44 protein-coding genes and 1 pseudogene (1 of these 45 cut by a window edge) are annotated in these 57671 nt (G+C 40.4%); 35 read left to right on the plus strand and 10 right to left on the minus strand.

Annotation, left to right across the window (positions count from 1 at the left end; all coding sequences use genetic code 11):
* From BLO53_RS03210 to BLO53_RS03245, 7 genes are all read left to right on the plus strand, one after another.
* On the plus strand, positions 1 to 231 hold the 3' portion of the coding sequence (locus BLO53_RS03210) for a replication initiation protein (RefSeq protein ID WP_026489673.1). Its footprint begins 936 nt before the window's first position; the window shows 231 of its 1167 coding nt (coding positions 937–1167); its start codon lies beyond the left edge, outside the window; it ends in the stop codon at positions 229 to 231.
* An 82-nt stretch (positions 232 to 313) separates the two neighbouring features.
* Positions 314 to 1618, plus strand: a complete 1305-nt coding sequence (locus BLO53_RS03215) for an ATP-binding protein (protein WP_092059081.1) — start codon at positions 314 to 316, stop codon at positions 1616 to 1618.
* A 392-nt stretch (positions 1619 to 2010) separates the two neighbouring features.
* The gene (locus BLO53_RS03225; protein WP_092059126.1) at positions 2011 to 2343 is read left to right on the plus strand and encodes a hydrogenase maturation nickel metallochaperone HypA/HybF; all 333 of its coding nucleotides are present in this window, start codon (positions 2011 to 2013) and stop codon (positions 2341 to 2343) included.
* A 127-nt stretch (positions 2344 to 2470) separates the two neighbouring features.
* Positions 2471 to 3772 carry a nickel pincer cofactor biosynthesis protein LarC gene (gene larC / locus BLO53_RS03230; RefSeq protein ID WP_092059082.1) on the plus strand — a complete coding sequence of 434 codons (1302 nt, stop codon included), beginning with the start codon at positions 2471 to 2473 and terminating at the stop codon, positions 3770 to 3772.
* 43 nt (positions 3773 to 3815) lie between these two features.
* Entirely contained in the window at positions 3816 to 4763 is a 948-nt protein-coding gene (locus BLO53_RS03235) for a GTP-binding protein (RefSeq protein WP_176757141.1), read from the plus strand.
* 85 nt (positions 4764 to 4848) lie between these two features.
* A complete protein-coding gene (locus tag BLO53_RS03240; RefSeq protein ID WP_242875280.1) occupies positions 4849 to 6246 on the plus strand; it encodes a GGDEF domain-containing protein in 1398 nt (465 codons plus the stop codon).
* Positions 6247 to 6282: 36 nt separating this feature from the next.
* Positions 6283 to 8082 carry a sensor domain-containing diguanylate cyclase gene (locus BLO53_RS03245; RefSeq protein WP_092059084.1) on the plus strand — a complete coding sequence of 600 codons (1800 nt, stop codon included), beginning with the start codon at positions 6283 to 6285 and terminating at the stop codon, positions 8080 to 8082.
* 1 nt (position 8083) lies between these two features.
* On the opposite strand, the gene BLO53_RS19570 is transcribed toward BLO53_RS03245, so the two are convergent.
* The 3 genes and pseudogenes from BLO53_RS19570 to pta all read right to left on the minus strand — a co-directional run bounded on the left by BLO53_RS19570 (position 8084) and on the right by pta (position 10569).
* A complete protein-coding gene (locus BLO53_RS19570; protein WP_242875281.1) occupies positions 8084 to 8272 on the minus strand; it encodes a hypothetical protein in 189 nt (62 codons plus the stop codon).
* 24 nt (positions 8273 to 8296) lie between these two features.
* A pseudogene (locus BLO53_RS03250) lies at positions 8297 to 9437 on the minus strand (MATE family efflux transporter); the annotation flags it as partial.
* Between the two features lie 148 nt (positions 9438 to 9585).
* A complete protein-coding gene (gene pta, locus BLO53_RS03255; RefSeq protein ID WP_092059085.1) occupies positions 9586 to 10569 on the minus strand; it encodes a phosphate acetyltransferase in 984 nt (327 codons plus the stop codon).
* A 199-nt stretch (positions 10570 to 10768) separates the two neighbouring features.
* On the opposite strand from pta, the gene BLO53_RS03260 reads away from it, so the two are divergent.
* Positions 10769 to 11008: a hypothetical protein gene (locus tag BLO53_RS03260; RefSeq protein ID WP_026489664.1), complete on the plus strand. Its 240-nt coding sequence runs from the start codon at positions 10769 to 10771 to the stop codon at positions 11006 to 11008.
* Between the two features lie 107 nt (positions 11009 to 11115).
* Here BLO53_RS03260 and BLO53_RS03265 read toward each other — a convergent pair whose 3' ends face one another.
* Positions 11116 to 11724, minus strand: coding sequence for a YgjV family protein (locus BLO53_RS03265; protein ID WP_092059086.1), 609 nt, complete (start codon positions 11722 to 11724; stop codon positions 11116 to 11118).
* 215 nt (positions 11725 to 11939) lie between these two features.
* Here BLO53_RS03265 and BLO53_RS03270 point away from each other — a divergent pair, with 215 nt between their 5' ends.
* The 8 genes from BLO53_RS03270 (at position 11940) to BLO53_RS03305 (ending at position 26058) form a co-directional block, all read left to right on the plus strand.
* The gene (locus tag BLO53_RS03270; RefSeq protein ID WP_092059087.1) at positions 11940 to 13469 is read left to right on the plus strand and encodes a flotillin family protein; all 1530 of its coding nucleotides are present in this window, start codon (positions 11940 to 11942) and stop codon (positions 13467 to 13469) included.
* A gap of 229 nt (positions 13470 to 13698) precedes the next feature.
* Positions 13699 to 15177 (plus strand): alpha-L-fucosidase, encoded by a 1479-nt coding sequence (locus BLO53_RS03275; RefSeq protein ID WP_092059088.1) that lies wholly within the window; start codon positions 13699 to 13701, stop codon positions 15175 to 15177.
* Between the two features lie 47 nt (positions 15178 to 15224).
* The gene (locus BLO53_RS03280) at positions 15225 to 18452 is read left to right on the plus strand and encodes an alpha-mannosidase (protein ID WP_092059089.1); all 3228 of its coding nucleotides are present in this window, start codon (positions 15225 to 15227) and stop codon (positions 18450 to 18452) included.
* A 287-nt stretch (positions 18453 to 18739) separates the two neighbouring features.
* Positions 18740 to 20827 (plus strand): hypothetical protein, encoded by a 2088-nt coding sequence (locus BLO53_RS03285; protein WP_092059090.1) that lies wholly within the window; start codon positions 18740 to 18742, stop codon positions 20825 to 20827.
* Between the two features lie 20 nt (positions 20828 to 20847).
* Entirely contained in the window at positions 20848 to 21900 is a 1053-nt protein-coding gene (locus tag BLO53_RS03290) for a hypothetical protein (RefSeq protein WP_092059091.1), read from the plus strand.
* A gap of 129 nt (positions 21901 to 22029) precedes the next feature.
* Positions 22030 to 22740, plus strand: coding sequence for a response regulator (locus BLO53_RS03295; RefSeq protein WP_092059092.1), 711 nt, complete (start codon positions 22030 to 22032; stop codon positions 22738 to 22740).
* 75 nt (positions 22741 to 22815) lie between these two features.
* Positions 22816 to 24129 carry a sensor histidine kinase gene (locus BLO53_RS03300; RefSeq protein WP_092059093.1) on the plus strand — a complete coding sequence of 438 codons (1314 nt, stop codon included), beginning with the start codon at positions 22816 to 22818 and terminating at the stop codon, positions 24127 to 24129.
* A 180-nt stretch (positions 24130 to 24309) separates the two neighbouring features.
* Entirely contained in the window at positions 24310 to 26058 is a 1749-nt protein-coding gene (locus BLO53_RS03305) for a CehA/McbA family metallohydrolase (protein ID WP_092059094.1), read from the plus strand.
* 16 nt (positions 26059 to 26074) lie between these two features.
* On the opposite strand, the gene BLO53_RS03310 is transcribed toward BLO53_RS03305, so the two are convergent.
* Positions 26075 to 26977: a helix-turn-helix transcriptional regulator gene (locus tag BLO53_RS03310; protein ID WP_242875283.1), complete on the minus strand. Its 903-nt coding sequence runs from the start codon at positions 26975 to 26977 to the stop codon at positions 26075 to 26077.
* A gap of 35 nt (positions 26978 to 27012) precedes the next feature.
* On the opposite strand from BLO53_RS03310, the gene bglB reads away from it, so the two are divergent.
* The 9 genes from bglB (at position 27013) to nagB (ending at position 38162) form a co-directional block, all read left to right on the plus strand.
* Positions 27013 to 28104: a beta-galactosidase BglB gene (gene bglB, locus BLO53_RS03315; RefSeq protein WP_092059096.1), complete on the plus strand. Its 1092-nt coding sequence runs from the start codon at positions 27013 to 27015 to the stop codon at positions 28102 to 28104.
* 9 nt (positions 28105 to 28113) lie between these two features.
* On the plus strand, positions 28114 to 29085 hold the full coding sequence (locus BLO53_RS03320; protein ID WP_092059097.1) for an ROK family protein: 972 nt from the start codon (positions 28114 to 28116) through the stop codon (positions 29083 to 29085).
* A gap of 26 nt (positions 29086 to 29111) precedes the next feature.
* The gene (locus BLO53_RS03325; protein WP_092059098.1) at positions 29112 to 30776 is read left to right on the plus strand and encodes a hypothetical protein; all 1665 of its coding nucleotides are present in this window, start codon (positions 29112 to 29114) and stop codon (positions 30774 to 30776) included.
* A 127-nt stretch (positions 30777 to 30903) separates the two neighbouring features.
* A complete protein-coding gene (locus tag BLO53_RS03330) occupies positions 30904 to 32985 on the plus strand; it encodes an ABC transporter substrate-binding protein (RefSeq protein WP_176757142.1) in 2082 nt (693 codons plus the stop codon).
* 102 nt (positions 32986 to 33087) lie between these two features.
* A complete protein-coding gene (locus BLO53_RS03335; protein WP_176757143.1) occupies positions 33088 to 34188 on the plus strand; it encodes an ABC transporter permease in 1101 nt (366 codons plus the stop codon).
* Positions 34188 to 35306: an ABC transporter permease gene (locus tag BLO53_RS03340; protein WP_092059100.1), complete on the plus strand. Its 1119-nt coding sequence runs from the start codon at positions 34188 to 34190 to the stop codon at positions 35304 to 35306. Before BLO53_RS03335 ends, BLO53_RS03340 begins: the two co-directional genes overlap by 1 nt.
* 17 nt (positions 35307 to 35323) lie before the next feature.
* Complete coding sequence (locus BLO53_RS03345; protein ID WP_092059101.1) at positions 35324 to 36418, plus strand: ABC transporter ATP-binding protein; 1095 nt, start codon at positions 35324 to 35326, stop codon at positions 36416 to 36418.
* The gene (locus BLO53_RS03350) at positions 36405 to 37400 is read left to right on the plus strand and encodes an ABC transporter ATP-binding protein (RefSeq protein ID WP_242875284.1); all 996 of its coding nucleotides are present in this window, start codon (positions 36405 to 36407) and stop codon (positions 37398 to 37400) included. The genes BLO53_RS03345 and BLO53_RS03350 overlap by 14 nt, the downstream gene beginning before the upstream one ends.
* A gap of 30 nt (positions 37401 to 37430) precedes the next feature.
* On the plus strand, positions 37431 to 38162 hold the full coding sequence (gene nagB / locus BLO53_RS03355; protein WP_092059129.1) for a glucosamine-6-phosphate deaminase: 732 nt from the start codon (positions 37431 to 37433) through the stop codon (positions 38160 to 38162).
* Between the two features lie 19 nt (positions 38163 to 38181).
* On the opposite strand, the gene pbp4b is transcribed toward nagB, so the two are convergent.
* The gene (gene pbp4b / locus BLO53_RS03360) at positions 38182 to 39774 is read right to left on the minus strand and encodes a penicillin binding protein PBP4B (protein WP_176757144.1); all 1593 of its coding nucleotides are present in this window, start codon (positions 39772 to 39774) and stop codon (positions 38182 to 38184) included.
* Positions 39775 to 39926: 152 nt separating this feature from the next.
* Here pbp4b and pulA point away from each other — a divergent pair, with 152 nt between their 5' ends.
* From pulA to BLO53_RS03375, 3 genes are all read left to right on the plus strand, one after another.
* A complete protein-coding gene (gene pulA / locus BLO53_RS03365) occupies positions 39927 to 42653 on the plus strand; it encodes a type I pullulanase (RefSeq protein WP_092059104.1) in 2727 nt (908 codons plus the stop codon).
* A gap of 100 nt (positions 42654 to 42753) precedes the next feature.
* Positions 42754 to 43470, plus strand: a complete 717-nt coding sequence (locus BLO53_RS03370; RefSeq protein WP_092059105.1) for an anaerobic ribonucleoside-triphosphate reductase activating protein — start codon at positions 42754 to 42756, stop codon at positions 43468 to 43470.
* Positions 43471 to 43639: 169 nt separating this feature from the next.
* Positions 43640 to 46063: a ribonucleoside triphosphate reductase gene (locus tag BLO53_RS03375; protein WP_092059106.1), complete on the plus strand. Its 2424-nt coding sequence runs from the start codon at positions 43640 to 43642 to the stop codon at positions 46061 to 46063.
* A gap of 55 nt (positions 46064 to 46118) precedes the next feature.
* On the opposite strand, the gene trxA is transcribed toward BLO53_RS03375, so the two are convergent.
* The gene (trxA, locus tag BLO53_RS03380) at positions 46119 to 46436 is read right to left on the minus strand and encodes a thioredoxin (protein ID WP_092059107.1); all 318 of its coding nucleotides are present in this window, start codon (positions 46434 to 46436) and stop codon (positions 46119 to 46121) included.
* 255 nt (positions 46437 to 46691) lie between these two features.
* Here trxA and BLO53_RS03385 point away from each other — a divergent pair, with 255 nt between their 5' ends.
* From BLO53_RS03385 to BLO53_RS03405, 5 genes are read left to right on the plus strand one after another with little or no spacing between them, the layout of a single operon-like run.
* A complete protein-coding gene (locus BLO53_RS03385; protein ID WP_092059108.1) occupies positions 46692 to 47495 on the plus strand; it encodes a methyltransferase domain-containing protein in 804 nt (267 codons plus the stop codon).
* Positions 47496 to 47542: 47 nt separating this feature from the next.
* Complete coding sequence (locus BLO53_RS03390) at positions 47543 to 48724, plus strand: ABC transporter substrate-binding protein (RefSeq protein WP_176757145.1); 1182 nt, start codon at positions 47543 to 47545, stop codon at positions 48722 to 48724.
* Between the two features lie 2 nt (positions 48725 to 48726).
* Positions 48727 to 49800: a FecCD family ABC transporter permease gene (locus tag BLO53_RS03395; RefSeq protein WP_242875285.1), complete on the plus strand. Its 1074-nt coding sequence runs from the start codon at positions 48727 to 48729 to the stop codon at positions 49798 to 49800.
* Positions 49797 to 50549 carry an ABC transporter ATP-binding protein gene (locus BLO53_RS03400; RefSeq protein WP_092059110.1) on the plus strand — a complete coding sequence of 251 codons (753 nt, stop codon included), beginning with the start codon at positions 49797 to 49799 and terminating at the stop codon, positions 50547 to 50549. Before BLO53_RS03395 ends, BLO53_RS03400 begins: the two co-directional genes overlap by 4 nt.
* Before the next feature lie 37 nt (positions 50550 to 50586).
* Positions 50587 to 51117: an FmdE family protein gene (locus tag BLO53_RS03405; RefSeq protein ID WP_092059111.1), complete on the plus strand. Its 531-nt coding sequence runs from the start codon at positions 50587 to 50589 to the stop codon at positions 51115 to 51117.
* A 60-nt stretch (positions 51118 to 51177) separates the two neighbouring features.
* Here the strand turns inward: BLO53_RS03405 and BLO53_RS03410 are convergent, their stop codons facing one another.
* From BLO53_RS03410 to BLO53_RS03420, 3 genes are all read right to left on the minus strand, one after another.
* Positions 51178 to 52941 (minus strand): flavocytochrome c, encoded by a 1764-nt coding sequence (locus BLO53_RS03410; RefSeq protein ID WP_176757146.1) that lies wholly within the window; start codon positions 52939 to 52941, stop codon positions 51178 to 51180.
* 131 nt (positions 52942 to 53072) lie between these two features.
* Complete coding sequence (locus BLO53_RS03415; protein ID WP_092059113.1) at positions 53073 to 54533, minus strand: serpin family protein; 1461 nt, start codon at positions 54531 to 54533, stop codon at positions 53073 to 53075.
* Positions 54530 to 55090, minus strand: a complete 561-nt coding sequence (locus BLO53_RS03420) for an RNA polymerase sigma factor (protein ID WP_092059131.1) — start codon at positions 55088 to 55090, stop codon at positions 54530 to 54532. The genes BLO53_RS03415 and BLO53_RS03420 overlap by 4 nt, the downstream gene beginning before the upstream one ends.
* 196 nt (positions 55091 to 55286) lie before the next feature.
* Here BLO53_RS03420 and BLO53_RS03425 point away from each other — a divergent pair, with 196 nt between their 5' ends.
* The gene (locus BLO53_RS03425) at positions 55287 to 56258 is read left to right on the plus strand and encodes a pectinesterase family protein (protein ID WP_176757147.1); all 972 of its coding nucleotides are present in this window, start codon (positions 55287 to 55289) and stop codon (positions 56256 to 56258) included.
* Positions 56259 to 56680: 422 nt separating this feature from the next.
* Complete coding sequence (locus tag BLO53_RS03430; protein ID WP_092059115.1) at positions 56681 to 57577, plus strand: DUF4299 family protein; 897 nt, start codon at positions 56681 to 56683, stop codon at positions 57575 to 57577.
* Positions 57578 to 57671 lie beyond the last annotated feature (94 nt).

The raw sequence follows: 57671 nt of genomic DNA on the forward strand, positions 1-57671 counted from the left end.
GCTGAGACAGCAGAATATGATCTTGAAAAGATTACTAAGGCTTATAACTACATGCTGTCTTATGAGAAACAGATTGATATTCCTATAGCTTTTTTGAAGGAATGTATCAAGAATGAATATTATGCTCAAAAGAGCAAACCAATGTATTTTAAGAAGAATACATTTAATAGCTATGAGCAAAATCAGATTGATAATTTTGAGGAGTTAGAGAAAAAGCTACTGGATAACTAATAAATTAGCGATATATGTTATATAACATATATCGCTAATTTATGATATAGGGTATTTTTAAACTGGAAAAAGGGGATATGTTATGGAAAAAATAGTTTCTAAACTGCTTATGTATGGGGATATGCCAGAAGACACAATATTAATGCAACTTAGTAAAGTGTGTAAGGAACTGCATTCAGGCAGCTATAGCAAAGAAGATCTTACTTCAAGGGTTTACAAGCAAATAAAAAGGCTTCTGATACTTGGAACTTCTTGTGCATTTGATAAGAATCTTTGGCACAATTATCTTACATATTTACTAATCATGGATGAGAATCCATTTAGCCTTACATGTGAAAAAGTGGGAAGCAAGGATGGAAGTGTAAATCACTTTGCTAAAAGTGATTTTAAAGCCTTTAAAGAGCTGTTTGACTATGATTTTAGCGAGATTGAGGCAGCTCTTGATGTGGACTGCTTTTCGTGCATAACAAATTACAAGGCTATTGATAAGCCAGAACTTATGTACAATGGGAACGTGAGCGAAAAAGTAAGAAGTTTAAGCGAAGAGTTGGAAAAGACTCAAAACGAGGAAGCTTTTTTTGACTGTATTACCAGATTTTACAAAGAAATAGGAGTTGGCGCTTTTGGACTAAATAAGGCATTCAGGATTCATGAAATCCAAGGTGGACGAGTAGAATTTAATCCAATAAATAACATGGATACAGTAGTTTTAGATGATCTTATAGGCTATGAGCTTCAGAAAAAGAAGCTAATTGCTAACACAAAGGCTTTTGTAGAAGGTAAAAAAGCCAACAATGTTCTTTTGTTTGGAGACAGTGGAACTGGTAAATCCACCAGCATCAAGGCCATAGTAAATGAGTTTTATAAAGACGGCCTTAGAATGATAGAGATTTACAAATATCAGTTCAGGCTTTTGTCACAGCTAATTTCACAGATAAAGAACAGAAATTATAAATTTATAATTTATATGGATGATCTGTCTTTTGAAGAAGATGAATCAGATTATAAGTTCCTAAAGGCAGTAATAGAGGGTGGCGTAGAGACAAAGCCTGATAACATACTAATTTATGCTACTTCGAATAGAAGACATTTGATAAAAGAGACGTGGAAAGATAGACGAGATGTAGAGCAGGACGGAGATATCCACAGATCTGATACAATGGAAGAAAAACTCTCTTTGGCGAATCGTTTCGGCGTAACTATAGGCTATTACAAGCCATCAAGACAGGAATATTACAATATCGTAACGGAGCTTGCAAACAAAGAAAACCTCAATATTAGTAGCGAAGAGCTTCTCAAAGAGGCTGACATGTGGGAATTAAATCATGGAGGAATTTCAGGTAGATGTGCAAGACAGTTTATCAATCACATGATTGGGGAACAGTAAAAGAAATTAAGGATTCCATTTTAGGTTTGGGCAATCGTTGGCACAACCCTGAAGAGAATTGTTTCTAACTTCGCAGGAGGCATTTCTGCACTCTCTGCAGCGGAAAGTATAGTGATACGAATAGCGAAGCTTGCATGCCTTGCAACAAAAAGGCATGCTGCTATTTCTTGCTATAAATGTACGCCCGCATCCGATACAGGTTTTTTCAATATTATGTGCCATAAGCACTCCTTCTGGTAAAGAAAACACTTCGACAATAATATTATTGGGCGAAATATATTCATAATCAATTAAAATAGCATAAAATCAAAATAAAATAATAGGATGTTAGTTAGAAATGAGATAAAATACAATTAAATTTTACAAAGCAGGTTGGTTTATAAATGCATGAAATGAGTTATATCGCCAAAATGGTCAACATGGCAGAAGATGTGGCGAGAGAGAATAAGGCACGTTCAGTCAAAAAAATAGTTGTAGAAATAGGAAAAACAAGCGGGGTAATGCCCTATTACATGCACAAGTATTATCCAGACGCAGTAAAAGGAACACTTTTGGAAAATGCAGAACTCGAATGCCTGGAAGTACCGGTAAAGGCGTTATGCGAGGAATGTGGCAATGAGTATCTGCCAAATAGAGAGAACCAATATTTGTGCCCTGTTTGTGGAGGAAGAAAAGCACATATAATCGAGGGCAAAGGCGTTGTTTTAAGGAATGTCATTGTGTAAGACTAATTAGTAGAGAGCTGGAAGATAAAAAGAAAATTAAATATGTTATATAACAAATATAAGAACAATATGTTATATATGCGATATGTGTTTTAGCAAGCTAAAGGCAGTTTATTTGGAGGTAATTATGAAGACCTTATACATCGAATGCAAAATGGGAGTTGCTGGAGATATGCTAGGTGCCGCCCTGTTGGATCTGTTAGACGAACAGGAAGAAGTGCTGGCAGAGCTAAATGGAATTGGTATAAAAGGTGTTGAATTTAAGCTTACTGACACAGAAAAATGTGGGATTAAGAGCAAGCATTTAAGAGTCTTGATCAATGGTCAGGAAGAGATTCCGGAATACATTGCCTCCGATGAGGGGCTAGATGACCACGAGCATCATGATCATGAACACAGTCACGAACATGACAATGGCCATCATTATCACGGCCATGAGGATAATGGTACATTACATGAATATGATGATATTCATGAACATGATCATATCCACAGAACTCTTTATGACATAGAAGACATAATTGAGGCTATGACAGTATCCAAAGACATTAAAAGCGATGTCAGAGAAATCTATGAGCTACTTGCAGAAGCAGAGAGTCAGGCCCATGGCGTGCCAGTAGATAAGATTCATTTCCATGAAGTTGGAAACTTGGATGCAATAGCAGATATTACGGCGTCTTGTTATCTTATACACAAATTGGAACCAGAGAAGATAATAGTTTCTCCTATAAATGTAGGAGGTGGCATGGTGAAGACTGCACATGGTGTGCTTCCTGTTCCGGCGCCAGCCACAGCCACATTGTTAAAGGGAATTCCAAGCTATGAAAGTGAATATGTAAGGTCAGAGCTTTGTACTCCTACAGGAGCTGCTTTGATCAAGTACTTTGCAGATGAATTTAAGCCTCAGCCTTTAATGGCAGTTGAAAAAATAGGTTATGGGGCAGGAAACAAGGATTTCGCGCAGGCAAATGTAATGAGAGCAGTGTTGGGAGAGACTACAGACGAAATAGAAAACGTTATTGAGCTGGCATGTAACATAGATGACATGACAGCAGAAGAGATTGGTTTTGCTACGGAGATGCTTTTTGAAGCAGGAGCATTGGAGGTTTATACAATAGCAGCTGATATGAAAAAGAACCGCCCTGGAACACTTCTTTATTGTGTGTGCAAGCTGGATAAGAGAGACCTGATAGTACAGACTATTTTTAAACATACAACAACGTTAGGAATACGTGAGAATATCTGTAATAGATATGTTCTTTCAAGAGAAATACAGAAGATAGACACTCCTTATGGAGAAGTAAGGAAAAAAGTATCCTCAGGCTATAATGTATCCAGATTTAAGCTTGAGTATGATGATATAGCAGGCATTGCCAAGAGGACAGGGAAATCTATCCTGGACCTAAAAAAAGAACTTGAAGAATGCTAAAATTTTGCCTCTAATTTCGATTTTTTAGCAGGGAGTGGATAAATTGATCAAGTTAGACTTAATAACAGGATTTTTGGGCTCTGGAAAGACGACATTTATAAAAAGATATGCGGAGTATCTTTTAGCAGAGGGAGAAAAAATCTGTATTATAGAAAATGACTTTGGAGCCATAAACGTAGATATGGTTTTGCTCAAGGAATTAGAAAGTGAAAAATGCAGCCTTGAAATGGTAGTTGGTGGCGACGGAAAAGAGGCTCACAAAAGGCGACTAAAGACAAAACTTATATCTATGGGTATGCTTGGGTATGACAGAGTGATAATTGAGCCTTCAGGGATATATGATGTGGATGAGTTTTTTGACCTTGTATATGAGGAGCCATTGGATAGGTGGTATGAAATTGGCAACTGTATAGCTATCATAAATCCCAAAATGGATCAGGAATTATCTAGAGAATCAAGATATATCTTAATGTCTGAGATAGCAGTAGCTGGCGTAACTATCATGAGCAGAGCAGATGAAGCGACAAAGCAGGACAAAGAAAAGATAGTAAAAGAAATAAATTCTGCTATGGCAGAGTTTGGCTGTAAGGAAGTAATCGATGATAAAAAGATAATAAAAAAGGCAATATTTGATCTGGATAAGCAGGACTTATGCCGGATAAGGAATGCAGGATATCATAGAACAAGCCACATGAAAATACCCGTTGATCAGGAAACACAGTACCAGACTGTTTTTTATTTTAATTATGCCAAGGACAAAAAAGAATTATCAGAGCTTATTTCAACGATATTTCAGGATTCTGAATGCGGAAATGTGCACAGAATAAAGGGAATGGTCCAAGATACGGACGGAACGACCTATGAAATAAATAGCACATGTGATGAAATAAAAACTAAAATGGTTATTACTGAGAAACCTGTACTTATCGTTATTGGAGAGAACCTAAATAAGAATAAGCTCGCCAGTTACCTTGGTGAGCCAACATTATAAATTGAATTCTGTTTATATTGCGACGCTTTTGTGATAAAATATTTTGTGTAAGTTTCTGTTGTCAGCCTAATTGGGGTAAACGATTATGGAATCAATGAGCAATGATGGTAAGATCGGATATTCACCTATGGTAGAGTTTGGTCCTAGCGATATTCTTTTTATGCTCAAGGACCTTCCAGATGCATGCTGTATTTTTAAGGTTCTGACGGATCCATTTGGAACGGTCAAGGACATGTTATTTCTTTTTGCAAATGACAAGTATGGCCAGCTCGTAGGGAAACCTGCAGCTGAGCTGATAGGTTGCACATATCATAGTACTGTAACTAATAGAGATGAAGATTGGGTTGGATACAGCTATCAGGCTGCTATATTGCGTCAATCAAGCATTTCAAGGACATATAATTCTAATTTTGATAAATGGTTCGAATTCTGGGCGGTCCCTGTCTATCAGAAGGGATTCTGCGCTTTTATTATCCACGATGTAACAGCAGTTAAAAAATCAGAGGAAACAACTACGCTTGCCTCAAATACTAATCAGCTGGTAATAGACTGTGCTACAGCAGTTTCGTCAGCTGAGTTTGGTAAAGGCGTAAAAAAGGTTCTAAAACTTCTAGGACAAGCGATAGAAGCAGACAGAGTGTATATTGTTCCTACCAAGGACAGTATTATCAAGGATGTATATGTATGGCTTAATAGTGCAAGAAATTCTAATCTGCCTGATAAAAAAGCCTTTGAAAGATACGATGTAAAAGCTCTTTGGGAAAAGCAGCTAAACGGCAAAAATATTGTAGTTATCAATGATACAGCTACTTTGATCGAAGAAAATGAAGAGATGTACAACAATATTATGGCTGGCGCATTGTACAGATATATAGTTGTTACTCTGATGGATAAAAAAGAGAAACTTGGTTATCTTGTGGCAGATAATTATTCTAATGAACTTGATGTCAACATTGTTGATGTAATGGAATCTGTGGCTATTTTTATTGCTGCAGAGATGCGAAATAAGGCACTTACCGATGACCTTTTATATTTGGGAAGTCATGACAGCTTAACTGGTCTTGGAAACAGACATGCTCTGAACCAGACTCTAATGCTTCTTGTTGACATGTCAACTACTGTTGGTGTGTGTTATTCAGATATAAATGGACTAAAAAATGTTAATGATGAGCAAGGGCATGAGGCGGGTGATGAGCTTCTAAAAAATACGGCTGATATTTTTGCATCGGTATTTAAAAAGAAATACTGTTACAGAATAGGTGGCGACGAGTTTATCGTAATCATGCCAGAAGTTGATGAAGACATTTTTGAGACTATGGTACACAAGCTAAAGACCAAACTAAAAGCTATTTCTGTATCCATAGGATATATCTGGTCTTCTGATTCTAAAAACATAAAGAATATAGTAAGAGAAGCAGACGAGGCTATGTACGGAAGTAAAGCGGAATACTATAAGACCCACGAGCGTAGACATAATACGTAATGATCCGTTTTATGAGGAAGGCGGAGGCAGCTATTGTTGAATGCGCATGAATATGAATTTAATACGATCAAGATAAAAAAAGAGCATGAGAATGCCCTTAAGACATTGCGCTCTTTATATGATCATATTAATTTTCTGGATGTAAGTAGTTTAACGATAAAGAGGCTGTACACAAGTGATGGAATGATCCTCGATTCTGAGGAAAAGAGCTTTATAGATTATGTAGAAGATTATTCAAGAGAATATATACATCCGGATGACATAGCTGAGTACAAGAAGTATGCGGATCCTAAACAGATAGTTAAACGCCTGGAGAAAGAAGGAAAATCTTTTTCTATGGCCTATTTTAGGACAAGGATAAGCGAAGAACTATATATTTGGAAAGCATATATCGTTATGAAGCCCACTGGAACAGCTGATAATATATATTTGTCATGTGTAAGGGATGTGGACACAGAAACAGAGCATATCCTGATAAAAAACGATTATGTAAGGCTGTTTAATGATCTGCCACTTGCATATGCTGTAATTCAGATAGATGCTAAAAGTCCCGAAGATATTAAAGAAATGAGTGTACTTTACGCCAGTAATAGACTCGCCAAGATGATGGGAGTGGATTCAGGAGAAATAGTCGGAACGGATATATCTGGTACTTTTTCTAAGGATCTTTTAGAAGTAAGAAAGGTCATGTATGATGCTGCGTATAAGGGCGTAAATGGTAGATTGATCTTTTATTCAAAATCGGCAGAAAAATGGCTCAATATAGTAGCGGACAGGGGTGCCTGTACAGGAAGATGCGCTATTATTCTAGAGGATGTAACAAAAGAGCATCTTACCACAGAATTTATAGATAGAGAGTGGCATACAGACGATTTGATCATTAGCTGCACCAAGATACTTCATAGTGGTCTTCCTCATGAAGAGGCTATCAATCAGCTGATCAAGCAGGTTGGAGAGGCTATTAGGGCAGATAAGATTTATATTATTGAGAATGTTTATGACGGCGTTTACAGGGAATCTTTCGAATGGTGCAACGATGGGATACCATCGTTTAAAGATAAACTTCAACACATAGAGGGCCAAGATTTCTGGAACTGGGAAGCAGAGTTTCCTGGCGCATTCAGCCTGGTCATTGACAATGTTGAAAGTATAAAGGATTCCCATCCAAGATTATATTCCAACCTTGTTAAGTACAGTACACGATCAATTGTGGAAATACCTATTCGTGATGACGGAAAGCTTATAGGCTATTTTGGGTGCAGTAATTTCGTTAAGATTAAGAATATCGATATAAAAGAGCTGATGGAAACAGTTTCGTATTTTCTTTCTTCTGAATTTAGCAGGCGTAGACTGATTGAGGAGCTTGAAAATAAAAGCGTATACGATGCGTTGTGTGGTATAAAGAACCGAAGCGCAATGGAAATGTCCATCAAGATGTACAAGAAGAGAAGTTTTACAGTAGGCGTTTTATATGCTGATGCAAACGGACTTAAGGTTTTAAATGATACAAAAGGCCATGAAGCAGGAGACGAGCTGCTAAAAGAAATATGCATTATCATGAAACGCAGATTTAACAGAGACTATGTATACCGTGCAGGCGGCGATGAATTTGTAGTCATAGTACCAAAAATGGAAAAAAAGGATTTTTGTGATGCCTGCGATGCCCTGATACAGGATTTTGAACAGGCTCCTGGAATATCTATAGCAGTGGGCTATGAATGGGGAGCCAATTCTTCTGATGTAGATACTATCATGAAAGCTGCCGACACAAAAATGTATGAAGATAAGGCAAATTACTACAGAAAGAACAATAGAAGAAGGTCGGCAGATATCTGATTTACTGGTAGGAAGCGTTTACCTTGCGCTCCCAACCACTATTCTTAAAGTAGATCAGCATAATGATACTGCAGACAAGCCAGCCCATAGGGTATGCAATGGAAATTGGATATATTGACGTGGTCAGGTGAGATACGATAAAGAGATATATCTGCCTGAATACTACAAAAGAGCTCAACATGATATACATAGGCGCCTTTGCGTCCCCAACACCTCTAAGAGCGCCAGCATGCGTTTGATTACTACAGCACAAGATATCAAAGAAACAATTCATTCGGATAAAGATAGTTCCAAATCTTACGACTTCAGGATCTGAATTGAAAAGGGATACAATCTTGGGAGCAGCAAGAAACTCAGGAATAACAAGAGCCAGAGTGCATAAAGCTGCAAGGAAAAGAGATTCGCGTATTCCTTTTTTTTCTGTCTACATTGCCTGCTCCGGCATTTTGTCCAACAAAAGTTGTCGCTGTAAGAGCAATACTCTGCATAGGAAGCATAACGAAGGCATCAATTCGGCCATAAGCTCCCCAACCAGCAGTACTGCTTTCTCCAAATCTGTTGATATAGCTTTGAACAAATAGATTAGAGAATGAAATAACAGCTGATTGTATTCCGGCAGGCATTCCTATTGTGATAATCTGAGACAAAATAGACTTATCTATAGTCATTTCTTTTAATCTGAGGTTATAACATTCCTTGTTAAAAAAGAGTACGGCGATAGTTAGAATCGCAGATATAAACTGTGAAATGATAGTTGCGTAGGCAGCGCCAGCAACGCCTAAATGAAGGTTGATAACAAAGAAAAGATCAAGGAATATATTTAGTATAGATGTAATGATCAGGAAAATAAGAGGCCTTACAGAGTCGCCTACTGCACGTAATATAGCTGAGCCTATGTTATACATCATAAGACCGGTAATACCCAGAAAATATATTTGAAGATATTGTGTAGCAAGAGGCATTACAGACTCAGGAGTAGACATAAATACCAAAAGAGGAGGAGTAAGGAAAAAGCCTACTATCATAAGAAAAAGACTCAGGATAAAGGTACATATCACTGAGGTATGAACTGCTCTTCTAAGACCAGGAATATTCTTGGCACCAAAAAAATGGCTGATAACAACGCTGGAACCTGCGGAAAAGCCCATAAAGAAGCCTACAAGTGTGTTAATTGCAGGCGCAACACTAGTGACAGCTCCAAGCCCATCCGGACCTACGACCTGTCCTACAATAATGCTGTCTATGGTGTTATATAGCTGCTGAAAGACATTTCCGGCAAGAAGGGGAATAGCAAAAAGAATCATCTCTTTCCTGATATTTCCCACTGTCATGTCCATTGTTGATGTTTTAGCCATGAAGTAACCTTACTTTCTAACATAAAATTTGAATCTCAAATTAAGCAAAATAAACCAAAAAGGTCTTGAATATATTCTATCATATATTGTATGCAAAAAAATTGACCACCGCTTATTATACACGGTGGCCAAAAAGATTCAATATTTATTAAGCAAGTGAAGCAGTAATGATTGACATAGAATAAACTTCTATAGCATTGCATCCACGTGAAAGATCATTGATTGGAGCGTTAAGACCAAGAAGAATAGGTCCATAAGCTTCAAAGTTGCCCATACGCTGAGCAATCTTATAACCAAGGTTACCAGCATTGATATCAGGGAAGATAAATGTGTTAGAATGACCTGCTACTGGTGAACCAGGAGCTTTCTGCTTGGCAACACGAGGAGAAACAGCAGCGTCGAACTGAAGCTCACCATCGATAGGAACTTCTGGATATCTCTCCTGAGCCTTCTTGGTTGCGTTCTGCATCTTAGTTACTGTGTCATCCTTGGCAGATCCTTTAGTTGAGAATGAAAGGAATGCAACCTTAGGCTCTACGCCAAATCTCTTAGCGCAGTTTACTGTCTCGCCACAGATCTCAACAAGTTCATCCTCGTTAGGATTGATGTTGATACCGCAGTCAGCCATAGCTATAACCTCGTTGTCCCCTGTTGCTGAAGGACGAACAAGAATAAAGCATGAAGAAACGATTGTGTTCTCAGGCTTGGTCTTGATGATCTGAAGTGCTGGACGAACAGTATCAGCTGTTGAATATGTAGCACCTCCAAGAAGACAGTCACCAATGCCCATCTTAACAAGCATTGTACCAAAGTAGTTTGTCTGCTTGAGCATAGGAATAGCCTTCTCAGGAGTCATTCCCTTGCTCTTTCTAAGCTCACAAAACTCAGCAACCATCTCGTCGAACTTGTCATAGTTCTCAGGGTCGATGATCTGTGCACCTCTGATATTGTAGCCAGCATCTTCTGCTGACTTATTGATAACGTCTGGGTTACCTAAAAGAATTGGCTTAAGGAAATTACCAGCAAGAAGTCTTGATGCTGCCTCGAGAATTCTAGGGTCTTCTCCCTCAGGGAAAACGATAGTCTTAGGGTTCTCCTTAAGTTTCTGGATCATATCTCCAAATCCGTACATATATTTTTCCTCCTTGTATGTTTAAACAAGATATTATATTTATGTAAGCGCATACATTTAGTATGCAATTGGCATTATAGTCCCTTAAAAATCAAAAGAATTTGATTTCAGTCAAAAAATCCTGTCTATTTTTTAACTAACTATTTTCCTATGTTTATGGTAGAATGACTTTATTATTTAGGGAAAGGAACAAAGTACAATGAACATGAATCCAATGCTGCTAATGCAGCTTCAGCAGAGATTTGGTCTTTTTCAGCAGGATCATCCCAAGGTACTTCCCTTTATGCAGGCAGTTGGCAACAACGCTGTAACAGAAGGCACAGTATTTGCAGTTAAGGTCACAACACCAGATGGAAAGGTCCTTGAATCTAATATCAAGCTGACAGCCAACGATATTGAAACCATCAATATGATGAAGAATGTTAATCCACAGCAGTAAAATCAAGAGAAAAAGAGGCGACTTTGAATATCATATGATATCTAAAGCCGCCTCTTACTATATTCTCGTTAAAACAATGCTGATCAGATACGGAATTAGAATCTTGATCAAAAAGTTTTTTCGTAGTAACCACCCATGTTTACAAAGCCTGTCTTAGTAAGATAAGCCTTGTGGTTTTCATCTGAACCCCTGTAAGTAAGAGATTTGATACCGTCTTCAGGGAGCTTCGAGAACAGGAACTGACCAATTGAGAAGTCTCTGTACTCTGGAATGGAGTAGTCAAGTAAAACCTCCATAACACCATCTTTGAGTTCACCCAGCATTATTCCTGCTGGTTTACCGTTGTGACACACAACATATCCAGAATTAGCAGTAGCAAAATCCATATTGATACCAGGGAAACACTTGATGATATCTTCTTTATACTTGTCAATTGTGTATTTAAGAAGAGAATCATTCGTATCAGATTTCACAAGGTCATAGTTCTTCTTGGTATTGCTCATCTTGATCAGATAATAAATATTTATCATAACCAGACAGGCATTCATGATCGCTGTAGGGTATGAATGAATGATAAAGGCATATATAGTGAAAATAATACTTCCGATGGAATTAACCACACGGAGCTTAAACACTGATACCATTAAAAATGAAACCAAAACCAGTGCAGATCCTAAGTATCCAAAAGCTTCGATCAATATTTTACTTGTTTCCATCTTGTTACCTCTTTTGATTGTTATTTCCGACAATAATATGGTAACAAAATAATGGTATTAAAGCAATGTCGTATGATTTTTGCAAAAATTGAAAAATAAGTTCGGATAATCTGCAAACTCTACTAATGTACCGCCTTCAAGGGATTGGTATCATTTTCTCATAACAAATGTGTATTTCACATGTTAGGGGCACAGCCCAGGAAAGAGAGGAAAGTATGAGTTTAGATTTTTTACAGTTAATTCCAGTTTTTGCAATCATTTTGGTTGTGATCATGGTGATAGTAGCGGGGTATGTAAAAGCACCTCCAGATAGAGCATTTATTATTTCAGGTATCAGAAGGAAGCCAAGGATACTGATTGGACGTGCAGGCATAAAGGTTCCATTCTTTGAGAGAGTCGACAAATTATATCTTGGACAGATGACTGTTGATATTAAGACAGAGCAGTCAGTTCCTACAAATGATTTCATCAATGTTAATGTTGACGCTGTTGCGAAGGTAAGAATTGGTACAAGCCCTGAATCAATACAGCTTGCTGCCAAGAACTTCCTTAACAAGAATCCAGAGCAGATCACAGAAGACCTTCAGGATTCATTACAGGGTAACATGCGTGAGATCATTGGTACACTTGCTCTTAAGACAATCAATACTGACAGAGACAGCTTCTCTGATCAGGTTATGGAAAAAGCTTCAAGAGATATGAGTAAGCTCGGTATCGAGATTTTATCCTGTAACATCCAGAATGTAACAGATGAAAATGGTCTTATCAGTGATCTTGGTATGGATAACACAGCAAAGATCAAGAAAGATGCTGCAATTGCTAAGGCACAGGCAGACAGAGACGTTGCAATTGCCAAGGCAGAGGCAGATAAGGCTGCTAATGATGCGAGAGTTCTTGCACAGACAGAAATCGCTGAAAAGAACAACGCTCTTGCAATTAAACAGGCAGAGCTTAAGCAGCAGGCTGACACTGCAAACGCTATTGCAGACGCTGCATATGCTATTCAGCAGCAGGAACAGCAGAAATCAATTGCTACAGCAACAGTAAATGCGCAAATTGCGAAAGCTGAGCGTGAGACAGAACTTAAGCAGAAAGAAGTACTTGTAAAGCAGCAGGAACTTGCTGCTGAGATTGAGAAGAAGGCAGATGCTGAGAAGTATCAGGCTGAGAAAAAAGCCGAGGCAGAGCTTATCCAGCGCCAGAGAAAGGCTGAGGCTGCCAAGTACGAGCAGGAAAGAGAAGCTGATGCCAAGAAGGCAAAGGCTGAAGCTGAGAAATATGCTCTTGAACAGCAGGCCGCAGGTATTAAGGCTAAATATGATGCTGAGGCAGCTGGTATTGCTGCAACAGGTCGTGCGGAAGCTGAAGCCATCAAGGCAAAAGGTCTTGCAGAAGCTGAAGCAATGGAGAAAAAGGCAGAGGCTTATAGAAAGTACAATGGCGCAGCTATGGCAGAGATGATGATCAAGGTAATGCCTCAGATCGCAGCTGAGATTGCAAAACCTCTTTCTCAGATTGATAAGATCAATATTTATGAGACTGGTGAAGGCGGCGAGAGTGGTGCAGCTAGAATTTCTGGTAACATGCCTATTGTAATGAAGCAGGTATTTGATACAATGAGCGAGGCAACAGGCGTTGATTTTGCAGAGATCATGAGAGCTAATACCTATGATGCTAAGGTAAATAAGAATGTAAACATCAGTGGTGCAGAAGTAACTGTTGCTACTGAAGCAAAAGAAAAGTAAATATATATAATATATAACATATATGTTACTACAGCCCACTACCTGGGATCATTTTTCCGGGTGGTGGGCTCTTATATTGCAAAGCGCTTTACTCGTTTGGATAGAAAGTGACATTTTCCTGTTAAAAATGAGCAAAATATGCGTACAATTCGTAGGAAGAGCCATTGTATAATGATTTATGGTGAGATGTATAACCATTTATTTATTATAATTTCAGAGGGTATAACAGATGACAAAAGAGGAATATTTAAAGGAAATTGAAAAGGTAGTAGAAAACGGAAAGTTTAGCGCAGATTGGGGGTCACTTTCAGCCCATGAAACACCAAAGTGGTTTAAGAATGCCAAGTTTGGTATTTTCATTCATTATGGAATCTATAGTGTGCCAGGATATGGTAATGAGTGGTATTCCAGAAATATGTATAACAGAGAGAGCAGAGAGTTTAAGCATCACGTAGAAACCTATGGACCCCAGGATAAGTTTGGCTATAAGGATTTTATCCCTATGTTCAAGGCAGAGAAATTTGATGCGCACAAATGGATTGAAACTTTCAAAAAAGCAGGCGCCAAGTATGTAGTTCCTGTAATGGAGCACCATGATGGCTTTGCTATGTATGATACTGAATTCAACAAGTGGAATGCAGCAAACATGGGGCCTAAAAAGAATATAGCTGGAGAATTAAAAAAAGAGTGTGAGAAACAGGGCCTTACTTTCTGTGGCTCTTCTCACAGAGCAGAGCACTACTTCTTTATGAATCTGGGACGCGAGTTTGACAGCGATGTAAATGACGAGAAATACAGCGACTTTTATGGGCCAGCAGTTCTTTGCCCAGAGTGGCAGAATGAGCAGTTTACAGCAAGTACTGAGAATCCTGATTCAAAGGGCGCAAGCAAGGAGTGGCTTGATGACTGGATTGTGAGAACTGCAGAGATCATCGACAGATATCAGCCTTCTATGCTTTATTTTGACTGGTGGATCCAGAATATATCTTTTAAGCCTTACCTTAAGAAGCTGGCTGCATATTATTACAACCGTGCTGCGCAGTGGGGAAAAGAGGTAACAATATGCTATAAGCATCATGCTTTCCCACCAGATGTTGCTACTTTTGACATGGAAAGAGGTGCTCTTAACGATATTTCTCCCAGATACTGGCAGACAGATACAGCTATCGGAAACAGATCCTGGGGCTATATCAAGGACAATGAGTATAAGAGCGGATATAAACTTGTTTGCGATCTTATTGATGCAGTTAGCAAAAATGGTAACTTCCTCCTCAACCTTGGGCCAAAGCCTGATGGAACCTTCACTCAGGAGGATGAGAGAGCTCTTTCAGATATGGGACAGTGGCTTTCTGTTAACGGTGAAGGAATCTATGAAACCAGCTACTGGAGCCAGTACAAGGAGGGTGATAGCGTGATCGCCAGTGGCTCTTTTGCAGACGCTGGAGAGGTGCAGTATACAGCTTCTGACTTCAGATTTACATATAAGGGTGGCTATGTATATGCTTACTGGATGCGTCCGGCAGTTCAGGATGCCAAGATCAAGGCTTTCAGAACAGAGAAAATGAGAGGGCTCCTGGTTGATAAGGTTACTCTTTTATCTACAGGTGAAGAGCTTTCCTTTGAGAGAAACGGTGAGGAAATGACAATTAAGGCTTCTGAGAGTTTCAAATCAGATATGCCTTTGTGCTTCAAGATAAAGCTCATGTAAGAAGGAAGAGTATCTAAAAAGGCAACTTAACCAGTTGGGGATTGTATATGGATAACAGATTAGAGCAGATTGAAAGCTTTGCAAATAGACTTAAAACCCAGATGTTTGGGCTAAGAACAGATATAACAACTGTTATGGATGGCGCCGGAATAAGGCACAAAAAAGTTGGCTATGGACAGCGAAAAGAGCTGCTTGGAGATTGCCTGAACTGGGAAGAATTTAGTAACGGCGGCCTTTGGGGAGAACCTGATGGGCATGATCTTTTCAGGGTGAAGGTAGTTATTCCAGAGGAATTTTCGGGTAGAGAGGTTTTCTTTTTCCTGAGCACTGGCGCTGATGACATCTGGAATACTGATAATCCTCAGATGCTTGTTTATATTAATGGTATCAGGCGAAGTGGAATGGATATGAACCATAACAGTGTCTGTATTTATGACGTAGATGACTGGAAAAAAGGTACTGATCGGGTTGTTGATATTGCTATCTATGGGTATTCAAATTTATCTCAAAATAGTAATTATCTGAAAATGGAACTGGCGGCACTAGATGAAGTTTCCAAGAATGCGTTTTATGACATATCTGTCGCTTTTGGCGCTGCAAAAGCAATGCTGGGACTAGATTCCAGAAAAAATGCCATTGATCTTTTGAGCGACAAAAAAGCTATCGAAAGTGTTCAGCCAGTAGATGTTTTGCACGCAGAAACAATTCTGAACATTTTGATGGAAGCAGTTAAAGCGCTAAAGCCTGCCAAGAGCGGTGCAGGCTATGCAGAAGAGAGTATGACAGATATGTCAGCTTTTCTCCATAAAAATCTCTATGGAACAGAGAAATCTGATCAAATTGTGGCTAGTACGGGTCATACTCATATTGATGTTGCCTGGAAATGGCCCATCAGACAGACTAGAGAAAAGGTTATCAGAAGCTATTCAACAGTAATGGAGCTTATGAAGAGGTATCCAGAGTATCTTTTCATGGCCAGTACACCTCAGATGTACGAATTTGTAAGGGAAGATGAGCCTGAGCTTTTTGAGGAAATCAAGGAAAGAGTAAAAGAGGGCCGTTTTGAGCCAGAAGGGGCTATGTGGCTTGAGGCTGATTGCAACCTAACAAGCGGAGAATCGCTTGTTAGGCAGATTTTGTATGGAAAAAGGTATTTCCAGGAAGTTTTCGGCGTAAATAGCCATATTTTATGGCTTCCTGATGTATTTGGATATAGCGCAGCCATGCCACAGATTATGAAAAAAAGTGGAATTAAGGCCTTTGTAACCACCAAACTTGCCTGGAATGACACTAATAGAATGCCTCATGATCTCTTTATGTGGAAGGGAATTGATGGGAGCATGGTTCCAACATACCTGATCACTACCTGCGACCTTCCAAGGGCCGATCTGGTCATGAAAGAGGGCGGAATCCTGAATTATACCTATAATGGCAGACAGGATGCAAGCCAGATTATGGGAACCTGGAGAGCCTTCAGGGAAAAAGATATTACGGATGAGACGCTGACAGTTTATGGCTTTGGCGATGGAGGCGGCGGTCCAATCTGGGAGATGCTGGAACAGGACAGAAGGCTTAGGGAAGGTATCCCTGGATGCCCAGTAACTGTGCAGAAATCTGTGACTGAGTTCATGGATGGACTACTGGAAAAGGTTTCAAAAAGCGATAATGTTCCTGTGTGGGAGGACGAATTATACCTAGAATTCCACAGGGGAACCTATACTTCTATGGGCAAAAATAAGCGCTACAATAGAAGACTTGAGCATCTTCTTAAGGAAGCTGAAATTCTTTTGACATATGCTCATCTGGAGGCAGGCCTTGAATATCCTGCGAAAGAGCTTATGGAAGCCTGGAAGATACTTATGCTCAACCAGTTCCATGATATTCTGCCAGGATCCTCAATTGAGGAAGTATATCAGGTTTCTGAAGAGGACTATAAGCGTGGAATTCACATTGTTGAAGAGCTAATTAAGAGAGCAATTTTGGTTTTTAATATTACAGATAAAGAAAGTGACAAAAAGGCCGTTAAAAAATCTACTAACGGGATAATTATCAGAGGTGCTTCTGAAGGAGTCAGGGGACTTAAAATAGAAACTAACTACTATGTCATTTCTTTTGATGAAAAAGGGGAAATTATAAGCCTCTACGATAAGGAAATCGGTGGCGAGATCAGAGATATGACACAAACGTCGCTAAATAGACTCATCGCTTTTAAGGATGAACCACTTGAGTATGATGCCTGGAATATTGATGCGAATTTTGAAGACATATCTTTTGATATAACAGATTTAAGTGAGATATCTGTCTTAACATATAAGAAAGATGGCTCATTTGTGGACATTTCTGAAACAGTTTTTGGTGAGGAAAGTAGCGGCTTAGACGGGGATTTTTGTGAGCTTCACCTGAAGCTTCTGAGGAAGTTTTGCAGTTCTACGATTAGCCAGACCATAGTTATAAGAAATGATGAAAGGCGCATAGATTTTAGAACTAAAGCGGACTGGCATGAGCATCAGATCCTGCTAAAGGCGGCATTCCCTGTGAATATTGATTCTAGGGAGATTACCTGCGAGATTCAGTATGGTGACATAAAAAGAAATCTATCAAGGGATAATAGCTGGGATAGGGCTAAATTTGAATGCTGCGCCCATAGGTGGATGGATATTTCTGATAGAAATGGAGGAAATTACGGCGTTGCTGTGCTCAACGACTGCAAATATGGATATGATGCAAAGGAAAAGCTGATGCGACTTACTCTGATTAAGTCAGGAATATTCCCTAATCCTAACGCTGATCAGGGAGAGCACGAGTTTACGTATTCTCTTTTGCCACATCCAGGTGATCATAGAGAGGGCAATATAATAGAAGAAGCAGAGGCTTTAAATGGTGAGAGCCACTATTATGTTCCTAAGAATGATTCTCTTTCTTCTATATTAGGCGAAGAAAAGAGATCTGCTTATAACCTGGTAAAAGATATAGAGAAAGCGGTAATTGATCTTGGTGATAGCCAGGGTGTGTATATTGATGCTATCAAGCTGGCAGAGGATTCTGGGGATATTATAATCAGGCTTCACGAAGGCCATGGAAGAAGCAGGCAGGTAAATGCTATTTTGTTTTCTAACATAAGAAGAGATATTTCTATTGCAGAAGTATATGAGTGTGATCTTTTGGAAAAAAGGCTTAGTGAAGCTGCTATGCGGTATTTTGATGCAGATAAAAAACTCAGCTTATATATGGAAGCTTATGAGATAAAGACAATAAGAATTGTTATAAATGGATAAAAATTGATAATTTCATGTCAAACAGGGGACAAAATAGAAACTTGAAATAAAAAGAATAAAACAAGTGAATCAAAAAATTAACTGACAATATCAAAATCTAATGCAAATCTGATTGAATAATTAAACAATTATTAAAAAGGTCAAAAACGTGTGTTTTTGGCCTTTTTTGTGACCTTTTTGTGACTATTTAGGGAGTAATGTGTTCTCAACATAAAACAAAAAATAACTTGAATTTGTACATGGTGGCTCACGGAAGAGCTTTTTGATATGAAAAGGAGATCAATATTATGAAGGAGAGAAATAATTACAGCAAGTTAAGAAGATTGTATTACATGTTAGCAGCATCGGCTCTTTCTGTAGGACTGATGTATACAAGTTCAGTTACATCATTTGCAACAGATAATGATGATACAGAATTAAATGATGGAAACGACGGAGATACAGGTGAAAATAAAGGAAGCGGAGAGCAAGGCGGAAACAACGGTGGCACAACAGCAGGAAGTGGAGAGCAAGGCGGAAGCAACGGTGGCACAACAGTAGGCAGCGGAGAGCAAGGAAGTAACGGCGCCACAACAGTAGGCAATCCTCCGGCAGGGGGCGAAAACAGCACACCAGCACCTAAGGTAACAATTTCTTTTGATGATTTTACAGCAGCTTCTACTGCAATTAGTGATCAGACAACAGACGGAACAGGAAGACTTGCAGGATATGAGACATCTGTTTATCACTACACAGCAGCAGGAACCAAGGATGAAATAACAACAATCATGTTCTACCGTAGCGATGATAGCGATGTAACTCTTTCAATAGAAGATTTTGATCTTACAGGAATTGATACAAATGTATACGATGTAACTTATGATCTGGATTGTGGAATAATCAATATTATTAAGAAGGGTACTCCTTCTGGGTCCTCTTCTGGTTCAGGATCAAGCTCAGGAAGTGGATCAGGCTCTGGATCAGGATCAGATACTGTGGAAACAACAGTTTATTACAATTTTGTAGAAGTTACAGAAATCACTCCTAATAAAGATTACTATTTTGTTCCTTATACATACGAAAAACTTGATGCTAATAGTGCAGTGATCGGTGTACCACAGGGAACAGCCAAGCTTAATTCTTATGAATCAAAAGTAGTAAGCGGATATAGCTTTGGTAATAAGAACACTTATGCAATCGATCAGCTTAAAGCACAGGGGGCAACATACACTGAAAGTAATGTAATTAATAACGTAAATGTAGAAGAAAAAGGAACTGGGTTTGATACTTGCAAATCAGGAACTCTTTATCAGGTACGAGGGTTAGAAGACAATGCTCAATTTAAAGATTTTAATAATCTGATGGCATATTGGTGTTCAAGGAGTGGAGCACAAGCATTTAATACCAGTGGATCATATTCATATATCTTTGGCCGAGTTTATACATATAGTTTAGATACAATTACAGCAGCAAGTCTTAAGGCAACAGTAAACGAAGAGCAGTTTGCAGATATGGGTACAGGTGCCTTTAAGATACAAGAATCTGAAGTAGGTAAGTATCTGAACATGACAATTGATATAGGTAATGATACTTACAAAGTAGGCGGATGTAAATTAGTTGATGATACATTAAATTACAGAGTAGGCGACAACACAATTTCAGTCGCTTTTGGAGATACAACAAAAACTATCACAGTTGATACAACAGGTCTTGCCAAGAAGGTTTGGGAAGAAGACAATGCAGCAATGATAAATGCTGGAACAGTAAGCAATAATGATATTGTAAATCTTCAGAGAGCAATTAGCGAAGGATCCGCAAACCCAGAAGTAACAGCAGATGAGCTCGCAGATCTTAAGGATAAGCTTAATGCAGCAATTTGGCTTAAGAATAACAACGCAGCAGTTACAGCAGATCCTGACGATGTAAACAATTATGATGCAATCGTTAATGTTAATTCCAAGTATACAAAGGTTCCATCAAATGTTCAGGCTTACATGGGAAATAACTTTGGAACAAATCTTGGAACAAAAAAGACACAGGTAACAAACAACGTTAATAACGCAGCAGATGCATTCATGAATGCACATGTAAAATTTGCTGGCGATACAAATCCTTTTGCAGACGCAACAGCAGCAAATACAGATCAGATTCTTGCAAGTGAAGAAATCTACAACAATCTTGCAGAAGTAGTTAAGAGATTTATCGATGACAAGTATACAGCACAGAATACCGGAATTATGGGCGACACAGTTAATCCATGTCTCACATATTCAGAAATTCTCGGAAGAGCAAAGAGCGTTAAGCAGCACGCTGACGATTTTGTAAACGAGTTCGTTTCTATCCTTGTTAGCAACGATGATGAGAACGAAGATGACGACAGGCAAGAGCTATTTTAGCAGCAAACACAAGACATGACGTGATTGACGAAGCTCCAGTATACCAGGGTGAAGCAAAAGAAGAAGTAGTATTTGTTAAGGCTAAAAAGACAGAGAAGAAGGCAGTAGAAGAGCCTATAGAGGAAGAAAAAGAAGTAAAGACAAAGAAGACAACTACAGCATCAACAAATAAGCAGACTGGTAACAACGAAGAAGATCTTTTTGGACTTGATATCCTTCATGAGAGACAGAATAATGGCCAGTTAACAAATAAGTTGACAAATATGTACAAGGCATTTGCAACAATGGCAGCTGATGTTACAAGTACAACAGCTAAGCGTGCAACACAATCTTTCGGTGATGGTTCTATCGTAATTAAGGTTGAGTCTTGGCTTACAAACCTTATAAATGGTACTGGTGAATGGTCATCATCAAGCACAAAGTATAAAGTAATATCTGACTCAGAGTCACAGATTAGCTACGAGCTTGAGAACATCAACGTTTTAGCAGCAGCTTGTCTTACAAACGCAGAGCTTTACGATGTTAATAATGGTGGCTCAATGGAGATCAGACTTCGTATTACTCCTAACGAGGAGAAAGTAAGCACACAGCACAAGAAACAGTTTGAAGATACAATCCAGACTTTACAGAAGGCACACTCAACACTTACAAAGGGCGAGTACATTGACATTTCTCTTGAGAAGTGCCACAACTTAGGAGAATGGCAGTACGTAGCAGAAGCTAACAACCAGATTAAGATTACAATCGATGTTCCTGCAAACCTCAAGAAGGCTGACAGAAAGTTCTTCGTAATCAGAAACTATGATGGTGAGTGCACAGTACTCGATGACCTTGACGATGACAACACAACACTTACATTTGAGACAGATCGTTTCTCTGATTATCTCATCGTTTACGATGATAACTACAGCGAAGCAGTAGCAAATGTAGCAGTTGGAACAGTTGTAGTTCCTGAGACAGTTGAGACTGTAGAGAACGCTTATAACGTACAGAATGCACTGTACCTTATAACAATTATTATATTACTCATTATCTTTGCAATCATCGTTGATAGCAGAAGAAAGAGCAACTGATATATACTATTTTACTTTATAAAAATGTAATAATTTACAGGAGGCCAAAAACGGCCTCCTGTATTTATATGTTGCGAATTTACGGGTATAATTAAGTGGGAGTGTGTTTATAAGAGATAGGAGTAGAGGATGAATATAATTGCTGTTGACGATGAGCAATTAGCACTCGAAGGAATTGTAAATACGCTTAAAAGAATACTGCCGGATGCGACAGTAACAGGGTTTTCCTATACTGATCCGGCTATTGATTATGCACTGACTAATAAAGTTCACATAGCTTTTCTAGATATAGAAATGTATGAAGTGAATGGCATAGATATAGCCAAGAAGCTTATAGAAATACATCCAGATATAAACATTATTTTTTCTACAGGATATAGAGAATACATGGAAGAAGCATTTGACATGTATGTCAGTGGATATATATTAAAACCCTGCACAGAGGATAAAGTCAGGAAAACTCTTGAAAACTTAAGACATCCGATAAAAGATGAAAAAAAGATTGTAGATATCAAAACTTTTGGATCTTTCGAGATATTTGTGGATGATATACCAATAAAATTTGGCTATAAAAAGACTAAAGAACTACTAGCTATCCTTGTAGATAAAGAGGGTAGAATGTGCACTGTTGGGGAAGCAATGAGCATTCTGTGGGAAGATGACGATGATCTGTCATCTAAAGCATCGTATATGAAGAATCTTCAATCAGACTTAAGCAATACTTTTAAGAAAAACGGAATTGAAAATGTGCTTATAAAGCAACGTGGAGCCTTGGGAATTGACGTGAGCAAGGTAAAATGTGATCTTTTCGATTTCAAAATAGGGGGGGATAGCTGCTAGAAGCGCATTTCAAGGGGAGTACATGACTCAATACAGTTGGGCGGAAAGTAGAATAGCTGCATTGGAGGAAATAAAGTGCTCGAAATAAAGTATGTTTTTAATTGCATGGAATTATGGGGAAGCTTTTTTGCTATAGTGGCTTCCATATATCTTTTTATAGGCAAGTCTGCTATCCAAGATCAGTATAAATCCCTTGGAAGATTGGAACTTCTCGCGGGTATTATGCTTTTCTTTGATTCTTGGGCGTGGTATTTTGATGCAGTGCCTGGAGCTTTAAATCACAGTATTCTTCTAGTTTCTAACTATGTATCTTTTATCTGTAATGCTCTTATTCCTGTTCTGCTTGCAGAATATGTTATTTTATCTGTTGATGAAGAAAAAAGGAGCAAGAGGGTTATTATCATTGTTTCTGTAATAGCAGTCTGCGCTGTTTTATTCCTGGCATTTTCTCAGATCAGCGGTTTTGTTTATACCATAAATCCTGAAACAAATGAATATAAGAGGGGACTAGGCTTCGTAATCTGGACAGTGCTTGTTCTTTTGGAGGCTAATGTGGTTTTTGTCTACACGTTCCTTAAGAAGGAAAGCATGGATAAAAAGAGATTTGGTGCTATTGTCAGCTTTATAGTGATTCCTATAATTGCGACAGCAATACAGTTGTTTGTTTACGGAATATCGCTATCAAATATAGCCATTATACTGGTTGCGCTAGTTATGTTTGCACAGGCCCTTGAAGACAATGCCAAAATGATCGTAGAGCAGAGGGAACGTATAAGCAATCAGGAAAAGCAACTGCAGGATTTAAGGACCAGAATTGCAATTTCTCAGATAAAGCCGCACTTTTTATATAATGCGCTTAATTCAATCTATGTGTTGTGTGACAAGGATACTGATAAGGCAAAAGAAATGGTAAATAGCCTGTCTGAGTACCTTAGAGCCAATATTGCTTCTATTGATGCAGATAAACCAATACCATTTGAAAAAGAGCTGGAGCATACAAAAGTTTATCTGGAGATAGAAAAGGCAAGATTCAAAGATAGATTTAAGGTGGCTTATGACATACAGGTAAGCGACTTTGAAATTCCGGCACTCACAGTTCAGCCTATTGTAGAAAATGCTGTTAAACACGGACTGTGTAAAAGAAATTACGGGGCTCCCGGGACAGTAACCATTGCAACCAAAGAGGATGATGGATTTGTAAAGGTTATTATTTCCGATAATGGCACAGGATTCGATCTTGATGAGTATAATTCCAGAGTGAGGAGCGAAGGCGAACATATTGGACTTATGAATGTCAAGAAGAGGCTGGAGATTATGGAAAACGCCAGGATGGAGATTGCTTCAAGCATTGGCCAGGGAACAACAGTTGAAATCTTTATTCCAAGGTAAAAGAGGGTTGCAAAAAATGCAATGTTTTTGGAGATTTGACATAAAAACCGCGTAGATAATGCAGATGTAAGAAAATAGAATGTATGTTATAGGACATTTGCCTATGTCATGCATTCTTTTTGTTTGATTGGAATAGTAATGTGATTCAGGATGCGTTTTTTAGCATAAAAGGGATGAAATATGAGTAAAGAAACCAAGTTTTTGAGTATAGCGATAGGTCTTTTACAGGGATTCAATAAGGAAAATGGAGTAGCTGATAAAGCTGCATACAGCATGGATGCTGAGAAACTGTATAAATTCGTGGAATACGCCTGGGAAAACTGCGTAGATCAAAAGAAAAAAAGATCCAATGAGGTAGATTATCCAGCTGGAAATGACAGGAACAGATTCCATCAAAATGGGATAGTAAAAGGGGAAAAACACCTTGGAAGTATTTTTATTGAAACTAGATCTGGAGGAATAGGAACTCCTGCTCAAGTTAAGTTTTTTAAGCTTCTTCCGGGCGAAGATGCAGGAGATTTTGACAGAGTAAATGGAAAGATCACCATGATCCGCGATATTACGGGATTTGATGGCTGTCTATCAAGAAAACTTCCAGTGGGCAGGTATGTGATCGAGGTGTCCAAGGGAAGTGAATACGAAATAATAACAGATGACATCGAAATCAAAGAGGATACTAATTCCAGAAAATCCTATGACTTAAGCCGATTTGTGAATATGGAGGAAATGGGGTGGATTGCTGGAGAATTACACCACCATAGCGTTTACTCTAGTCCTGTTTTTGGTGGAGATGACGATGTAGTGGATACCCCTCAGGAAATTGCTAATTCACAGATGGCAATGGGGCTTTCCTATGGGGCTTTGTCTGACCATCACATTATATTAAGTCACCCAGCCTGGAAAGCTCTAAAAAGGCATAATTTTGTGCCTATCATTTCTAAAGAGATATCTACTTCTAACGGTCATGTTATGGCTATGGGAGTCCCTATAGATGTGATATATAAGATTCCTGAGGACAAAGACAGAACTGATGAGTATCTCAGGAATGAATTTGTAAGGATCACTGATGTTATCAAGGAAAATGGAGGCCTTGCCCAGATAAATCACCCAAGAGACCTTCAGAGATCCATTTCCTGGAATCCAAATTTTAATGATATGCTGGATATTTTTGAGACCATGGAGATATGGAATGGCTCAAATCCAATGATGCCGGGAAGTACCAATGATGCCGCCATGAAGCTATGGATGGATTGCATGAAGAGAGGACTTTTTTTACCTGCAACTACAGGAAGTGATACTCACAACATATGCGCTGATGACTATCATATTCTCTTTGACGAGGTGATGGATGTTCTAGATGCGATAAAAGCCAATGCTACTACGCTTTTAAAAGAGTATCCTGAGGAAACTCATGTAATGCTTGAAATCGGGGATAAACTTCTACCGCTATTGGAAAAATGGGCTGAGACCTGCCTTAGCAGCGGCTGTGTAAGAACCTATATAAATTTTGATGCATCTATGCCAAGGGAAGATACGCATAATCCGGAGTATATTATGGACAGGCTTCGCAGAGGGAGAAGCTTTTTGACTAATGGTCCGATTCTGGTATCAAGAGTTAATGGTAAGCTCCCAGGGCACAAGGTACCTGTAAGTACAGGTGGCAGAAAGAAAGGAAAAACGGGTGATTGCGGAGCTGAGCTTGAAATTGAGCTAATGATCCTTGCAAATAGAGGGCTTAAGACGCTAAAGCTGTGTACAGAGAATGGGGTATATAAAGATATTCCTCTAAAGGGCGGAAAAAAGAACGGCTTCTATGACTATAGTCAGACTATAAAAGAACCCGTTCCTGATGGCAATTACCTGTATTTCATGGTGCAGGATGACTGCACGAATCTTGCTATAACAAATCCTGTCATATTGGTACGCTAAAAAGCTAAAAAAGTGCTTACTTGCCAATAGTGGAGGATTGACGGTATTCCCTGGGGGATGCACCGGAAATCTTATTAAAAATCCTGTTAAATTGCGAGAAGGATGAAAAACCACATTCCTCCGCTATTTGGGAAATCTTTTTATTACTGGATATAAGCTGATATTGGGCATTTTTGATCCTGGTGAGTTGGATATAGTTGGATAGGTTAAAGCCCGTAACATGCTTAAACTCTCTTGATAAGTAGCTTGAACTAATGAAAAACTGCTCAGAGAGCGCATCTAGAGATATATTCTCGTCGTAGTGGGTGTGGATGTAGGAAGATATTTCATACATCTTTTGCTGAATTGAGTTATAACTCTGGTCGTTGGTGTAGATATTCTTGTTTCTCAGGTCATAGAAGGTGTACAAAAGCTCCTGAAACTTGTTGTGAATGTAGAATTCATCGGCTGGATTGCCGTAGTATTTGTGCTCTTTTGAAAAGATAAAGAGGCTGTTCAGAATGTCTATGAGTCTTTGCTGGTCCTGAAAATCAAAGCGGTAGATTGGAAGATCAGCGTGGAAGGGCTTAAGGATTTCCCTGTAGGCGTCGGCTGTTTCTGGCTTGTCTAGAGGGTACATAAAGTCTATGATCACTCTTTTGCTGGGTTCGCCCTTATAGTAGACGGATTTGTGCATAACAGAAGGCGCCAGCAACACAAAATCTCCCATGTGGATATTATAGGGAACACCTTCAATAAGGTGAGTTGCGTTGGGCGCTAGAAGAAACATCATCTCGTAATATGGATGAAGGTGCTGGAATTCCATATTTACAGAGGCATCCCTCTTGTCATAGTCAATGTAGTAATAAATGTTATTAGGGATGTTGTTGATGATTATGTAGTGGTTGTCTTCGTAGTAAATATTGTCGTTTATAAGCATGAGATTAGTATAAATGAAATGGAAAGAGGTAGCAAATGAAAGTAGAAAGAGAAGTAATTCTGTCAGTTCTTGAGGTTTTGGCTCAGAGTTTTAAGAAATTTCTCTATGAAGATGATGAGAAATTTCTTGAAAACATGAAAACCAAAAACCTGGCTGGCGATGATATTTCAAGGTATCAGCACTGGGAGTGGACTCAGGGAGTGGGCCTTTATGGCATTTATCAACTTGCCCAGGAACTTGGCAGAAAGGATTTTGTTGATTTTCTGGAGAGTTTTTATGACAAAGAAATTTCTCTTGGCCTTCCAGCAAAAAATGTTAATACATGCGCGCCTCTATTAACCTTGGGATTATTGCTCAAGGATACTGGAAATGAATTATATAAAAAGACCTGCCATGAATGGGCAGAGGCAATAATTAAGGATTTTGCCAAGACTTGTGAGGGCGGAATACAGCATAGGACGTCAGATAGCGAGAATACCGGAGAACTCTGGGACGACACTCTATTTATGACAGTTATGTTTCTGGCTCTGATGGGAGAAATAGAGGATAGTGATACGTATAGGGAAGAAGCAAGGTATCAGTTTCTCCTGCACATAAAGTATCTTGTTGATCATAAAACGGGGCTATTGTTCCATGGATGGACTTTTGAGGGACATCATAATTTTGCAGAAGCTCTGTGGGGGAGAGGAAACTGCTGGTTTACCATTGCTGTTCCAGAATATCTTTCGATTGCAGATGTACAGGGCGCTGACAGGAAGTTCCTGATAGAGGCACTTTTAGGCCAGGTTAAGGCCCTTGAAAAGTATCAGGACCAGAGCGGCATGTGGCATACCCTTGTGGATGATGACACGTCTTACCTTGAAGCCAGTGCCACTTGTGGTTTTGCCTATGGTATCTTGAAGGCAGTCAGGCTAGGTCTTATTGATAAAAAATATAAAGATGTTGGTTTAAAAGCTCTTGAGCCCATATTAAAGCTCATTGATCCAGACGGGACCGTTAATCAGGTGTCCTATGGAACGCCTATGGGAAGAGAGTCCAAGGACTTTTACAAGGGGATAGAGATAAAGCCTATGCCCTATGGACAGGCTTTGGCTATGTTGTTCCTATTGGAAGTATTGAAAGCTTGAGGGGTAGACATGTTCAGTATTGGAGTAGATGTAGGTGGTACAAATATTGCGGCAGGATTAGTAGACGATTCCTATGAAATTGTCAGAAAGCTAAGTATAAGGACTAGGGATGCTGACACTCCTGACACAATGATAAAGGCAATAGCTGACATGGTAAAAGAAATAATGTCTGCAGAAAAGCTAAGCGCAAGCCAAATTGAGGCAATTGGAGCAGGAGTTCCCGGGACAGCAGACCTTGAAACGGGGAAAATCTTGTATGCAAATAATCTTGGCTTTGAAAATGTTGATTTTCTCGGAGATTTGAAGAATGCTCTGGGCAAAGAGCTTTCTGATAAGCTGCATTTTGACAATGACGCCAATGCGGCTGCAATTGGAGAATATATTACTGGTGGTTATGACACTGACAGTTTTGTAATGGTTACTATTGGCACTGGAATAGGTGGTGGTATCATTATTAATGGGAAGGTCCTTAGAGGCTGCAACTATGCTGCGGCTGAGTTTGGCCATATGGCTATAAATATTGATGGAATTGACTGTAACTGTGGAAGAAAAGGATGTTTTGAAGATTACGCTTCCGCTACAGCTCTCGTAGAGCAGGCCTGGGAAATAATGAATACATCCGCTGGTAGAAAGTCCTCTTTGTGGAGAAAGGCAGAAACAAAAGAGGCACTTGATGGAGAAAAATTTTTTGAGGCTGTGAGGGAAAAAGACGCCTGTGCTCTGATAGTACTTAATAACTATTGTTATTATCTTTCAGAGGGACTTACAAATATCATCAACATTCTGCAGCCGGAAATCCTCGTCCTAAGCGGAGGTATAACGCGAGCAGCAGATCTTTTCCTTGATAGCGTAAAAGAAAAAGTTTCAAGAGATGTATATTCAAGAGACAGTAGCAAAAATACAAAGATCACAATAGCAAATGGTACTTCTGATGCCGGAGATGTGGGCGTGATCGGGGCTGCCCTGATCCACAAGATGTGACTGGGAAGGCTAAATTTGGAGGAAAAATGAAGAATCATTACGAATTTATATTAAAGGATACGCAGGAGCTGGTCTATGAGTCTATGTGCACCCAGATAATGGATGAGAAAGACGAAAACTTTGGGGCTTTCATGGATAGAGACCGCATTCTTGACGCCAAGTATACAATCTACAGAACTGCGTCCATGATATCACTCTATTGTTGTAAGGACAGCGAGCTTTTCAGAGATGAAAAGCTTTTTAAAAGAATAATGGCAGGACTTGGCTTTGCTGAGAAAATGCAGCTTGATAGTGGACTTTATGACTATGTAACTTGCAATTTCAGCTCAGCACCTGATACGGCTTTTTGTATAAAAAAGCTGATGCCGATTTTCTTTTTTCTAAGAGATGTTTGTGGTGATAAGAGAACTGATAAGGAAGATGAAATCTATAAGATAATTGAGGGAATAATCAGGAAAGCAGCCAGAGGAATAATAACGGGTGGGTTTCACACTCCTAACCATAGATGGGCTATAGCGTCAACTCTTATGGAGTGTTATAAGATCTACGGCGATGAGGATATGAAGCTTTGCGCGGAGAGGTATCTGGCAGAAGGAATAGACTGCAACGAAGATGGCGAGTATGCGGAGAAATCTGCCGGAAATTACAACCGTGTCAACAACGATGCCATGATAACGCTTGCAGAAGCTACAGGAGATAAGTCATATGAGGAGTATGTTATCAGGAATCTTCGTATGATGCTTCATTACTGGGAGCCTGATGATTCAGTGTTTACGGCCAATTCCACCAGGTTTGATAAAGACCGCCTCATGTATCCGACTGATTACTATACAGAGTATATGCTGATGGCTCAAAGATATGATATTCCTGAGTTTTTTGAGATGTGCAATTACATTATAGATGTGTGTAAGAGGCGCAATCTTCATGGCCCGGATTGCCTTATTTATTTCATGTGGTATCCGGAATGGATAAATACTGAGCATGAAGGCATTTACAATAATCCTGACTATCATGTTTTTTACCAGAATTCTGGTATTTCCAGAAACAGGACTGGAAGATATACCTATACAGTGATGAAGGGCAAATCCAATTTCCTTTATTTTCACAATGGAACAATAAAGCTTGAGATGAAGGTTGCAGGAAGCTTTTGCGAGCATAGGGCCTTTAAGGGCGAGACTATGGAGGAGACTGAAAATGGTCTTCATCTGCATCAGACTATGCATGGTTGGTACTATCTGCCCTGGAGCATAGACAAAAAACCAGCTACAAACGATTGGTGGCAGATGGAGAATGACAAGCGCGACAAGAAGATGGGCCCTGATATGGATATTGATGTATGGGTTCAAGAGAGCAAAGAGTGCGATGGAATTGATGTACGCGTCAAGACAAGTGGCGTGGATGGAGCCCCATGGAGAATTGAGATGTCTTTTACCGGGGCAGATTTCCTTGAAAACAGCCATATGGCAACTAATCTGAAAGGGAATGAGACTATTATAGCCAAGGATGGTGAAATTCAGCTATCTAATTCCAGGGATACGCTGATAATTGGTCCTGCCTTTGGAACTCACAGATTTATGGAGGGAAAAGAGGACTCAGAGGGCACAAATGCAGGTTCTTCCACCATTTACTTTACGGATTATACAGGCTTTGATCATACAATAACGATCAGAAATATGAGAAGTCAGATTTAGGGGAAAATCTAGAGCAAAAAATGCAATGTTTTTTGCGAATAAGTAAAAAAATCGACTATTTAGAGGACAATGCCTCTGATAAAATATGATTATCGTAAGGTGTAGCGAAAAGCTAAAAGGAGGAATTATGAGAAGGAAAATGAACTCAAAAGCAGTATCATTAGTACTTGCTGCAGCAACTGGCATGACGATGTTGGCAGGCTGCGGTGGGGCAGCAACTCCTGCGCAGACAAGTGGGGATACGAGCGCTACTACAGAAGCTACTGCAGTAGAAGCTCAGACAGGTGACATTGCATCCAATACTGAGGAGGTTACAGTAGAGGGATTTGCAGAGGCACCAATGCTGGCTGATCAGGTAGCAGCCGGAAATTTACCAGCTGTGGAAGAGAGAATTCCTGATGCGGACAACGTTTTTGTTGAAACTGTAGATGCAACAGGTGCTCCTTTGGAGATCGGATCATATGGCGGAGTTATCAACTTGGGTCCAGCAGGCGGAAGCTGGGGACTTTCAAGACCATCTCTTGAGTCTATAATCCGCTACAATACTGATGGATCTTATTATCCAAATGTCATCAAGTCATTTGAGCATACTGATGACTACACAACTTGGACTTTCCACTTAAGAGAGGGCATGAAGTGGTCAGACGGAGAGCCATTTACAGCAGATGACATAACATTCTGGTATTATATGTGCCATCTTACAAACTATGATAGCAAGAAGAGCTGGGCAGCTCTTAAGGAAGAAGTAGATGGCGAGGATGCATGGGCAGATCTTAAGAAGGTAGATGACTACACAGTCACATGGACTTTCGTTAATCCCAAATATCCAGCGGATTTCATTGAAAACGGCGATTTTAAGTGGTGCTGGGCTCCAGCTCACTATTTAATGGATCTTATTCCTGATTCTGAGGATTATCCTTATGTTGAGAATGAATATTATCAGAGCACAGGACTTTCAGAGGAAGAAGTTCTTGCCAATGCTCAGAAGAAGAACATTGACGCAGCTACAGTCAAGGATCTTGGCAAGTCAGTATCCTACAACTTCTGGAATGTAGCAGGAATTCCTACTGTTAATTCTTTTGTTCTTTCAACAGTACCCGGCAATAGCTCCAAAGATGACACACTTTGCATCATGGACCGCAATCCATACTTCTGGAAGGTTGATGCAGCTGGCAATCAGCTTCCATATGTAGATGCTCTTCACTTCAATCAGACTTCAGAGGATGGACAGGATCTTCTTATGTTCCGTTCTGGTGAGATTGATATCATTGCTGTAGCAATGAAGGATATTGCAGCTACACTTTCAGATCTTGGAGATACAGCTTCTCTTCGTGAGTGGGGAACCACTAACTGGGGCAGCTATCAGGTAACCTTCAACTACACAAATCCTGATAAGAACTATGCAGATCTTTTTGCTAATCCGGATTTCCGTGAGGCCATTTCAATCTGCGTCGACAGAAATCAGGCTTCTGAACTTCTTACAGATGGCTTCCTTGAGCCAGGCCAGTGCGGACCTATGGAAGGAAATGTAGGCTATAGCCAGGAGTGGGTTGAAAAATGGACAGAATATGATGTAGACAAGGCAAAGAGCCTTCTTGAGGGCTGCGGCCTTAAGATGGGATCAGATGGATTCTACACATTCGCTGATGGTTCAGAGCTTATGCTCACATTCCTCGAATATGATGGTGGAATGGACGATGCATATCCTGTATTTGAGCAGTATTACAAGGCAGTAGGCCTTAACTGTGCTATCAAAAACCTTGAAGTTTCTGCATTCGATGAAGCTATAGATAACAACGAGTGGGTTGCAGTAATGGGACCTCATACAGCAGTTGGTGGAGCTTCACTTAAAGACAGAGCTGCTCCATTTGTTCCTATCGCTCAGGCAGCTGAGTGGTATGGTGAGTATGGCACATACTATGCAACAAAGGGTGCTCAGGGTGTTGAGCCTACAGGCGATATGGCTAAACTTGTTGAATTATATGACAAGTGGCGCTTAACAGCTGATGAGACAGAAAGAGACAGCTATCAGGCAGAGATTTACAAGATACATCAGGATAATCTCTGGACAATAGCTTATCTCAAGGCAGAGGGTTACTACGAACTCATCAATTCAAGTATTAAGAATTATGCAGATAATCTTGTATCTGCTGACTGCTACCAGTACGCTAACATGACACATTATGAAGTTCTTTTCAAGGCTGAGTAATGTATACGAAAATTGACTGGATAGAGTAAAAAGAAATCGGAGACGTGCGAGGACGGGGGTTTCCACGTCTCCGATTTTTACGATTTAAAAGGGGTATTTTTTATGGAGGACAAGGTTAGTAAAAAAAGCTTTGTTGAAGGTCTAAAGGAATTCTTCAGAAAAGATCTTGTTCAGTACATTGTTAAGCGTGTGCTGATGTTTTTCCCTACATTGCTTTTAATTTCAATATTGGTTTTCTTTGTTATTCAGCTTCCTCCCGGAGACTATGTTTCTGCACATATTGCAGCACTGGCAACGGAAGGTGAGCTTGTTGATGCTGATTACGCAGCATCCATGCGAGCAGATTACGGACTAGATCTCCCTGTCTGGCAACAGTATTTGAAGTGGGTAAAGGATATTATCTGGACACCTTCAGATACTCCTTATTACAGACTTTACCATTCTCACCATAACTGGAAGTATTCTTTTGCATACGGACGTGACGTCTGGAGCGTAGTTAATGACAGACTGGGTCTTACAATTGGTGTTACAGCAATAATCATGCTGTTTCAGTATCTTGTATCTATTCCTATTGCTGTTTATGCAAGTACTCATCAGTATTCAGCAGGCGATTACATTTCAGCCATAATAGGATTTCTAGGTACAGCTATACCAAACTTTATTCTGGCAATTGTGCTGATGTATCTCTCTTACAAGTGGACTGGCAATGCAAATGTAGGTCTGTTTAGTCAGGAGATGCTAAAAAACGGCGTTCATTTATATAATTTCGGAGAATTTCTAAAGAGGATGATAATTCCTATTATTGTAATTGGAACCAGCGGAACCTGTGGAATTATCAGATCGGTAAGAGCGCAGATGCTTGATGAGGTAGCACAGCAGTATACACTTACAGCAAGAGCTAAGGGAGTACCTGAGGGCAAGATCATCATGAAGTATTGCTTCAGGGCAGCTATAAATCCTACAGTATCAGGACTTGGCGGAGTTCTTTCAAGTCTGTTCTCAGGTTCTACTGTAACTGCACTTGTGCTTAACATGCAGATCCAGGGACCTGTACTATATAAAGCACTTCTTTCCCAGGACATGTACCTGGCTGGTGCTATCGTAATGATCCAGGCAGTTCTGGTTGTTATTGGAGTTCTTTTATCTGATATCGCTTTAGCCTTCCTGGATCCAAGAATTCGTTACTCAGGAGGTGGCAGATAATGGCCAAGAATAAGAAGACAAAAGAAGATTATTATCTTGCCTCTCAGTGGACATTGATGGCAAGAAAACTGCGCAGACACAAGCTTGCACAGATTTCGCTTGTTATTTTACTTGTTCTGTATCTCGGAGCTTTATTTGCAGATTTCCTTGCGCCCTATGGGCTTGATGAGTTTGACGGATTATACAGAAACTCAGCTCCAACTAAGATCTACACAATATTTGAAGACCAGCATGTAGGACCACATGTCTATAAGCTGGAGAAATCAATAGATAAAAAGACATTTGAAGTAAGACTTGAGCCTGATTTATCTGAGTATTACAAGATTGAGTGGTTTGTACATGGCACAAAATATAAGATTCTGGGCCTTATCCCCTGTGACCTGCATCTATTTGGTGTCGGTACAGGATCAAGTGGAGGAACAGGGGCCAAGATATTCCTTTTTGGAGCAGATTCACTGGGAAGAGATATCTTTTCACGAGTCCTATTAGGGGCAAGGATTTCACTGTCGATTCCCTTTGCCAGTGCTATCATAAGCTTCTTTTTGGGAGTTGCTATTGGATCAATTTCAGGATATTTTGGTGGTGTTATTGATATTGTTATCCAGCGTATCATCGAGGTTATCGGGGCAGTTCCGCAGATTCCTCTGTGGATGGCGCTTTCTGCAGCTATTCCGGCGGGAATTTCAACAGTTAAGATGTATTTTTATATGACAATTATTTTGTCCTTCATAAACTGGACAGGAATGGCCCGCATTGTCAGAGGTAAGTTCTTGTCTCTAAAAAATGAAGATTATGTAATGGCCGCAAGACTTGCGGGGGTTTCTACCTGGAAGATTATTTGGAAACACCTGGTTCCCGGATTTATGAGTTACCTTATCGTCTCTCTGACCCTGGGAATTCCTGGATCTATTGTGGGTGAGACATCAATGTCATATCTGGGTCTTGGGATCAAGTCACCTGCAACAAGCTGGGGAGTGCTTCTTCAGGAAGCAAGCTCAGTTACTGATGTGGCTTTAAATCCTCACAAGCTTATTCCTATTATCTTCGTAACGATCACAGTTCTTGCATTTAACTTCCTGGGAGATGGAATGAGAGATGCTGCGGATCCATACAAGTAATTTTGAGGAGCAGACCTATGGAAAAGGAAAACATAATTGAAGTTAAGGACCTCCACGTTGACATTAAGATGATGGAGGGCACTCTTACCCCGGTAAGAGGAGTTAATTTTGAAATAAAAAAAGGTGAAACCCTCGGACTTGTAGGCGAATCCGGCTGTGGTAAATCAATCACCTGTAAGGCAATCCTGGGGATAAATGACAAGAAGTGCATTCCCAGTGGCGAGATTGTTTTTAGAAATGAAGATGAAAATGAAGTTGATCTTCTTAAAATGGATCCCAAGGGAAAAGAGATCAGAAACGTTCGTGGTAAGCAGATTTCCATGATCTTTCAGGAACCGATGGTTGCTTTTTCACCAATGTATACTATCGGAAATCAGATCAATGAAGCTACCCTTCTGCACATTACCAAGGACAAGAAGAAGGCAAAAGAGATATCTCTTGAGGTCATGAGAAAGGTTGGAATTGCCAATGTAGAAAAGCGTTACAATCAGTATCCTCATGAATTCTCAGGCGGTATGTTGCAGAGAGCGCTTATAGCAATGGCTCTTGTATGTAATCCAAAGCTCTTGATAGCAGATGAGCCTACTACGGCTCTTGATGTTACAATCCAGGCTCAGATCCTTGAGCTTATGAAGGAGCTTCAGAAGGAATTTGACATGGCCATTCTGTTCATAACACATGACCTTGGCGTAGTTGCCAAGATGTGTGACAGAGTTGCTGTTATGTACCTTGGAAGGATTGTTGAAACAGGAGATGCGACTACAATTTATGCAAATCCTCAGCATCCTTATACACGTGGTCTTATGGGATCTGTTCATAAAATTGGCGGAAGAAAAGATGAGAGATTGTTTTCTATTGAGGGAACAGTGCCTCTTGCAATGAATCTGCCCAAGCAGTGCGGATTCTATGACAGATGTGATGCCAGGATTGAAGGCCTGTGCGATAAGGCTGAACCAGAGCTTGTCGAGATCGAAAAAGGCCACAAGATAGCCTGCTTTGCATGTCAGAATGCCGCTTGTCAGGCCCATAGAAAAGAGGTGGAGGAGAGACTTAAAAGAGAAGAGTCTACAAAAGAGCCTGTGGAAGGAGGTAAGAAGCGTGGAAAAAGATAATATCCTTGAAGTTAAGAACGTTCACAAGCGTTTTACCTCTAAAAATGTCACAGTAAAAGCTGTTACCGATGTTTCTTTTAGCGCACAGAAGGGGGAAACTATCGGAATTGTTGGAGAATCCGGATGTGGTAAGACTACACTTGGACGCTGTATTGTAAGGGCATACGAGGCTTCAGAAGGCGCTGTAATGTATCGTACACTTTCAGGGGAAGAGGTGGATTTTCTTAAAATTGATAAAAAGAAGATGAAAGAAATCCGCAAGGAAATTCAAATGATCTTCCAGGATCCCTATTCATCTCTTGATCCAAGGATGACTGTACTTGATATTATAAAGGAGCCGCTAAAAGCAAATTTCCCCAAGATGCCCAAGGCGGAGATGGATCAGAAGGCCAAGGACATGGCAGAGAAGGTTGGCCTTAATCCTGCATATCTAATGCGCTATCCACATGCTTTTTCTGGTGGCCAGAGGCAGCGTATTGGAATTGCCAGAGCACTTATACTAAACCCCAATATCATTGTATGTGATGAGGCGGTTTCAGCTCTTGACGTTTCCATTCAGGCTCAGGTCATCAATCTATTAAAAGACCTTCAGGATGAGATGAAACTTACTTATATCTTTATCTCACATGACCTTTCTGTAGTAGAACATATCTCTGATAAAGTGGGTGTAATGTACCTTGGAAAAATGGTAGAATATGGTACGACAGAGGAAATTTTTGCTCATCCCAGGCACCCATACACGGAGGCGCTTTTATCTGCGGTTCCAGTGGCAGATCCTACGTTTCACCAGGAGAGGATCCCACTAAAGGGAGAAATCCCAAACCCTGCAAATCCGCCAAGTGGCTGCTTTTTCCACACAAGATGTCAGTACTGCACTGAGGAGTGCAAGAAAAAGACACCTGAATACAGGGACTATGGCGGGGGACATTTTGCAGCCTGTATCCATGCAGATGAACTTAAACTTCGCGGATTTGATCTATAGTAATAGCGTTGCTTTGGGGGAAAATAAATGATCAAGATATACAGAGCACATAATTATCAGGATATGAGTAGGAAAGCGGCTAATATCCTGTCAGCACAGATAATAATCAAACCAGATTGTGTTCTTGGACTTGCAACAGGCTCATCGCCAATAGGCATATATGATCAGCTTGTAGAGTGGTACAAAAAGGACGACCTGGATTTTTCCAGAGTCAAGACTGTGAATCTTGATGAATATGTAGGCCTTGATGAGGATAATCCTCAGAGCTACCACTATTTTATGAAAAAGAATCTCTTTTCCAGAGTCAATATCAATAAGAATAACGTTCATGTTCCGGAGGGAACAAATCCCGATATGGAGGGAGAGTGCCTTTCCTATGAAAGAGCGATAGAATCCATTGGGGGAATAGACATGCAGCTTTTGGGGCTTGGTCCAAATGGCCATATAGGCTTTAATGAGCCCGGGGAATGTTTTACAAGGAAGACGCATATAGTTGATCTGGCAGAGAGCACAATAGAGGCCAATAAACGATTTTTCGAGGATGCCTCTCAGGTGCCAAGGCAGGCAATAACTATGGGCATTGGAACCATCATGAAAGCCAAAAAGATCCTGATGGTTGTAGATGGTGAAAAGAAAGCCAAAGTGCTAAAGGAAGCCCTGACAGGGGAAGTTACTCCGAAGGTACCAGCATCAATCCTGCAGCTGCATCCTGATTTTACGCTAGTTGCAGACGATGAAGCTCTTCAGTATATGGATGTATAAAATAAACAAGAGAAATGATTTAATCTTTATAAGTGCTTCTAAGTTTCTTAAGTTCATCTGTTACATCTATATCCTCATCAAGACCGGTATAGAGGATCTCTGGTACGAAACCAAGAGTGGAGGAGGTATAAAGGCTGCCCACAAACTTGTTTGGATCTTCATCTTTATTGATAACAGGTGTATTTATTTTGTTGGTGAGATAGGCTATAACAAGCTTTTTTTCAGGATCTATCATCAGTAAAGTTCCAGTCCAGCCCTGGTGACCTATAGTATTTGGGCTTGCCTTTGTGCCAAAGTACTTGGTTCTTTGCATATCGCCCTGTCTCCACCAGCCAAGGCCCCAGTTCTGATAATCAGTAGATTTTGGAGCTGTGAACTGTGCGATCACATCAGGTGAAAAGTAAGTTTTATTGTCATATGTACCGTCTATCATCAGGTATCCGAGTCTTGCCAGGTCTGTAGCGTTTGCGAATACACCAGCATGACCTGATACACCACCCATGCAATAATATGCCATTTCATCGTGAACCTGTCCCTGTATAGTATCAGTTCTTATCCCGGGAAAAGAGATATAACCATCCCTGGTATTTCCATTTAGCTCAGTGGCGGCAATTGAATCTGGCAAAAAGCCGTGCTCAAGGGGAGTGTAGGTTAAATGAGTCAGACCAAGCGGCTCAGCAAAGGTCTTTTTTAAATATGTATCAAGGTCCATTCCTGTCTTTTTCTCAACGATAAGACCAAGGATCATGTAGTCAACATCAGAATACATGACCTTAGTTCCAGGCTCGTACATAAGTGGTGTTTTACAGATTGCTTCTATAGTAGCTTCTTTTGCAGCTTGATCTGCAGAAACAGAAGAAAAAAGCGGATTTTCAATTTCAGGGTCGTATTCTAAAGTTTCCGGATTGATAGTTGGGTTATGATACTTGGGACTTGGAGGAAAGCCTCCCATATGCTTTAAAAGATGAGCAATTGTAAGCTCAGATTTCCAAGTGATTATAGTATCCAGATGGACATGAGCGCCCTCTTCATAGTCAACATAAATTGTATCACGATAAAATTCATCCCCCAGATAGTCGCATACTTTCTCATTTATATCTATTTCACCGTCTGTAACAAGCTTCTGGAGGGCATAGTTTACCCCTACCATCTTGCTGATAGAAGCAATGTCGTAGAGGGTATCCGTTGTCACTGGTGCAGAGTCAGTTTTCCTTGTACCATCAGGGTAATATGCATTTACTGATCCCAACCCCTTTTCATATACGAGCTTGCCATCCCTGACAATGGCCAGCTGAGCGCTTGGAAAGCCATTTTCAATATCGGTAGTTATTATATCTTCTATAAGCTCAATGCATTCTGGATGGATTCCGGATTCTTCAAGAGAGGCGGTTGGAATTGACTCAGAAGTAGAATCTGGCTCCAAGACATCAGCTGGAACTTCTATTGTGGTAGAGCTTGCAGCGGAATCTGGTTGTTTCTCATCAGCAGTCACTTCGACATTTGTGGATTCAGAAGTGTTAATTTCACTGGAGTTTGCACCACATGCCGTGGCAGTAGTGATAAGTGCGGCGATAAGTGCCATAGAAATTCTAGAACATAGTTTGTTTCTCATTTTATCCCCCTCAAAATCATACAAACAATAAAATTTTATCATCAAATGATCATATTGTAACCTCAGCAAAAATAATGCACCTTTACTACTCCCGGGGAAAATAGTAAAATATAGGAAAACGTTTTCCGAAACAAATGGGAGGTAAAGAAAAAGTGAAAAGAGTGATCACAAATAAGGCTCTTGCGCTTATAATGGCGGTTTTGATGCTGGTAACAAGTTTTGTTTCCGGATTTGGAATGTCCATTACTGCAAGAGCAGATGAGGGAGTTACGCTTAAACTCCACTATCACAGGGAGGATGGAGATTACGCGAAATGGGATGTCTGGATGTGGCCTGATGGCGGTGAAGGCGCAGGATACCCATTGCAGGATGAAAATGGCGAGATGGTTGCGACCATGGCAGTTCCAAGCGGCTCTACCAAGGTTGGATTTATCGTAAGAACACAGGATTGGGACAAAGATGTTGATATGGATCAGTTTATTGATATATCCGAGGTTGTTTCAGGAACAGTGCATGCTTACGTTGAATCTGGCGTAGAAGGAGCCACAAAGGAATATGGAGATGATGTTATGACAGGAACAAAGCTTAAAACCGCAACTTATGATGGCAAGAATACTATTACAATTGAGCTTACAGGCGAGATAGAAGAGTCACTTATGGATTCTTTTTATGTCAGAGGTCGCCTTGGAGATGTGGAGGTTAAAAAGGTTTCATTAAAAGAAAAGGCCTCAGATAGCCAGTATTTCTATGATCTTAACATTGCTTCTGAGCTTGAATATAACAGAAACTACCGCGTTGGCTTTGACGGACAGGAATTTCCTGTAAATATGCCTATTATTTATTCAACACAGGAATTTGAGGACAAGTATACATATGAGGGCGAGGATCTTGGCGCCACCTATTCCAAGGACAAGACCACTTTCCGCGTATGGGCACCTACTGCTGAGGCAGTTTCTGTAAATCTCTATGAGTCAGGTGATCCATGGGAAAAAGATTTAAAAGAAACAGTCGAGATGACGCCTGATGAAAAGGGAACCTGGGTGGCAGAAGTTACTGGAGATCTTGCAGGTACTTACTACACCTATACAGCTATCCTTGATGGGTTAAATGTAGAAGCATGTGACCCTTATGCCAGAACAACTGGAGTTAATGGAAAAAGAGCTATGGTCATTGATCTTGATTCCACTAATCCGGAAGGATGGGACAGCGACAAGAATCCTCATAGTGGAGAGAAGATAAATGACGCAGTTATATATGAGCTGCACATCCGTGATTTTTCTGTAGATCCCGATGGTAATATGGTAAATGCTGGAAAATATACAGCATTTACTGAAACAGGAACAAAGACTAAAGGCGGAAAGGCTACAGGCATAGATTACATTAAGGACCTTGGAGTGACACACGTTCACCTTCTTCCTTTCTATGATTTTGGGTCTGTTGATGAGAATGCCACAACTACAGACAGATTTAACTGGGGATATGATCCTGTTAACTACAACGTTCCAGAGGGCTCATACTCTACTGATGCTCATGACGGTAATGTACGTGTAAGAGAAGCCAAGGAAATGGTAAAGGCTCTCCATGATAACGGTTTATCAGTTGTAATGGACGTAGTATATAACCACGTATACAGTGGTAAGGATTTCTGCATTAATCGTCTTGTTCCAGGCTATTTTTCAAGAATAAATGCCGATGGAACATATTCAAATGGTTCAGGATGTGGCAATGATACAGCATCTGAGCGCTCAATGGTCAGAAAATATATCGTTGATTCAGTTTGTTATTGGGCTGATGAATACCACATTGACGGCTTTAGATTTGACCTTGTGGGACTTCTTGATGTGGATACTGTAAATGAGATTGTTTCCGAGGTCCATAAGACTCATCCTGATGTTATTTTCTATGGTGAGGGCTGGAGCATGAATACTGATGTTACCAAGGACAATATCACTATGGCAACACAGCAGTTATCAGATAGAACTCCAGATTTTGCATACTTCAATGACAATATCAGAGATGGTTTAAAGGGAAGTGTATTTAATACATCAGAAACAGGCTGGGCTTCTGGCTCCAAGAATGCTGAGCGTGCTATGGCAGCATCTTTCCTTGCAACAGAAACCTGGTCCAAGAACCCATCACAGATAATTCAGTATGCATCCTGCCATGACAACAATACTCTTTATGACAGGATTGCTATGGCTAGAACAGATCTTGATGAAGAATCCTGGATCAAGATGAGTAATTTAGCTGCTTCTTTCTACATGACAGCCGAGGGTGTGCCCTTCATGCAGGCTGGCGAGGAGATTCTAAGAACTAAAGTCAAGGAAGACGGCTCTTTTGACTCCAACAGCTATAGTTCAGGAGACGAGGTCAATAGTCTTAAATGGGAGACACTTGATGATCCCAAGTATCAGGAAAACTATGAGTTCTACAAGGGACTTATTGCCTTTAGAAAAGAGCATCCGCTTTTAAGGCTCACCTCAGGTGATGAAGTAGCTGCGAGAGTCACAGCTGTAACTGATCTTGATAAGAATGTATTGGCATTTACCATGGACAATACAGACAAGGCTGTAGAGGGCGAGACTGCAGAGCAGATTTTCCTTGCATTTAACCCAAATGACGCAGCTACAACTATTACTCTGCCTGAAGGAAACTGGAATGTTTGTGTAAAGGGTACAAAGGCCGGAACAGAGGTAATAGAGACCGTTTCAGGAACACTTACCGTTGATCCTGTTTCTGCAGTAGTTCTTGTAAAAGGCGAGAAAAAGGGCGCAGCAAGCACTAAGGCTCCACTACTTCCTATAGTCGCTGGCGCTGCAGGATTAATTGCTATAGTAGGCGGTATCTTTGTAGTATTGAAGAGAAAAAGAAATAAATAACAAATGTTATATTTGGCCTGCATCTTAGCAAGATGCAGGCTATTTTGATACAATAGAAACTGATGTCAGGATCAATGTAAATTTGTGTGGGGGATTTTATATGCAGATTCATGGACTTCAGAAAATGACTCTTTTAGATTTCCCGGGGAATGTGGCTTGCACCATTTTCCTTGGCGGGTGTGACTTCAGATGTCCATACTGTCACAATTTTGAGCTTGTTGATGGCAGCGCTGAGCCAATAATGGACGAGGGGGAATTATTTTCTTTTCTGGAAAAGAGAAAGGGAGTCCTGGATGGAGTCTGCATAACAGGAGGGGAACCATGCCTTAGGCAGGATCTTCCTGATTTTATAAGACGCATAAAGGCTCTGGGTTACAAGATTAAGCTCGATACAAACGGAGCTCATCCAGATATGGTAAAAGAGCTGATGGATGCGCAGCTTATTGACTATGTAGCCATGGATATCAAGAACTGTCCTGAAAAATATGCTATTACAGCAGGACTTACTGGACGAGCTAATAGTAATATATCCAAACATTTTAATATAGAGTCTGTTGAACAGACAGCTTCACTTCTTCTGGAAGGCCGCATAGATTATGAGTTTCGCACTACTGTAGTTGAGAGGTACCACACGGAAGCTGATTTTCATGAAATTGGAAAGTGGATTACAGGAGCAAAAAAATATTTTTTACAGCAGTATGTTCCCAGAGATACAGTACCAGACTGCACTTTGACAGCGCCGAGCCGTGAAACTATGGAAAACTTCATTAAAATAGTGAGGCAGTATGTACCGACTGCGGAACTGCGCGGTCTTTGATCAAACCACAATATCTTGTGGTCGTATAATCTGAAATATCTATATATTGACGAAATATTATATTAATGATATCTTAATCATAGTTAATATTCTTATGGCGGTTACTATTTTCAGTCTTTGAATTAATAGATTGTTCATAGTAACTTTGATTTTCTCTAGGGGGTTTCTTATGTATCAGGTTGTTAAACGCGATGGCACAATCGCAGAATTCGACATTTCCAAGATTTCAGCGGCAATTACAAAGGCATTTGTAGCGCTGGAGAAGGATTATCATTCCAGCGTTATTGATCTTATTGCACTTAGGGTGGCTTCAGATTTTGAGCCTAAGATAGTGAACGATAAGATCACAGTGGAAGAGATCCAGGACAGCGTTGAGAAGGTTTTATCTGAAGCAGGCTACACAGATGTGGCCAAGGCATATATCCTTTATCGTAAGCAGCGTGAGAAGGTTCGTAACGTTAATTCTGCGCTATTAAATTACAAGGATATTGTCAATGATTACCTTAAGATCAACGATTGGAGGGTAAAAGAAAACTCTACAGTCACATATTCTATTGGGGGACTTATTCTGTCTAATTCAGGTGCTATTACAGCTAATTACTGGCTTTCAGAAGTTTATGACGAAGAAATAGCATCAGCTCACAGAAGCGCAGCGATTCATATTCATGATCTTGCGATGTTAAGTGGTTACTGCGCTGGCTGGAGTCTTAAACAGCTCATTCAGGAAGGCCTTGGCGGAGTTCCTGGCAAGATCACATCTGCACCGGCTTGCCACTTATCAACTCTATGCAATCAGATGGTTAATTTCCTTGGAATTATGCAGAATGAGTGGGCGGGAGCTCAGGCATTCTCATCATTTGATACCTATCTTGCACCTTTTGTTAAGGTGGATAACTTGTCTCAGGCAGAGGTCAAGCAGTGCATTCAGTCATTTGTTTACGGTGTTAATACACCTAGCAGATGGGGAACACAGGCTCCATTTTCAAATATCACTCTGGATTGGACAGTGCCAAATGACTTGCGTAACCTAAATGCTATTGTGGGCGGCAAAGAGCTTGATTTCACCTATGGTGATTGTCAGCACGAAATGGACATGGTCAACAAGGCATTTATTGAGATAATGATTGAGGGAGATGCCAACGGACGCGGCTTCCAGTACCCTATCCCGACATATTCAATAACAAACGATTTTGATTTCAGCGAGACTGAGAATAATAAACTTTTATTTGAGATGACAGCTAAATATGGTACTCCATATTTTTCTAATTACATCAATTCAGACATGGAGCCAAGTGATGTCAGGTCCATGTGCTGCAGACTGCGTCTGGACCTTAGAGAACTTAGGAAGAAGTCAGGAGGGTTCTTTGGTTCAGGTGAATCTACAGGATCAATTGGCGTTGTTACCATCAATATGCCTAGAATTGCATATCTTGCCAAGGATGAGGAGGATTTTTACAAGAAACTTGACCATTTAATGGATATAGCAGCCAGAAGCCTTAAGACCAAGAGAGAAGTAATTACAAAGCTCCTGGATCAGGGACTTTACCCATACACCAAGAGGTACCTTGGAACCTTTGCAAACCACTTCTCAACCATAGGACTTATTGGTATGAACGAAGTTGGTCTTAATGCCAAGTGGATTGGCGCTGACATGACTGATAAGAGGACTCAGGAATTTACCAAGGATGTCCTTATCCACATGAGAGATCGCCTTTCAGATTATCAGGAGAAGTACGGAGATCTTTATAATCTGGAGGCTACGCCTGCGGAGTCAACAACCTATCGATTCGCCAAACATGACAAGGAAAAATATCCTGATATTATAACTGCAAACATGGATGGAACCCCTTATTATACTAATTCTTCGCATCTTCCAGTTGGCTATACAGAGGATATTTTCTCTGCCCTTGATATTCAGGATGAGCTTCAGACTCTGTATACATCAGGAACAGTATTCCATGCTTTCCTCGGAGAGAAGCTCCCTGACTGGAAGGCTGCAGCTAATCTTGTTAGAAAGATTGCTCAGAACTACAAGCTTCCATACTATACCATGTCTCCAACATATTCAGTATGCAAGAATCACGGATATCTTTCGGGAGAGCAGAAGGTTTGTCCTCACTGCGGTGAAAAGACTGAGGTTTATAGTAGGATCACTGGCTATTACAGACCAGTTGCCAACTGGAATGATGGAAAAGCCCAGGAATACAAGGATAGAAAGGTTTATGATATTGGACGTTCTGTGCTGAAACATGAAAAAGCAATTAGTAATTCAGAGCAGATCCAGTCAGGATCCAGCTTTGCAGAAGCTGCGATAAAAAAGTCTAATAAAGATGCAAGTATAAATGCCTTAAATGTGGATGAGGCGGTAATGCTCTTTAAAACACAGACCTGTCCAAACTGCAGGATTGCCGGAATGATGCTTGATAAAGCAGGAATTCAATATAAAGAGCTGGATGCGGATGAAAATCCAGAGCTTGTAGAAAAATATAATATAATGCAGGCTCCGACACTTATAATCCAGTCAAAAGATGCCTTCCAAAAGCTCAACGGTGTTTCAGATATCAAGGGATGGCTGGGAGAGAGAATTTCATAAAAATTTAGAAGCCGGATTTACTAAAACAGTAAATCCGGCTTCATTAATTAAAACATCAAAGAAGAGAATCAAGCTTACCAGCAAGAACATCAGCATGCATAGCTCCTGTAAGGGTTTCTACAAGCTCACCGTTCTTGAACATTAAAAAGCTTGGGATTGACATGATATTGTACTTGGCTGCAAGCGCAGATTCCTCGTCAGAATTGATCTTACCAACCTTGATCTTTCCATCATACTTTTCAGCCATTTTCTCAACAACTGGCATCATCATCTTGCAAGGACCGCACCAGTCTGCATAGAAATCAACAAGAACAGGGATGTCGCTCTTTAAAACCTCTGTATCAAAATTTTCCTGTGTAAATTTATACTCCATAAATAAGTACCTCCAATTATTTGTAAGAAGATTTTTTGTATCTGATAATTACATTGTACACAATCTAAAATAATTGTCAACAATTAAATTGTAAATATTATATTAAAACGAAAAATATTATATGAGATTTAGAAAAATATAACCCCCCAGGGGGCTTACTGACTGGATTTTTAAATGCTATACTTCGATTACTGCGTGGGCAGACTGGCTTTTTTACACAAGCACAGTCTGTTTTTACTGTCCGGGAGGAATTAAATGGATCTGGAGTATGTAAAAAATATATGGAAACTTAAAAAGGGAAATCTTCAGGCTGAGATTGCAGCCTGGGATAGCACTGCCGAAGAATATCTATATGAAGCTAAGAACAATTTTATGGAAGATCCGTTTCTTAGTTTTCTTGCGGATAAGATACAGCTAGAAAAATCTATGGTCACTCTGGATGTAGGATGCGGGGCAGGAGCATATTCTGTAGAACTTGCTTCAAAAGTTGCTAAGGCAGAGGGTGTTGATCTATCACCCAGGATGGTGGAGCTTGGGAATAAATATGCATCAGAACATAATATACAGAATCTTGAGCTCAAGGTTGAAGACTGGCATACGTGCGATATTTCACCTTATAAAAGAAAATACGATGTAGTTTTTGCGCATACAACACCGGCAGTAGCCGATTACTCCACTTTGGTAAAAATGTGTGAGGCTTCCCGAAAGTATTGCTTTTTGTGTAAACCAGCACGGCGCACAGATAAGGTGTTCGATGAAGTAAAGCGTATAGCAGGTGTTGCTGACAAAATGGGGTCAGATGAGTCTGTCGCATATACCTTCGATACCCTTTGGGGGCTTGGCTTTAATCCTGAGGTCATGTATTCGCAGCAAGTCTGGCTTCCAAAGAAAACATTGCAGGAAGCGCAGAATTGGTACATAGGACGACTAAAAGGGTATTATAGCCCATCAGATGAGGCAGTTAATGAGGTAAAACAGTACCTGGAATCAATTGCAGTTGATGGATATATACATGAGCGCATAGACACAACCCTTGTAAACATGTATTGGAAGGTATGATAAAGAACTAGTAACCTGATTTATCAGGTCTATATATGGAGGTAGGTATGAAAAGAAATAAGAAATTAAGATCATTGGCAGTGGCATTAGTTATTGCAATGCAGGTGGCAACAGGCTGTGGAAATGCGAAGCCACAGGACACAGCCCAGGCAGAGGCGTCCGTTGCAGAGGCAGCAACTGATGTTAGTGGAGCAGAGACTAGCAGTTCACAAGTAGTAGAAAATGAAGATGGAACACGTACTATCACAGATGTATTTGGACGTGAAGTAGTTATTCCAGATGAGGTTAATACATGTGCAGCGTTGGGGAGCGCAGCACGTCTTGTAGTATATGCAGGTGGAGTGGATAAGATCACAGGATGTACCGAGATGGAACTGAAAGGCGCTCCAGGAATGCCTTTTGCTTATGCTAATAAAGAACATTTTGCAAATTGCACAGCCGTTGCATCTGGCGGAAGCGGTAACGCGGACTATGCAGAGGCCCTTATTGAGCTGAATCCTGATGTGGTTTTTTACCAGGATTCAGATACAGTTGCTATCGAGGAACTGGCACAGAAGACAGGGCTTCCTATAATTGGAATTTATGGAGATGCGTTTAATTCCCCACATCTTACACAGTCGATTTCTCTTATTGGTGATGTCCTTGGAACCAATGAACATGCAGATAAGGTAGTTGAAGCGATAGATGGATGGGTAAAAGACCTCAATGACCGCACAAAGGATATACCTGAAGAAAACAAGCCAACAGTCTATCCTGGAGCAGTAAGCTGGAGTGGCGGACATGGCTTTACCGGAACATATGCTGGATATGCGCCACTTGAAGCTATCAATGCAATAAATCTTTCAGATACACTCGGTGCAACTGATGGCTTTGAGGTTAGTATTGAGCAGATCCTTGAATGGGATCCAGAGATCATTTTCCTGAATCCAAGTAACATGGAACTTGTAAATGAAGACTATGCATCTAATTCTGAGGCTATTGATAGTCTTACAGCTGTAAAGGAAGGCAAAGTATATTCACAGGTAAACTTTAACTATTATTGGTGCAATATGGAACTTGCAATCGTTGATTCTTACTATGCAGGCAGCATTATTTATCCTGAGGCTTTCGCTGATGTGAATTTTGAAGAGAAGGCAGAAGAAATCTTCAATACAATGATTGGTATGGATTATCTTGATGTACTTGATGAAAATAATATGGGCTTTGGACCAATTACTATTGGTGAGTGATCATGGGAAAAGAAGAAATGACAAGTAGTCAGGAGTATAGGGCTTTCATTGGTAAAAAGAGATTGATCCTTCTGGTACTTTTTGTATTCTCATTGATAGCATTTTTGGCAGCTATAGCACTAGGTTCATCTAACATAGCTATAGACAGAGTTCTGGCTACTTTAATAGGAAGTGGAGAGCAAAAAGAAAAAATAATAATCTTAAATATCAGGCTCCCCAGGGCAGCAACAGCTGTAATTGCTGGATTTGGGCTAGGAATTGTGGGCTGCGTTATGCAAGGGATACTTCATAACCCGCTGGCTTCAGCATCAACCATAGGTGTATCCCAGGGAGCGGCTTTCGGAGCAGCTTTTGCGATAATTGTACTCGGCGGCGGACTTATGTCCGCCAGTAGTCAGGGAGCTCAACTTAGCGTCAGCAATCCTGCTATGACCACAATTTGTGCATTTATTTTTTCTATGGTATCAACCCTGTTCATTGTGCTTTTATCAAGATTTCGTAGTATGGAGGCTGGAACACTCCTTTTGTCCGGTGTTGCGCTTAGTTCACTTTTTTCTGCAGGAACAACTCTTCTTGAGTACTTTTCAGATGATGTTCGCGTTGCAGCAGTTGTTTACTGGACTTTTGGCGACCTTGGCAGTACTTTTGGCAAAGATATCATTATCATGGCGGCGGTTGTCATCTTTGCTACTATCTATTTTGTCTTTAACTGCTGGAATTATAATGCTATGCAGGGAGGCGATAACACCGCTAAGGGCCTTGGAGTAAACACTAGACAGATACTGATAATGGGAATGGTCGTATGTTCTTTTACAGCTTCTACAATTGTTTCTTATGTCGGTATTATCAACTTTGTGGGCCTTATTGCACCACACCTTGTTAGAAAATTTGTAGGAACGGATTATAGATTTCTTTTACCTGCATCTGGACTTGCTGGTGCGATTCTTTTGCTTTTAAGTGACACTGCGGCCAGATTGGTCATAGCGCCTATAGTGCTTCCGATTGGCGCCATAACTTCTGTTCTTGGGGCACCGATGTTCTTGTGGATCATTTACAAAGGTAGGTGGAAAAGATGATAGATACTAAATGTGTAAGCTTTTCCTATAGGGGAATGGATGCGGTTCTCAGAAATATTACTGTTAAGGAGAACGCGGGACATTGCCTTGCGCTATTAGGGAATAATGGTGCAGGGAAAAGCACCTTTTTAAAGTGCTTAAACCATATTCTTTCCGCAAAAGATGGCGTAATAGAAGTAGATGGACTTAACATCAGACAGGCTAGTAGAAGCGAGATAGCCAGGAGGATGGCTTATGTAGAGCAGCATACACACGCCGATGTCCTTACTGTTTATGACACTGTTTTGCTGGGACGAAAACCTCATATTAAGTTTTCACCGACAGAAGAGGACTATCAGATAGTGGAGGCGGCCATACGCAGAATGCATCTGGAGAAGCTGTCTCTTAGAAATGTCAATGAATTGTCTGGTGGTGAGCTCCAAAAGGTGGCGCTTGCCAGGGCCCTTGCTCAGGAGCCAAGAGTTTTGCTTTTGGATGAACCTACGGCAAGCCTTGATCTGTGCAATCAGCATGAAGTTATGAAGGTGGTATCAGATATCGCACGCGATAACAATATTCTTGTGGTAGTGGTGATCCATGATCTTAATCTTGCACTTAAGTATTGCGATAGATTTATGTTGATACGTAATGGAGAGGTTTACAGCTACGGAGATAAGTCAACTATTACTGAGAAGGCAATCATGGAAGTTTACGGCGTAGATACGACTGTAACAGATATTAATGGCAATAGAGTAGTTGTAGTTAGTTGATCTATATAAAATTTTTAAAGGAATTCGGGAGAAAAAAATGATCAAAAGTGAACTTTGGGATAAAGCAGCCGCTTTTCATGGACATGTTTGTGGTGGGCTTACAATAGGCTATCAGGCGGCAATATATGCAAAAGACTTACTGGACATTTCTTTTTCTGAGGATGAAGAAATAGTATGTATAAGTGAAAATGATGCCTGCGGAGTAGATGCAATCCAGGTGGTGCTTGGATGTAGCGTAGGAAAGGGCAATCTTTTGTTCCATATGAGAGGCAAGCAGGCTTTTTCTTTTTATAACAGGAAAACAGGAAAATCTGTTCGTCTAGTCTTAAAACCAAGACCAAGAGAGATGACAAGGGAAGAGTCTTTCGAATATTATCAGAACTGTGAACCACAAGATATGTTTGATGTAAAAGAGACGACAATAGAACTTCCAGAGCAAGCTCGAATCTTTGAATCTGCAAAATGTGAGTGCTGCGGTGAAGTAACAGGAGAAAAGTGGCTTCGCCTTGTGGGAGGCAAAAAACTCTGCCTGGACTGCTGGCCAAAATACGATCGTTTTAATGTCTAAATCTAAAAAGTAAGGGGTGTCACTTGATTGTGACACCCCTTAAATAATTTAATCAGGAAATTATTTAAAGTTCGAAGCATTCTCACCAGCGATTCTTCCAAATACAACGATGTCGGCAACGGCATTTCCGCCGAGACGGTTAGCACCGTGGATTCCGCCAGTGACTTCTCCGCAGGCATATAGACCGGGGATAGGAGTTCCATCTTTTGAAATGACCTGAGCTTCAGTATTTATCTTGACACCGCCCATACAGTGATGTATTCCAGGGCCAACGTTAACTGCGTAATAAGGCCCGGAAGAGAGATCAGTAAGTGGCGTTCCGATATCTCTTGAAAAATCTGGATCTTCGCCAGCTTTTACATAGCCAGACCATTTGCTAACTGTATCTAAAAGGGCAGTAGTGGCGTTTGCATCAAATTCCATTGCTGCTGCAAGATCATTTAGAGTATCACCCTTTACCAGGTATCCGCTCTTATCAAGTTTTTTGATGACGGCAGAACCTTCATACATTTCCTGGTTGGCGATCAGCCATACATTTCCGCCTGTCTGAGCAACTTCAGCAGCAGAAACAGCATCTCTTGTGCCAGTTTCATTTGTAAATCTGATACCTTCTCTATTTACAAGGATTGCACCATCACCACGAAGAGCTTCTCCAACAAGAGCCCCATCAGTAGGTATAACTGTAGGATGAAGCTGGATCTGCTCCATGTCTACAAAGTCTGCACCAACTTCACCGAGGAAGTCGATAGCATCACCACTTGCAGTAGCAACATTTGTGGAGATAAAGCCTTCAAGATCAGGGCGAAGAGCTACGACACGGTCCATGTTTCCGCCAAATCCGCCTGTTGCAACAACAACTGCATTTGCATGGATTGTTATTGTTTCACCATATTCTCCAACGGCTATAACACCACAGGCTTTTCCATCTTCCATGATAATCTTATTTACGGAAGCGCCTGTTATTATTTCAACGCCCAGCTCATCAAGCCTTACACCTAGTGCAGATACTAAGAAATTACCTACTGAGGTTACATTTCCCTCAGCATCTGTAGGACGATGTGTTCTCTTTGCACTAAGTCCGCCCATAGTTCCAAGAGGGCCGGAAAGAGGAGCATTTTCCTTATCAAGCCAGTCTATAGCAGCAGAGGTATTCTCGGCAAGAGTTCTTACAAGCTCCGAATCATTTATTTCTTTTCCACTCTTCATTGTATCTTGCACGAAAAGATCTACAGAGTCCTCTACACCCTGCTCTTTTTCATAGTGTGTTTCTGCGGCATTCATTCCTGAGCTGGCTCTGCTAGTATTGCCGCCTAGAATATCGCTCTTTTCAAGGAGGATGACTTTCTTGCCATTTTCAGCTACAGTGATGGCAGCTGTCATACCTGCGCCGCCACCGCCTACTACAACTACATCTACAGTAGCTTCATAGTCTTCAGAGGCACCGCTGCCTTTATTACTTCCATCTGCCACAATTCCGGCCTGTGAAAGGGCTTGTCCTACAGCTTCAAGGAAGCCTTTTGAGGAGTAAGTGGCTCCGGATATGGCGTCAATGTTTACGTTCTGAGTCTTCAGAATCTTGGTGCGAAGCGCTTTGATGGCACTACCACCAATGGAAGGAGTTTCACCCTCTGTCTGATATGTAATGTCAGTGATTGTATTTCCTTCTACAAATACTGAAACCTTGATTTCACCTGCAAATCCTTGGGCTGCGCCATCATACTGATGTCCGTTTCGCTCAACAACATAGGTACTGCCCCAAATACATATAAGAAGCAGTGCTACTACAGCGAAACATGATATGATTCTCTTTGTAAGGGTATTCATGTAGCTTTTCCTTTCTATATACATAAACTACAAACGAAAATACATCTACATATTAACTATAATACATATCGGAACTTTATGCTAGAAAAAACAGTCCCTTTCGGGACTGTTTTTAGAGAAAGATAATATATTTACTCAACAACTTGACCATAAAAGAGAAGTTCTGGTGTTTCACTATCTGTAAGGATCATATACTTAAAAGGCTCGTCTGCAGTAAACTCTTTTACCTCAGGTTCAATTTCCACACATCCTTCTGTCATCATTATGACTGTTGCAGCAGTAGCTTCTACTCCACTTTCGTCAAGCTTGATCTTGGTCTTTTGTATAATATCTGTGATATAAAGGGACATCTCATTACTCATAACTGAAAAGTCTGCATCTTCTGTAAAAGGAGAGATAGCACCACGAGCTATACAAAAATCAATCAGCTGATTATCAGATAAAGATGTCTCAGTCTCAAATTTAGGAAGCTTTATAGCAACTTCTTCGTAGGATGCTTTTGAAATCTTAGAAGTTATATCATCCACATCACCAAGGATAAATACAGCATTTATGCCGCCATTCATAGGGAGAACAACAAATTTTCCGTTTTCATCCTCATAATACTTGAATCGATCCTGCTGGTTCATGAACTCTTTTTTTACAGTTGCACCTGAAATAGTGGTAAAATCATCTTCCTGAGTAGCATATTCTTCAAAGGCTGTTGCCCATGAGGTTTTCAGGTAAAGAGTATTTACGAGAATCAGGTCTGTCATTGATAAGTCGTCACTGATAGAGGGGATGAGGCCGTTTGTGTTTTCATTTATCCAGCCGTTGACCTTGTCTGTGATCTTGTCTGGGCTTACATTATCTGCTGTAGCGTCATAGTTTTGCTCTACATATGAGATATATTTTTTGGATAGCTTACCGCTTGACCTAGTGTTGCGCCAAATGGAGTTTTCCAGGTCAAATGCTCCTTCAGGAGCCTGTGAATCATCTCCGTAGTACTGGCTAAATTCTTCATAATCTTTCTTGGCATTTTCAAGCCATTTTGCGTAGTCTTCTTCAGATGATACAACCCCTTCGTACCAGGCAGTTACTTCCTCCATGCTATTAAATCCCATGGCATGCAAAAGTTCATTTTTAGTCTCATTATCTGCACCGGCAACAGCCAAGGCCAGAGCTGCTCTAAAAGACGTAGGAGATATCATAAAGTTTTGGTCTGCATAACCAGAGTCTTCTATAAACTTTATAAGTGAACTGTCAAAATCCATGTCCGCGTAATTCCCTTCATTATATGCTTCTGTTGTTTGAAGCTTGTCTGATCCTTCTGTCACTACCTTTACTTCACTTTCTTCTGTTTCTACAGGTGCAGATTCTACGGCCATTTCCTCAGTATTTGAGCCATCATTTTCTGGTGTTTGCTGCCTGGTAATAAGTCCGTTTCTAATAATAACTCCTGCTATTATAAAGAGAAAAAGACCTGCAGCTGCCAGGTAGTAGCGCTGAAAATGGGCTAGTTTCCTTCTCTTTTTTGAAGGAATCTTGTCAGCTGCACCTATATGCTTTGGATCAATTTCTCCAATAGCATCTAATAAATCATGTTCATTCATACTATAAATCCTCCCTCGTATAGGTAATTTCTTAGTTTTTCCCTCATCCTGAAAAGGGTTGTCTTAACCTTGCTCTGCGGAAGAGAGTATTTTTCACAGATTTCAGTAATGGATTCAAAATACCAATATCTGCTGACAAAAATATTTCGCTGTTCTTCTGGACAGGCATCAAGAAATTTGTTTATAAGCTCTGTAAGCTCTTTTGTTTCATTTTCATGTTCAACATCACTTGATCCTGCAATACATTCCAGCATTTCATCTGTGAGTTCACAGAAAAGTGCGGTTCTTTTCTGCCTGCTCTCGTGGCGCAGTCTGTCTATAGCCAGATGACGAATGATCCTTCCGACAAATGCAAATAAGTAGGTCCTTGGCTCATTTGGTGGAATCAGATTCCAGGTCTTGAGGTAGGCATCGTTTTCACATTCATCTACAGTTTCAGGGTCTGAAAGCACGTTTTTTGCTATCTTTTTTAATTTTGTTCCATATTTCTCCGCTGTTTCTGCTATAGCAGATTCATTGCGATCAAGGTAGAGCTCTACAATTTGTGAGTCATCCATAAGGAGTGCTCCTTCCATATTTTTTAGGCCTTCACTCTATATAGCGATATTAATCATAGCATGGTTACACATGAAGTCATAAATATTGGTAAAAATATTAGAAAAAAGAAAAGCCCGTTAATCTTCAAATATTTAGGATATAATGAATAGAGCAAGGCAAGATGCTTTGAGTAATGATTGTTTAGGGAGAATTGAAATGTTTGAGATAACTGTAGAAAAAGAAAATGGTGATTATTCCACCATAACAGAGGCGATACAGGCTGTTCCATATGAAGAGAGTGCTGTGATCCATATTGGAAGTGGAATTTTCAGGGAAAAGATATTCTGTGAAAAAAGAGATATCTCTTTTACCGGAGAGGGAATTGATAAGACCATAATTGAATATGATGACGGAGCTTTCGATACAATGGAAGATGGCTCAAAAAGAGGAACATTCAGGTCATATACTGCCTTTTTTGGCGGAAAAAAGGTGTCGGTCAGCAATATGACAATAGCCAATACTGCAGGAGATGGATCGCTTCGCGGCCAGGCCATAGCAGTGTATGCAGATGCTGATGAATGTCACTTTGAGAATGTGAAGATGACCGGCCATCAGGACACTCTTTTCTGTGCTCCACTTCCTCTTACTGAGAGGCAAAAGAATGGCTTTATGGGGCCTAGAAAGCTGAACGCGAGAAAACTTACAAAACAGTACTATAAGAACTGTGAAATCTACGGTGATGTGGACTTTATTTTTGGCGGCGCAGACGCTGAATTTGAGGATTGCCTTATTCAGTGTAATAACAGAAAGCGTAATGTGATGGAATGCGGTGGAACTGATGTTGAAAGTGGAAAAGACTCAGAGAAACGCTTTGTAAACGGCTATATTACAGCTGCCTGCGGCAGCAAAGACAATCAGGGCTTTATATTCAGAAATTGCATCATCAAGGGCGAGGAAGGGTGCGAAAAAGGCTCCGTATTTCTGGGACGCCCATGGCGCGACGAGGCTAGAACCGTATTTATTGACTGCAAGATGGATAAATCCATTGCTCCCGAGAGATTTTCCGGATGGGGAGCCATAGATAAGGATCAGCCAGATACCTACTATGGAGAAAGGGGCAGTGTTTCCCTTGAGGATGGACAACCTATTTCTTTGGACAGGAAGAATTCCTGGGTTAGGGATATTTAAGGCCACTCAGAGCAGAACGCATATCAGGGAGGTGTTTTTTTCTTGAGATCGGCATTATCTTCTAGCCTTATACCTGCTGTTTTCTGTAAAAACAGGAAATATGCCTGCCGTGATATGAGATGTTAGCGATTGCGGCAGACGGATTTTGGGTGAGTTGTCTGCTGTGATATGAGATGTTTCTGATTATGGCAGACATTTTTAGTGTAGTTTGTCTGCTGTAATTTTAGATTATTTCGATTGCGGTAGACAATTATAGGTCAGTATGTCGGCCGCTTTGTGACATTCTTCAAATAAAGCAGACATGCTAGGAACAAAATGTCTGCCGAAAAAAATAAAATATTGGATGTAGCAGACAAAACAGGTATGATACGTTGAGAAACACATGTTTTGGAATAAAACGTTAATGAAAGGAACCACGCACAATGGGTGTTGATGTAACTATTCGCAATAAGAAATTTATTAAAAAGCCACTGACCATAGCCGATGTGGCAGGCAGCAATCCCTACGGACATGCTGATGAGTATTTCAGGCTTGAGGACGGGCTTATACAGGGTACCAATATCATTTATGACAAAAGACATATCGGAAGAGGCTTCGAATTTGTTTGGACAGGGGACGACAGAAACGAAATTTCATTAAGGCTAAACTTTCTGTCCACCAATTACGACATTCATCTGTTTTATGAGTGCATTAAAAATATCATGACCCTCTGGGGAGCAAAAGAATTTACGCAGGATGGTTCAAACTACAGGCTGAGCGATTTAGATGATTGCGAGGCAAAGACCTGCGAATACAATATGAAATATCTTTCAGAGCAGAAGGAAAGGGCCAATGAATTTGGAAAAACGATCATTCTGGGTGCAATAAATCCCGTGGTTCTTGAGTGCAACGCTATTGCAGAATTTGCCGATAGGGGTGATCTTGAAGGTTATGCTATGCTCTTACATAACACTCAGGCCCAGGATTTGTACTATGCGGTTCCGAGAATATACAGAATCGGACAGAGTACATTCTTTGGTAATTACGCCGTTACCGCAACCGCAGACGCGGTTTTCCCGCTGAAGGCCTGCGAGCCTATATTTTTCAAAAATCCCGATACGGGAGAAGATCTTAAATGTGATTTTTTCACGGTATCTTTATGTTCACTTGAGAAAGATGCTATCGTAGCCAGAATCTCTTTTGATGACTTCAAAAAAGAGGTTGATCTTGACTCGTTGTCCAGGTATGATGCTGAGCATGTGATCTTGCGTGACATGACCGAGGAACGCATTGACCAGATTGTTGCCAAGAATTATCCAGATCCTGTAACAACATTTTAATAGACAAAGTCCGAGGCACAATTTATCACATGACATGCTATCCTATCCTAAGCCACAGCTCTGCCGTATGGTGAAGCTCTTTTCCTGTTTTCTC

It is taken from the genome of Butyrivibrio sp. INlla14 (genome assembly GCF_900102515.1).
Lineage (GTDB): Bacteria > Bacillota > Clostridia > Lachnospirales > Lachnospiraceae > Butyrivibrio.

What these genes read in the sequence shown, in the direction of transcription:
- BLO53_RS03215 (WP_092059081.1), top strand. Translation starts at nt 314, where the DNA reads ATGGAAAAAATAGTTTCTAAACTGCTTATGTATGGGGATATGCCAGAA.
- BLO53_RS03225 (WP_092059126.1), top strand. Translation starts at nt 2,011, where the DNA reads ATGAGTTATATCGCCAAAATGGTCAACATGGCAGAAGATGTGGCGAGA.
- larC (WP_092059082.1), top strand. Translation starts at nt 2,471, where the DNA reads ATGAAGACCTTATACATCGAATGCAAAATGGGAGTTGCTGGAGATATG.
- BLO53_RS03240 (WP_242875280.1), top strand. Translation starts at nt 4,849, where the DNA reads ATGGAATCAATGAGCAATGATGGTAAGATCGGATATTCACCTATGGTA.
- BLO53_RS19570 (WP_242875281.1), bottom strand. Translation starts at nt 8,272, where the DNA reads ATGTATATCATGTTGAGCTCTTTTGTAGTATTCAGGCAGATATATCTC.
- pta (WP_092059085.1), bottom strand. Translation starts at nt 10,569, where the DNA reads ATGTACGGATTTGGAGATATGATCCAGAAACTTAAGGAGAACCCTAAG.
- BLO53_RS03260 (WP_026489664.1), top strand. Translation starts at nt 10,769, where the DNA reads ATGAACATGAATCCAATGCTGCTAATGCAGCTTCAGCAGAGATTTGGT.
- BLO53_RS03265 (WP_092059086.1), bottom strand. Translation starts at nt 11,724, where the DNA reads ATGGAAACAAGTAAAATATTGATCGAAGCTTTTGGATACTTAGGATCT.
- BLO53_RS03270 (WP_092059087.1), top strand. Translation starts at nt 11,940, where the DNA reads ATGAGTTTAGATTTTTTACAGTTAATTCCAGTTTTTGCAATCATTTTG.
- BLO53_RS03275 (WP_092059088.1), top strand. Translation starts at nt 13,699, where the DNA reads ATGACAAAAGAGGAATATTTAAAGGAAATTGAAAAGGTAGTAGAAAAC.
- BLO53_RS03280 (WP_092059089.1), top strand. Translation starts at nt 15,225, where the DNA reads ATGGATAACAGATTAGAGCAGATTGAAAGCTTTGCAAATAGACTTAAA.
- BLO53_RS03285 (WP_092059090.1), top strand. Translation starts at nt 18,740, where the DNA reads ATGAAGGAGAGAAATAATTACAGCAAGTTAAGAAGATTGTATTACATG.
- BLO53_RS03295 (WP_092059092.1), top strand. Translation starts at nt 22,030, where the DNA reads ATGAATATAATTGCTGTTGACGATGAGCAATTAGCACTCGAAGGAATT.
- BLO53_RS03305 (WP_092059094.1), top strand. Translation starts at nt 24,310, where the DNA reads ATGAGTAAAGAAACCAAGTTTTTGAGTATAGCGATAGGTCTTTTACAG.
- BLO53_RS03310 (WP_242875283.1), bottom strand. Translation starts at nt 26,977, where the DNA reads ATGCTTATAAACGACAATATTTACTACGAAGACAACCACTACATAATC.
- bglB (WP_092059096.1), top strand. Translation starts at nt 27,013, where the DNA reads ATGAAAGTAGAAAGAGAAGTAATTCTGTCAGTTCTTGAGGTTTTGGCT.
- BLO53_RS03320 (WP_092059097.1), top strand. Translation starts at nt 28,114, where the DNA reads ATGTTCAGTATTGGAGTAGATGTAGGTGGTACAAATATTGCGGCAGGA.
- BLO53_RS03325 (WP_092059098.1), top strand. Translation starts at nt 29,112, where the DNA reads ATGAAGAATCATTACGAATTTATATTAAAGGATACGCAGGAGCTGGTC.
- BLO53_RS03330 (WP_176757142.1), top strand. Translation starts at nt 30,904, where the DNA reads ATGAGAAGGAAAATGAACTCAAAAGCAGTATCATTAGTACTTGCTGCA.
- BLO53_RS03335 (WP_176757143.1), top strand. Translation starts at nt 33,088, where the DNA reads ATGGAGGACAAGGTTAGTAAAAAAAGCTTTGTTGAAGGTCTAAAGGAA.
- BLO53_RS03340 (WP_092059100.1), top strand. Translation starts at nt 34,188, where the DNA reads ATGGCCAAGAATAAGAAGACAAAAGAAGATTATTATCTTGCCTCTCAG.
- BLO53_RS03345 (WP_092059101.1), top strand. Translation starts at nt 35,324, where the DNA reads ATGGAAAAGGAAAACATAATTGAAGTTAAGGACCTCCACGTTGACATT.
- pbp4b (WP_176757144.1), bottom strand. Translation starts at nt 39,774, where the DNA reads ATGAGAAACAAACTATGTTCTAGAATTTCTATGGCACTTATCGCCGCA.
- BLO53_RS03370 (WP_092059105.1), top strand. Translation starts at nt 42,754, where the DNA reads ATGCAGATTCATGGACTTCAGAAAATGACTCTTTTAGATTTCCCGGGG.
- BLO53_RS03375 (WP_092059106.1), top strand. Translation starts at nt 43,640, where the DNA reads ATGTATCAGGTTGTTAAACGCGATGGCACAATCGCAGAATTCGACATT.
- trxA (WP_092059107.1), bottom strand. Translation starts at nt 46,436, where the DNA reads ATGGAGTATAAATTTACACAGGAAAATTTTGATACAGAGGTTTTAAAG.
- BLO53_RS03385 (WP_092059108.1), top strand. Translation starts at nt 46,692, where the DNA reads ATGGATCTGGAGTATGTAAAAAATATATGGAAACTTAAAAAGGGAAAT.
- BLO53_RS03390 (WP_176757145.1), top strand. Translation starts at nt 47,543, where the DNA reads ATGAAAAGAAATAAGAAATTAAGATCATTGGCAGTGGCATTAGTTATT.
- BLO53_RS03395 (WP_242875285.1), top strand. Translation starts at nt 48,727, where the DNA reads ATGGGAAAAGAAGAAATGACAAGTAGTCAGGAGTATAGGGCTTTCATT.
- BLO53_RS03400 (WP_092059110.1), top strand. Translation starts at nt 49,797, where the DNA reads ATGATAGATACTAAATGTGTAAGCTTTTCCTATAGGGGAATGGATGCG.
- BLO53_RS03405 (WP_092059111.1), top strand. Translation starts at nt 50,587, where the DNA reads ATGATCAAAAGTGAACTTTGGGATAAAGCAGCCGCTTTTCATGGACAT.
- BLO53_RS03410 (WP_176757146.1), bottom strand. Translation starts at nt 52,941, where the DNA reads ATGAATACCCTTACAAAGAGAATCATATCATGTTTCGCTGTAGTAGCA.
- BLO53_RS03415 (WP_092059113.1), bottom strand. Translation starts at nt 54,533, where the DNA reads ATGAATGAACATGATTTATTAGATGCTATTGGAGAAATTGATCCAAAG.
- BLO53_RS03420 (WP_092059131.1), bottom strand. Translation starts at nt 55,090, where the DNA reads ATGGATGACTCACAAATTGTAGAGCTCTACCTTGATCGCAATGAATCT.
- BLO53_RS03425 (WP_176757147.1), top strand. Translation starts at nt 55,287, where the DNA reads ATGTTTGAGATAACTGTAGAAAAAGAAAATGGTGATTATTCCACCATA.
- BLO53_RS03430 (WP_092059115.1), top strand. Translation starts at nt 56,681, where the DNA reads ATGGGTGTTGATGTAACTATTCGCAATAAGAAATTTATTAAAAAGCCA.